Source organism: Chryseobacterium sp. SIMBA_038 (assembly GCF_046535115.1).
Taxonomy (GTDB): Bacteria; Bacteroidota; Bacteroidia; order Flavobacteriales; family Weeksellaceae; genus Chryseobacterium.
Genome location: NZ_JAWRXH010000007.1, coordinates 115,344 through 173,014 on the forward strand (window position 1 = coordinate 115,344; position 57,671 = coordinate 173,014).

The window sequence follows — 57,671 nt, forward strand, 5'->3', positions numbered from 1 at the left end:
AGCTTTTTTCACACGTTATACACATGGTAAGCGAAGTTACCGCCGATTTACCTGAAAATACAAATCCATTCGAAATGGTTGCCACCACTTTCCCACAGGGTACTTTAAGCGGTGCCCCGAAACACAAAGCGTTACAATTAATCAATAAATACGAAAAAGATTCCCGAGGATATTACGGTGGCTGCATCGGAATGATCGGGTTGAATGGTGATTGTAATCAAGCTATCATGATCAGAACCTTTTTAAGCAAAAACAATACCTTATATTATCAGGCCGGAGCCGGATTGGTTGCAAAATCAAACCCAGAAAGTGAGTTGGAAGAAGTCAACAATAAACTGAACGCCCTGAAAAAAGCAGTTGAGAAAGCTGAAAAATTAGTTAATAGTTTCTAATTAAAAACAAGCAACAAAAATGGATAACAATAAAGAACAACAAACTAAAATTTTAGTTTTCGACAATTACGACAGCTTTACTTACAACCTCGTTCAGATCATCGAAAGAGTTTTAGATCAAAAAGTTGATGTGGTAAGAAATGATCAAATTTCGCTTGAAGAAATAAATAAATATGATAAAATAATACTTTCTCCAGGCCCGGGAATTCCCGAAGAGGCAGGTATTTTATTAGATGTTATTAAAGAATATGCTCCTACAAAAAGTATTTTGGGTGTTTGCCTTGGTCAGCAGGCAATTGCAGAAGCTTTTGGTGGAAGTTTAATTAATCTTTCAGAAATTTTTCACGGTGTGGCAACTTCGGCAGAATTAGTGAAAAATGACACTAAACTTTTTAGAAATATACCAAGCGGTTTGGCAGTCGGAAGATATCACAGTTGGGCTGTTGATCCCAAAAATTTCCCGCAAGAACTGGAAATTACCGCAGTAGACAAAGACGGAATGATCATGGCATTACAACATAAAACCTATGATGTGCATGGTGTTCAGTTCCATCCCGAAAGTATTTTAACTCCAGACGGAGAAGCTATCATTAAAAATTTCCTTTTAAATTGAAAACAATAGAAATTCCATCAACCATAAAAATCCCACAAATGAAAGAAATCCTGGAATACCTGTTCAATCATCACACCTTATCAAAATCCGAAGCTAAGGCAATTATGATTGAGATCGCTCAAAATAAATTCAATGTGATTGAAGTAACTGCTTTTATCAGTGTTTTTCTGATGAGAAATATTACTTTGAAGGAATTGGAAGGTTTCAGAGAAGCTTTGTTACAAATGGCGGCTACCGTAAATCTGGATGCCAATGACGCAATAGATATCGTTGGAACCGGAGGTGATGGTAAAAACACCATCAATATCTCAACTTTAGCAAGTTTTGTGATAGCCGGAGCTGGTCAAAAAGTGACTAAACATGGTAATTACGGAGCATCTACAACTACAGGATCTTCCAATGTGATGGAGGAACTTGGTTATATTTTTAAAAATGATTCCGACATGTTGAATAAAGATCTTGAAAGAGCCAATATTTGCTTTTTGCATGCACCCTATTTCCACCCTGCTCTACAGTCAGTCGGAGCATTGAGAAGATCTTTAGGTTTGAGAACATTTTTCAATTTGTTGGGACCGTTGGTAAATCCTGCTAAGCCACAATTTTCAATGATTGGTGTTTATAATCTTGAAATTGCCCGAATTTATCAATATCTGTTGCAAAAAGATGAGCGAGATTTCATTTTGGTTCACAGTTTAGACGGATATGATGAAATAAGTTTAACCCACGACACCAAAATTATCACTAAAAATGGGGAAGAAATTTATTCAACGGAAGATCTCGGTTTTGATTCCATTTCCCAGGAAAGCATAAAAGCTGGGGAAACAACTCAGGAATCTGCGAGGATTTTTAGAGATATTTTGGAAGGAAGAGGAACAAAACAGCAAAATTCCGTGATTTTAGCTAATGCTGCTGTTGCCTTAAATCACACCAAAAAATTCGGAAGTTATGACGACTGTCTTTTACTAGCGCAGGAAAGTTTAGAAAGTGGAAAAGCATTGAAAAGCTTGGAGTTGTTGTTGGAGTAATCATCTTTAAAATGTAGAATGATGACGATATTAGACAAAATCATAGAAAGAAAAAGGCAAGAAATTACAGCTTCAAAATCAAAAATTTCTATTGAAGAATTAAAAGACTCCGAGTTTTTTGGAAGAAAAACTTTTTCATTAAAAGAATCTGTAAAAAGTAAAACCGGAATTATTGCCGAGTTTAAAAGACAATCTCCATCAAAAGGAATTATTAACGATCAGGTTTTGCCTTTGGAAGTAGTTTCAGCGTATGAAAAATTTGGTGCGAGCGGAATTTCAATTCTGACGGATAAAGATTTTTTCGGGGGAAGTTTTGAAGATATTTTAAGTGTAAGAAATCATATCAATATTCCAATTTTACGAAAAGATTTCATGGTGGATGAATATCAGTTTTACGAAGCAAAAAGTATGGGAGCTGATGTTATTTTATTGATAGCTTCTTGCCTATCAGTTAATCAGGTTCAGCAATTTGCAGAATTATCTCATGAATTAGGGTTAGAAGTTCTATTGGAAATTCATACCGAAGAAGAGCTTAATCATTTTAATTCAAAAATTGATCTGGTTGGAATTAACAACAGAAATTTAAAAGATTTTAAGGTTGATTTACAGCATTCTGTGAACTTAAAAAACTTACTTCCAAAAGACGTTTTATCCGTCGCAGAAAGTGGAATTTATACAATTGAAGATTTCAACTATTTAAAGGAAAAAGGGTTTGACGGATTTTTAATGGGCGAATATTTCATGAAAAATAAAAACCCTGCAAATACGTTTGAAGAATTTATTAATGTGGTTACAAAGTAATTTGAAAACATAATGATGAAATCAAAGCTTAAAGTCTGCGGATTAACAAAATTGGATCAGATTCAGGAATTAATTTCCATGAATACAGATTTTCTTGGTTTTATTTTTTACGAGAAGTCACCAAGATATGTTTTGAATCATTTGACTTTAGAAGACATTTCAAAAGTAGACCATCATGGGAAAGTTGGCGTTTTTGTGAATGAAGATTTAGAAACAATAATTGAGATAGTACAAAAAGCAAATCTGAATTTTATACAGCTTCACGGCGATGAAAGCGAAAATTTTATTTCAGAATTAAAAGACAAATTGAATCCTGAAATTGGAATTATAAAAGTTATAAGAATTGGAAGTGAGAAACTGGAAGGTGCAAGTAGCATTCAGGAAACCATCAACCGACAACTGAAAACCAGCAATTATTTACTTTTTGATACAGACAGCAAAGCTTTTGGAGGAACAGGAAAACAGTTTGACTGGAGTTTATTAAATGAATTTGAAATTTCACTTCCCTATTTTTTAAGTGGCGGAATTTCAGAAGAAAACATAAATGATATTAAAATTTTAAACCAAAAGCCTTTCGCTTTAGATATTAATTCTAAGTTTGAATTGGAAGCTGGAATTAAGGATGTTGAAAAGATTAAAAAATTTAAAAGCCTATACTAGAAAGAGTCCCAAAGGGACGATTTAACAGAGAATTGGATAAAGTCCAATTAATAAAAAACACAAACAAATTAATAAAAGAGCACAAACAAATGCCACAATCATTAGTTAAAAATTATGTCCATATTATTTTCAGCACAAAATATAGGAACGATTTTATTGATGAAAAAATAGAAAAAGAATTATTTTCCTACATTGCTATAATATGCAAAGACTTTGAAAGTAGTGCATTGCAAATTGGAGGAACGGATAATCATATCCATATTCTCTGCTTACTTTCGAGAAAAATTGCTTTAATGAAATTAGTTCAGGAAATCAAATCACATTCATCAAAATGGATAAAAACAAAAGGAAAAAGATATGAAGACTTCTTTTGGTAGGAAGGTTACGGAGCATTTTCAGTAAGTGAAAAAAGTATTTTTCCTACAATTCATTATATTAAAAATCAGCGGGAGCATCATCAGAATCAAAGCTTCAAAGATGAAATGATTGGAATATTAGAAAAACACAGAATACAGTATGATGAAAAATATTTGTGGGATTAATATTTGAATTGGATATATATTATAGGATTGCATCCTATGCTTTATTAAATCGTCCCTTTGGGACTCTTTAAGAGAAAAAACAAAAAAATGATAAACATAAATTTAATAAGAAAAAATTTCTATAAAAGATTATTTCCGCCAAAGTTTGAAAACGAAAGAGTTCAGGCTTTGTACAATTTTGTATCTAAAAATGACAATAATTTTGAGCATTGGGAGCTTGATGGATTATTAACGGATTTTATCAACATCATTAAAATTTATGATGAAAAAGATACACAACACTTTTTTGACACAATCAATTTATGGAACAGCTATTATCTTGTTATTATTTCTGATAAATTTCTAGATAATAGAGTAAAATCGAATGTAACCTACGATTTTGGAAACATTTATGCTAAAATATTTTTACTGTATGAAAATTTTGATTCCTACTTTTTAATTGACAGTCTCGAGATTGCGATTACAATGTACAATTCAAAATTGGATATGATTACTTTAATTGATCTGATTGGTAAAATTAATTTATTACACCATAAAAAACTGATCACCAAACAACAATACAATTACAACATTGAATTTATTAATCGATTAAAAGATGAAATATCAAATTAAAAAACCTGAGGAATTAACAGAAAATGAAATAAAAATTATATTAAATCTTTGGGATATTTCAGAATGGGATTCTATGGAACCTTCCTATTTCTGTTCATTTTTTAAGGACTCTGAATTCCATTTTCTTATTGATTCTGAGGGAAAAATAGGAGTCCTTATGCGTCTTAATTTTGATTTTATTTTAGAAATTTCTAATAAAAAATACCATTTTTCAGAAGCTGTTGGACTGGTTTCTGCACAAGAGAAAAAAGGATATGGTAAAGAATTAATCAAGTATATTATTGATAATGTTATCGAAAGAAATCTGGAAAGTATCGGTTTTTGTTTGTCTGAATTAAGACCTTTCTATGACAAATGTAACATCAATATTTTGCATGATAAAGCCAAAGCCATCAAAGAAAAAAGCGGCTCTGAATGGATACCATCCGATGATGACGATATTTTAATTTTTCATCTATCTGACGAGAAAAAGGAACTTTTAAATCAGTTAAGTTCCGAAAACAATGCTTATTTAATACAATAAAAAGAAGAAGAAAATGGACTATAAAAATCCTGATAAAAATGGATATTACGGAGAATTTGGAGGAGCTTTCATCCCTGAAATGCTCTATCCAAATGTGGAAGAATTGCAAAAAAACTACCTCAAAATCATAGAATCGGAAGATTTTCAGACTGAATATCAGGATCTGCTGAAAAACTATGTCGGACGTGCTACTCCACTTTATTTTGCTAAGAATTTAAGTCAGAAATACAATACCAAAATCTATCTAAAAAGAGAAGATCTTAATCATACCGGAGCGCATAAAATCAACAATGCTTTGGGACAGGTTTTACTGGCAAAACGCTTGGGAAAAACCAGAATTATTGCCGAAACCGGAGCCGGTCAACACGGCGTTGCCACCGCTACAGCATGTGCTTTGTTGGGCTTGGAATGCATCGTTTACATGGGTGAAATCGATATTCAAAGACAAGCTCCGAATGTTGCCAGAATGAAAATGTTGGGAGCAGAAGTTATTCCCGCAACATCAGGATCAAAGACCTTAAAAGATGCTGTAAATGAAGCATTAAGAGACTGGATCAACAATTCCGTAACCACTCATTATGTGATTGGAAGTGTGGTCGGTCCGCACCCTTTTCCGGATTTGGTTGCGAGATTTCAGAGTATTATTTCAAAAGAAATCAGAGAACAGCTTAACGAGCAAATCGGAAGACAAAATCCCGATTATGTCATTGCATGTGTTGGCGGTGGAAGCAATGCAGCAGGAACTTTTTACCATTTTGTAAATGAAGAAAATGTAAAAATTATCGCCGCAGAAGCCGGAGGTTTAGGAGTCAATTCAGGAAAGTCGGCAGCAACCACTTTTCTGGGAACTTTAGGCGTTTTACACGGAAGCAAAAGCTTGGTGATGCAAACGGATGACGGGCAGGTTATCGAACCCCACTCTATTTCCGCAGGATTGGATTATCCTGGAATTGGGCCTTTTCATGCACATTTATTCAAGGAAAAACGTGCTGAATTTTTCAGTATTAATGATGATGAAGCCTTAAAATGTGCTTTCGAACTGACAAAATTAGAAGGCATCATTCCCGCATTGGAAAGTGCTCACGCTTTGGCAGTTTTAGACAAGAAAAAACTCAACGAAAATGATATTGTTGTCATCTGCCTGAGTGGCCGTGGAGACAAGGATATGGAGACGTATTTGAAGAATTTATAAGTTGATTTTGGCGATAAATTCCGTCTTCCACTCCCGCTTTTTTACTTCGTAAAAAGAGCTCCGTTCAAGCCGGATCGCAAGGTAGAATCCAAAACAACTTTTGTCAGTTCAAAGAACTTTCAGGAAATGAAATTTTAATTTAAAAACTCATTTTTCTTTAATTTTTTAAACAATTTAAATGAAAAAACTAAACATATACTTCACAGCAGGAATTCCACAATTGGAAGATACCGCTGATATTATAAAACTTATCCAGGACGCCGGAGCAGATATGATGGAAATCGGAATGCCCTATTCTGACCCTGTTGCAGACGGACCTGTCATCCAAAAAGCTCATGAACTGGCTTTAAAAAACGGAATGACCATCGAAAAACTTTTATCACAGTTAAAATCGATTAAAAATGAAATCAAAATTCCGGTAATTTTAATGGGATATATCAATCCTGTTTTAAGTTTTGGATTTGAAAACTTCTGTGCAGCATGTTCAGAAAGCGGTGTTTCGGGATTAATTATACCAGATCTTCCGCCTATTGAATTCGAAAAAAATTATCAGAAAATTTTAGAAAAATACAATCTGAATTTCACATTTTTGGTAACTCCCGAAACTTCTGACGAAAGAATTATATATCTCGATTCTTTAAGTTCAGGATTTTTATACGCGGTAAGCTCCTCATCAACAACAGGAAATGAAAATACTGTATTAAAAAATGAAGATTATCTCTCAAGATTAGCTTCTCTCCCATTAAAAAATCCTGTCATGATTGGTTTTGGAATAAAATCAAAGCAAGATTTCGAAAACGTCACTGAAAAAGCAGACGGCGGAATTATCGGGACTGCATTCGTAAATATTCTACTACAAAATAAAGATTGGAAGATAAAAGCCATAGATTTTATTAATTCCGTAAAAAATTAAAATTCACTAAATTTGTATGTCAATAAAATGGTATAAAATCTTGATTCTATATCATTACAAGAAAATCGACATCCACACATGAATACAAATCAGAATAAAGTAGTAGAATTTGAAGATCTTGGCGTAAAAGAATATCAACCATCTTGGGATTATCAGGAAAAACTGATGAAAGATATTATTGATACCAAAATCAAAAACCGCGATTTACCTGCTGAACAACATATCACCACTTCCAATCACTTACTTTTGGTAGAGCATCCACACGTGTATACTTTAGGAAAAAGCGGACACGAAGAAAATATGCTGGCCGGAATGGATCAATTAAAGGAAATCGAGGCTACTTTCGTGAAAGTGAACCGTGGCGGGGACATTACCTATCATGGTTACGGACAGATCGTTGGCTACCCTATTTTAGACCTTGAAAATTTCTTTACAGATATTCACAAATACATGCGAAATCTTGAGGAAGTAATCATCAGAACAATCAATGAATACGGTTTGAAAGGGGAACGTTCTCCCGGAGAAACAGGCGTTTGGCTGGATGTAGGGAAACCTTACGCAAGAAAAATCTGTGCGATGGGTGTAAAAGCTTCCCGTTGGGTAACATTACACGGTTTTGCTTTGAATGTAAACACTGACATGCGTTATTTTGAATATATTATTCCCTGTGGTATCAAAGACAAGCAGGTGACTTCTTTAAAAAGAGAATTGGAAAGAGAACTGACGCCCGAAGAAATGGAAGATATTAAAGGTAAGATTAGAAAGCATTTTGCAGATGTTTTTGAAGCAGAATTAAAATTCAAATAAATTTCTAAATCATATAAAATAAAATCAATAAATTTGATAGTATTATAATTAATAGTAAATTAAAATGGAAGCTCAAATTCTACATAAAAAACTCGAATTAATCCAATGGTTATCAACCTTGGAAGATAAGGCTATCATTGAAAAATTAATCAATTTCAGAAAAGAAGAAACTAAAGACTGGTGGAATACTATTTCCGAAGAAGAAAAAGCATCTGTTGAAAAAGGAATTATTGATTCTGAAAACCATAACCTAAAACCTCATTCTGACGCAAGAAAATTATATGAAAAGTGGTTATAGTGTTTTATGGACTCAAAATGCGCTAGATGATCTTAAGCAAACCATTGAATATCTTGAAAATAATTTTACAGATAAAGAAATTCAGTAACTTGCTGTGAAAATTGAAAGTACGATTGAATTAATATCTCAAAATCCAACTATTTATCCTAAATCGGACTATAAAAATATTTATCGAGCTAATATACTTAAGTTTAATACAATGTATTACAGAGTAATAAAAAATAATATTGAAATTTTATCATTCTTTTCTAACAGACAAAATCCGAAAAGATTAAAAATATAATACCTAAACCCTCATTCTAGAATGGGGGTTTATTTTTTGCATTATGCTTTAAATAGATTTTAAAAATTACATTATAGATTCTATCAAAAATGCATTTATCAAAATTAAATTGCACACAATTAAATTTCACCATACCTTTGTCTTATAATTTTAAAATAAGAACAAACAATGTCATTAATAGAAGACTTAAACTGGAGACATGCAGTAAAAGCATACGATTCAACTAAAAAAGTATCACAGGAAGATTTACATAAAATTCTAGAAGCAGCGAGATTGGCTCCTACTTCATCAGGATTGCAACCTTTCAAGATTATCGTTGTAGAAAATCAGGAACTAAAAGAAAAAATGGTTGCGGGAGCGTTGAATCCTGAAGTAATGAGAGATTCTTCGCACGTGTTGGTATTTGCCGCTTGGGACAGCTATTCTAACGAAAAAATTGATAAAGTTTACGATCTTCATACCGATGTAAGAGATTTACCAAGAGGTCGTTTTGGAAGCTATACCGATAAGATCAAAGAAATGTACGAAGCGCAAACGCCTGATGAGCATTTTGCACACACGGCGCGTCAGACTTATATTGCATTAGGTTTGGCAATGGCTCAGGCTGCCGAATCAAAAATCGACAGTACTCCTGCGGAAGGTTTCAGTAATGCAGTAGTTGATGAAATTCTTAATTTGAAAGAATTAGGTTTAAAAAGTGTAAGCCTCCTATATCTTGGTTACAGAGATGCAGAAAAAGACTGGCTTTCAACAATGAAGAAAGTTAGAGTTCCTATGGAGGACTTTATCATTACAAAATAACACCTCATTCAACCTTATCTTATGGAAAATTTAAAACAGCTAAAACTGGAAAACCAAATCTGTTTTCCTTTGTATGTCATTGCAAAAGAGATCACCGGATTGTACAGGCCTTTTCTTGATGAGTTGGATATTACATACTCTCAATACCTCGTAATGATGGTGCTTTGGGAGAATGATGGACTTACTGTAAGTCATATTGGGGATAAATTATTTCTCGACAGCGGTACTTTAACTCCTCTTCTCAAAAGGCTGGAAACTAAAGGATTTATCGTAAGAAAAAGAAAAAAAGAGGACGAAAGAGTGGTTGAAGCATTCTTAACCGAAGTCGGAAAACAACTGCAGCAAAAAGCATGTGAAATTCCAAAAAAGATTCAACAGAAAATTGGTATTGAGCCTGAAGATCTTATTCAGCTTAAAGATACCATCCAAAAAATATTAAGCAAAATAGAAAAATAAATGAAAACATTATATACAACAAAAGTTACTGCTAAAGGTGGCAGAAACGGACAGGTAAAAAGTGAAAACGGAGTTCTTGATCTTGAAGTAAGAATGCCAAAAGCGCTTGGTGGAGCTAATGAAGATTTCGCAAATCCAGAAATGCTTTTCGCTGCAGGATATTCAGCGTGTTTTGATAGTGCCTTAAACAGAGTGATCAGTTTATCAAAAACAAAAACGGGCGAAACTTCTGTTACAGCTCAGATAAGTATCGGACAATTGGAAAACGGAGGCTTCGGTCTTGCAGTGGAATTGGATGTAAATATTCCTGAAGTTTCTATTGAAGAAGCACAATCTCTTACTGAAAAAGCTCATGAAATTTGCCCTTATTCTAACGCTACAAGAAATAATATCGAAGTAAAACTTTCGGTGACGAATAACTAAGATCGGTTTCTTACATTATAAATTAAATCTGTTTCTTTTCGAAGCAGATTTTTTGTTTTTAAATACAAAGAAGAAAATAAAAATTGTTGTTCTGTGGAAAAGAATTAATTTTATGGAGCTTTTTAAGCAAAAAAATTTAGAAACAAATAACCCAAAACAATTAAACATTTAGATAAATGAAAGAAAATGAATTTGCCCAATTAAGCGATCAGGAATTATTAGCAAAAAAGAAACAACTAAAATCCAGCAATATAATAAATGCTGTAATTATTGGTGTATTAATAGGAATTGTAATTTACAGCTTCGTTAAAAACGGTTTCGGATTTGTTACATTCTTGCCCTTACTTTTCGTTTACTTCATTGTAAAAAACCAAAATGAGAGCAAAGAACTTGAAAAGGAAATTAAATCAAGAAATTTGAAATAAGAAATATGATCATTATCTCGTCATAGAATCACTTTTCTTATAAGCATCAACCGGTTTATAAGAATTATTTTTCTCTTTTTCCTTTTTATCTGAGATTAAAATTCCGAAAAGATGGTCAATTTCATGTTGGAAAATCACCGCTGTAAAACCTTCCACAATTTCTGAATATTTTTGACCTTTCAGATCAACATATTCTAACTGAATCACTTTGCTTCTGTAAAACTGATCTCTGAATTCTGGGATCGATAAATCACCTTCAGGGCCAAGATTCTGTAATTCTGATCTCCAGACAATTAAGGGATTAAGGAAATATTCTAACGGTTCTCCTTCTTTATCAAAACGTTGCACCCAAATTACTTTTCGGTTAATTCCGACTTGTGGTGCGGCAATTCCTACTCCGCCGTCTGTTGAAAGCAGTGATTCTTTCATTCTTTTAACCAAAATTGCGGTGTTTGGATCTTTAGGATCAATTTCTGATGAAAGGCTTAGCAAAGTTTTATGTTGATTTTCATCAGTGGTTTGATAAATTGGTAACGCAGAATTTTTATCACCTTCATTAATGATAGAAATTTCGTTTGAAGTTAATTTCTGAGCATTAATTAAACCAATGAAAAGTATGAATAGAAAGGATAATTTTTTCATTTTTGAATATTATAAAACAAATATAGCTAATGTCTTTCAAACACAGCGTTTGTCATTCTGACGAAGGAAGAATCTATATTCGTAAAGTAGATTCTTCACTCCATTTTATTTCGTTCAGAATGACAAACATTATGCATAAAAAAACGGGCTAAAGCCCGTTCCAATTGATTAAAACACTGTATTTTAAAAAGTTTTCGTCATATCACTCGGAATAATCAGATTAAAATTCGTTGGAATATAATCTTTCTCGGGAACTTTCAATTCAGAATCTTCGGATTCAAAAACAGAGATTACCGCCATTTTCAGGTTTGGATTTTTCTGTTTGATATACCAATAAATTCCGCCAAATTCTTTACTGTGATAATTTCCGTTGTAATGGATAAATGTCTTTCCAGACTGAATATTTTTCATGATAGATTCAGCCATTGTTGCGTCTTTTGTCGCTTGTGCAGAGATAAAATTCATCACTTTCATTTCTTCTGCATGATCGCCCATCATTTTTTTCATTTCAGGATAACCCGGAGTGTCCAATGTTACTTTGATCGGTAATTGAGCGATGTAAGTTTTCTCTTTTGCGGTCAGGTTATTTAACGATTCCAAGCCTTCTTTTGAAGTCTGAGAAGCATATCTTCTCGGAATATTTGTTGCGATGAAATTCAGTTTTTTATCTTTTGCGAAATCAACCAATGGTTTGTAATCTGTTGCATAATTATTCCATAAACGCGCTGAATCTTTCAATGTTTTAGCATCAAATTTTCCGCTTAAATATTGGTTTAATTGAGATTGATTATCTCTTTCAAACATTTCAGCACCTAAAATAAGCTGACCCTTTTTCTGTTGATATAAAGCTTCAGTAATCTTTAATTGAAGCCAATGATTGATCGAACTGTTATGATTTTCACCAAAGAAAACAACATCATATTCAGCTAATTCCTTGACTAATTTTTCTGTCTTGATCTCCTTTCCTTTTTGATCATAAAATTGATATGCTTTGAAGCTTTGAGCATTGATAACACTGAAACTTATCAATAATATGGCTATGAAAATATTTTTCATTTTTATTTAATTTTAATGAATTTTTTAAACACTAATGTCACGAATTGTTTTCACAAATATCACAAATAATATTAAATATAACTTTAAAAATTAGTGTGATTTGTGAGGAAATATTTGTGTTAATTGTGTTTAAATGAAACAAAAAGCCGCCTTGAAAATTTCAAAACGGCCTTATAAAATCATCTAATTATTATTTTTCTAATTCTGCTACAAGGTCTTTCCACTCTTGTAACTCAGGAATTCCGGGTTTTCTTTTTCCGAAGAACTGAACGATAAAGTCACCTTCTTTGTTGAAGACCTCAATTGCCGTTACTTCACCGTCTTCAGTTGGTTTTTTAACGATCCAAGCTTCTGTAATTTTCGTTACATCAAGGTGTAAATTGAAATCAGGATCCATTACATTGAACCACTGTTGGTGCCAAAGTGTTTTCTTCACTTCTCCCGTGTGGATCTGGATAATTCCTCTGTTTCCAACGAAAATCATGATCGGAAGCCCTTTTTCAGAAGCATCTTCAAGAACGTTAACTACTTTAGCTGTGTCGATTTTTTTAGCAAAACCTTCTGGAGCCAATCTCAACGCCTGCGTTCTGCTTACTCCGAATTTTCTTGTCATCATGAAGAAATCGTGAGTATCTTTTAATTCAGTCCAAGATTTTTGAAAACCTTCAACATCAATTTCAGAATCAGCTTTTTCTTCAGCTTTTGGAGCAACAACTTCAAATTCCAAAGTCTGATTTTGATCTTCAGCCTTAAATTTTTCAACAATAGCATCGAAAGCTTCTGCGTTGCTGTCTTTTGTCAAATAGATTTTGTGTAAAGCCAATCCGTCTTTTCCGAAGAACTGAAGACTTTTTTTATCACCTTCTACTACTCCGAAAGCGAATTTCCAGTGATTCAAGAAAATTCTCAAATCGATATCCTCACCTACAAAAAGTTGTGCATGAGGACTGCTGAAATCTCCATTAAGATAAGTCCCCTTTCTTTCGTGAACGCACTCGTCGTTACGCGTAAGAGCCATTACTTTTCCTAATTTTTCTGCTTCCGTTAAAATATCTTTAAATTCCGGCTTCAAAACGGTTACGCCTTCGCCTATGTTTGTTGCTAATAATTCAGCTTCGCTTACGCCCAGCTCTACAGCAGCATTTCTTATTCTTAAATGCGGGTTTTCAGCTTTTAGAGCGTCCCATTTTGCTTTTAGATCGTTTACTAATGTGCTCATTATTTTATTTTTTTATGGTTAAAACTGTATAATTTCTTGTTATTGTTTCGTTTCCTGTTTTGCTTTTCACTTCTTCTTCTTTTTCAGAGATTTTCATTCTTTTAAAATGACTTTTTGAGACTGTTTCTTCCATTTCATCCGTATTATACAATTTAAAATTGAATTGTGTGAAAGGCAGTTTCTCCATGAAATCTCTTTGTCCGAAAGTGAGAACAAAAGTTCCTTTATCTTTTAAAACTCTGTAAATTTCATTTAAAAATTCAACAGGCTCTTCCCAAAAATAGACGGTGTTTACGGTAAATATCTTATCGAAAACCTCATCTTCAAAAGGAAGTTTTTTTCCTTCGTACAATATAAAATCGGCCTGATCTTTAAATTCTTTATTTAAAGCTTTAGCTTCATTCTGCATCGTTTCAGAAATATCGATTCCTGTATATTTTAAATTATTGGCAACATTCAAAATACTTTTCAGGTGTCCGGCATTTCCGTGGCCTATTTCAAGAATGTGTTCATCGTCTTCTATTAAAAGCGTTTTGATACTTTCTAATGTCATGCTGATGTTTGTGGCATTCATCATTTCGCCGATCTCTTTACCTTTTTCTCCCTGCGGATTGGCAAGATTTTGAGCCAGAATTTTCAGTTCATCTTTCTCCATGGTTATCCAAAAATGATCATTGGGTTATTTGTAATCGGGTGTTCGCAAATAGTACACGGAAAATTGTATGCTTCACTTATATTTTCAGCAGTGAAAACTTCTTCCGGTGTTCCGTATGCTGCTACCCTTCCAGATTTCATTAATAATATTTTGTCTGCAAACTGAGCCGCAAGATTTAAATCATGCAAAACAACAATCGCAGAATTGGTATTTTTAGTAAAGTTTTTAATGATTTCTAATGCTTTGTATTGATGTTTTACATCTAAATTATTCAAAGGTTCATCAAGAAAAACCAATTTATGAGTGATCTCATTCTCCAACTGCACCATTACTCTCGAAAGATGTACACGCTGTTTTTCACCTCCCGACAAAGTATTGTATTCTCTATCTTTCAAATGAAAAACTTCGGTTTCATGCATTCTGTCGTTGGTAGCGTCTATGTCTTCCTGTCTTGGCTGAGCATCAAAATAAGGATATCTTCCCATCATAACGACATCTTTTACTTCAAGCGTAATATCGTTGCTGTTGTGTTGAGAAAATTTCGCCTTATGTTTTGAAAGTTCTCTTACCTCCCAGTCGTTCAGGTTTTTATCTTTAAATACTATCTTTTGTTTTGATTTCACTTCATTCGCCAGAACGCTCAATAAGCTTGATTTTCCGGCTCCGTTCGGACCAACAATTGCTAAAAATTCACCATAATCCAAAGAGACATCAACCCCATCCAAAATATGGAATTCTTTATGTTTATAACTGATTTGATGCGCCTTTATCATTACAATGATTTTTTGAATTTAATTAAAATAGCAATAAAAATAGGTCCACCAATCAATGAAGTTAAAATACCGATCGGCAACTCTGATGGTGCTACAATACTTCTGCTGAAAGTGTCGGCAATCAACAGTAAAATACTTCCCAGAACCGCTGACAGTGGTAAAATGAAAACATAATTCGATTTAAATAAAAGCCTTAAAATATAAGGTACAATAAGACCTACAAACCCAATCGTCCCTGAAAATGCAACACATGTTCCCACCATTAAAGAAGTGATAATTACAATCTGCTTTTTCAGTCTTTCTACATTTATTCCTAAATGCTGTGCATCTTTTTCACCTAACATCATTGCATTTAAAGCTTTCCCTTTTGGAAGCAAAATGGTGTAAGAAATAATTAAAACTACGGTTAAAACTATATTTTTAGTCCAAGTTGCTCCTGCAAGACTTCCCATATTCCAAAAGGTAAGATCTCTCAGCTGTTCATCTTTTGAAATATAAATCAGAAATCCGGTAATCGAAAATCCGATCGATGTAATGGCAACACCGCTTAACAACATCATGACAACGTTTGTTTTTCCGGCACTTGTGGAAATCCTGTACACCAACATCATCGCTAATAAAGCTCCCACAAAAGCTGAGATACCTACTAATGAAAATTGTACCATCTCAGGAAGATATTGTTTGAAATGCCCTCCTAAAACAATGGCAATTGCCGCAAGTAACGTTGCTCCGGAAGTTAAACCGATTGCCTCACCGGTCGCCAAAGGATTTTTAAACAATCCCTGCAAAGTTGTCCCCGAAACAGCAAGCATGCTTCCTACCAGGATCGCCATAATAATTCTGGATGCTCTCACGTCCCAGATTACATATTTATCGCTTAACGCTAAGTTGGGATCACCTTTAATGAACTGACTTAATACCGTAAATGGCGAAACACCATTGAAGTCGTAAACGCCAATATAAAGTGCCACAATTGCCAGAATAACCAGCAATAGGGCACTTATAGTAAGATAAAAGTATAGTTTACTTTGTGCTTTCAATTAATAATTTGTTTAATCCAACAGCGGCCTCTCCTAATCTTGGTCCGAAACCTGAAACCAGGCCTCCATCCATAGCAATGATCTTTTTGTTTTTACCAGCGTTTGTTTGTGAAACACCCGGCATTTTCAATGCACCTTCGTTTCCTCCGGCACCTTGTAATCCGCTTGAGAAGAAGAATAATACGTCTGGGTTAGCTTTAACAACTGCTTCCGGAGTTAATGGTTTGAAATCTTCAAAATCTTTCACCGCATTTTCACCTCCTGCAAGACCGATTAATGCGTCCATTGGAGTTTTTGTACCTGAAACCATCAACATATTTCCTCTTGCGTAGATGAACAATACTTTTGGTTTTTTAGCAATTGGCTGAACTTGTTTTAAATCAGCATCAATTTTATCATTTAATTTTTGATAATCTGTGTTACCGATTGCTTTAGCAACCTCAGCGATTAATTTTTTAGTTCCATCAACAGTAAATTCTTGTTTGAAGACTTCAGTTTTAATTCCAGAAGACTTGATTTTACCCATTAAATCCGGGTTGATATCTTTATCAGAAGCCAAAATTAATGTTGGAGACACCGCCATGATCGGCTCGATCGTCATTGATCTTACATGACCTAGATCTTTAGCTGTAGCTTTCAAAGATTCAGGATATGTACTTGTAACGTCTGTTCCTACGATTTCTTTTTCGTGACCCAGAGCGCTTACAATTTCTGTAATTCCTCCGTTTAGAGTAACGATTTTATTATTAGATTTTGGAGTTTCAGAACTTACTTCTGTAGAATTTTCTTTTTTAGCACCTTCTTCTTTTTTGCAAGAATACACTGCAACAAGCACAGAAGCTGCAAGAATGAATTTTTTCATGATATACTATTATTTGATTTATTTTATAAAGGCTTGTATTCAAACTGAGGGAAACCACGCTCACCAGTAGTGCTATTGGTTAATCTTGTAAATCTCAATTTAAAGTAATACCCATCTGTATCTTTAATAACATAGAAACGATCTCCGTATACTTCTAATCCGTTTGTACCAACTGGATTTCTCCAATTTGATCCGATTATTCTCTGATCGTTATAGATAAATTTAGACTGATCGATATTTGAAGCTTTAAAATTATTGTAAGCTTCCACGCCTGAACCCGAAGTAACGACTACTTCATATGCTCCAACTCCGCCAACGTTATTGTGAGTTACAAAATCTGCATAAATATAACTTCCCGCACCTGTAATAATGTTAGTAAATACCGTAAAACAGATATCCCATTTCTTTTTTTCAGGCTGAATAAATACTTCTTTATTATTCTTTAAACTCACAAAATTATAATTGTAAGTTGCGTTTTTTGCAATAATCAATTCCTTATGAGTGGTTGCGCCTACTTCTGCATATTTCACTTTGTAACCGTCTCCAGATCTTACAACCTGAACTTTCATCCACCCTCTGCTGTCACCACCTGTTGAAACCGAACCTACCGGAACTGCACCTGTGAAAATTTCTTTTCCCATGTTTACCAAATAGATGGCATTTTCAGAATCGACTGCTTTTACATCTTCAATTGCTGTATAATCTGTAGGAAAATTACCTTTAACATTATCAATATAAACTTCGTTTGCAGGATTGAAATTTGCAACCTGAACCTGAGTTTTTAAAGTAGCTACATTAGCTTCTGTAACCTGATCGATATCTGTAGCACTTGGGATTTTTCCTGCAGCAATCATAATTGATGAATTCAAAACTACCTTGAAACTGCTTCCTGAATAAAATGCAAGATCCCAATCTGTTCTTTTCGTTAATTTTTGTACGGGCCCTTTAGTACTCGGATCAATTTCACTTAAATCAATCCAAACCTGATTAGGCTGCGTCGCACCACCTACTGTAGGATCAGCAATAGCTCCCTCAATTGGAGATACTGAAATAGGACTTTCATTATCATTGATACAAGATTGTGAAACAAATGAAGCTCCAACTAAAAGGCAAAATAGTATTTTTTTCATTCTAATTCTTTTTAAAAATTATAATTTAATCGTGCGAAATAACTTCTTCCATAGAAAAGATTTTGATCATTTGCCGCTGCATTATGTGCACTGCCACTGATCACCGAATTTCTCACAGTTGACACATCAAAAATATTTTTAATACCTAAGCTCAATTCTAAATGATCATTAAAGAATGGCTGTGTTACAGTGAAATTCATTGTATTAAAATCTCCTACTTCTCCTAAAATAAATTTCGGAGCAGCAGCAAGATTTGGCGAAACTTCCTGAACATATTGTTTTCTTACCCCTGTATATTTGTAATAAAGGGCAAATAATGTTTTTGTTTGTGCTAAAGTATAGTTTGCTGATAAATTAGCTTCCGTATAAAAATTATAATCATTTGGGGATACAATTTCGCCGGCATTAAGAACCTGAGAAATTCCCATTACTGAAACTCCTGCATTTAGAGATAATTGATCTTTTTTCGCAGTGATTCCTCCTCCAAACAACAGAGACCTGTATTTATCAATATTTAAATAAGTATATCTAAGCGGGCTGTTGCTGATGATCACTTCATCTATTCTGTCTTTCACATCAAGATACATTCCCGATGCACTGAAATTGAAATTCCAAGAATTTGCCGTTGACGTTTTATAATCCCAGAATACACCTAGAGAATATCCTGTTTCGGGCTTTAAGTTTTCATTTCCTCTAATGTCGTGGTTGTTATCAACAACATAAGTATAAAGTTCCTCATAAGTTGGAAATCTGTTTGAAGAACCGAAAACAACACGAAGGTCAGAATTTGCAGTAGTATTGAATCTTGTTGTTAATGAATAATTGTATTGGCTGTCGAATTTATCGCTTAAAGCTAATCTTACTCCCGGACGTAATGAGAACCAGTTATTAACTTTCCATTCCGCCGAAACGAAATTTGCATAATTAAAAATTGCTCTGTTTACATTTTCAAGATTTGTATTCCCTGCAAAAACCGAATTATTAGCAAAACCGCTAGTTCTGTCTAATTCATAACCAACCTGAAAGTTTATTTTATCGCTGTCAAGGAAATTACTGAACATCCCTCTTGAATAAAGCACTTTAGAATCAAAGTAAGTGGATTTGTCTGCTCTGGAAATCTCCTGTCTGTTTGGGACATCATAGATATAATCCTGAGACTTTCTTTCTTGAGTCTGATACGAAAAATCTCCGTTATAGTTGATTCTTGACCCTAATTTTGTCTGAATATTAAACTGATGAATCCATCTGTTTGTAAAGTAATCTTTATCTTTAGAAATATAAGTCCTATTTCCTTCACCTAAAGGCAAATCTTCTACTAATTGATTGTAGAAATTTACTTCTTCATTCAGATAGTTGACCTTATAATAGAAAGTTGTATTATTTTTAGCGTAACGGATCGCCGCGTTGGCTGTGACTTGATCTTTTGGTAACCATTCATAACCTCTATTTCCGTCGTTTCCTTCTGTGAAATATTTGTAGCCGTTATATTTACCTTTATATCCCTGGAAATCATTATGATTAATATCTGCTGTGATGGTCCAATTTTCGGATAATTTATATCCTAAGTTTAGTGATTGAACATGGCGTCCATTTCCTTTTTTGAACCAATCGTAATCTTTTCCTATTGTTTCTTCCTGTAAAGAAAGTGTAGCATTGAATTTTTTAGAATAATTTTTCTTGGTAATGATGTTGATAACACCTGCAACAGCGTTATTTCCATATTCTACACCCATTGCACCTTTCACGATCTCGATACGTTCAATATTATTTACATTGATTTTGCTAAGATCTACCTGATTTCCCATTCCTCGATCGTTTACAACCGGAATGTTATCAATAAGTACTTTTGTATAAGCGCCGCTAAGTCCCATGATACTAGCATTGGAATCTCCGCTTCCGCTACTTGGCTCAATTAGTATATTAAGATTTTGATTTAAAACTTCTGCAGCCGTTGTAACTGCCATATTTTTAATCTGTTCAGCATCAATTACCTCAACTTTATAAATAGATTTATTAATAGATTGCTGCATGTATTGTCCGGTAATGACAACTTCTTCTATTTTTTTCTGATTAAGAGAATCTTTTTCCTGTGCGCTCACCCAAAAAACAGTGGATAAAGACAGTATAGAAAGCACTTTCTTCTTCATAGATGCAAAATTTTCGACAAATATAGGGCTTTATTTAGAACAATTAAAAATAATTTATTACTTTTGTGGAATAATTCTAAATAAAGATAACGTTATGAAATTAAGACTACTTTTTGGAACTTTAATGCTTACGGCTATGACAGCTAATGCACAAGTAGCTACTATTAATGAGAACTTTGACGGGTTTACTGCAGGAAATACTACTTTTCCTCAAAACGGGTGGACTGCATCTTTAGCTCCAAATCCTTTACCATTTCCTCCAGGACCATTGATGATCGTTACGGCAGGAACTGATAAAGCTGTTCAGGCATATTCTGGAAACAACACAAGTTTACCTTCCTATTTGATCGCTCCACAGATTGTTGCTCCAACAGGAAACAAAACTTTAACTTTCGTTGCTGCAAAAGCTACAGGTTCAGGTGGTAACGGAACTCTTGAAGTAGGTTTGGCATCAAGCCCAACAGATATGACAACATTCGTATCTTTAGGAGCGCCAATTTCATTAACAAGCGAAACGTATCAGAATGTATCTGTATCGGTTCCCGCATCTTCTTCTACTTATATTGTTTTTAAATTTACTCCGACAGTTGCGCACACAGCATTACAAATTGATAATGTAGTTTATAATACAACTACTACTCTAGCTGTTTCGGATGCTGCAAAATCTAAAGAAGAAATTAAATTCGCTGTTAACGCTGAAAATACTGCTTTACAGTTCGTAACTAAAAAAGATCCTAAAAATGTTCAAATCTATTCTGCTGGAAGCCAAAAAGTTGCTGAAGGTAAATTGAAAGGACAGTCATTTGATATCAGCGCTCTTCAAACAGGCGTTTACTATATCATTATTGAAACTGCAGAAGGTTCAGTAGTGAAATCAAAATTTATTAAAAAGTAAGATTTATTAGACTAACTTACATTTAAAATGGCTGATTTATGAATTTCATAGATCAGCTTTTTTTATGAACAAAAATTAAAACATACTGTTAAAGCTCATTAATAAAGGATTTTTCATATTTAATAATTAGCAAACACGATAAATATCATGTTTTTATTTAGAACAATTAAAAATAATTTATATAGTTTTGTGGAATCATTATAAATAAGGAAAAATAAACATTAAGATATTATGAAAACAAAACTACTTTTAGCTTCTCTATTTGCTCTTTCTGTTCAACAAACCGTGTTGGCACAAACAGATGCTAACGGATATACACAGGTAGATCTTTCTATGGGTTCAGGATACCAAAATCGTGTATTCTTTAGTTTACCCGGAAATAATATTGTTTCTCAACCTGCCAATTCGTGGGATGTTGCTTTTTATAGAAATTCTGCAATGAATTTCGGAACAAGAATTAATGATGCTAGAGATATTTTGGTATATCAGGCTTCAAACAACCTTGCAGATTGGGATAATATCAATGTTGCCAATGTATCAAATTGGGGTGAGCCACTTTACAACCCTGATCAGACAACAACTATTCAGGAAGGTGCTTTTGAGCAAGGTTCTGCTCCATACGGATGGGGACAATACAACGGGGCAAATCACCACATTGAGGGAACAATTATATTTGTTTTAAAATATCCAAATGACACGTACATAAAATTTGCTATTCAGGATTATTTTGGAGGTTATACTTTCAAATATTCTAAATGGAACGGAACAACCTGGGACGCTACTCAAACAAAAACATTGGCAAATGGAACGGATGATGCTTATTTCAACTATTTCTCATTCACAACAAATGATAAGGTAGCTAATCTTGAACCTGCAAAAACCGCTTGGGATCTGATGTTTACAAAGTATTACACTTTCTATAACAACATTATGATGTATCCGCTTTCAGGAGTTATCCAAAATCCGAGCATCACAGTTGCAAAAGTACAGCCGGAAACTCAGGCTACATCTACGTTTACTGCTCCGGCAGCAGCTTCTTTCTCAGCTAATATTACATCAATAGGTCATTCATGGAAGCCAGTTTCTGGAGTGTTCAGCGATGTAGTTTACTATATTAAAAAAGGAAGCGATTATTACAGAATGTATTTTGTATCGAACGGAGGTCAATCTACTGGTAATATGTATTTTAAATATAAAAATATCACTTCTACTTTAGGAGTTACGGATATGGCTAATAAAAAAGCGTCATTCGGAATCTATCCAAACCCGACAACTGCTGATAAACATGTTACTGTTTTATTCGATGTTAAAGAAAAAGCGAATAATAAAGGTAATGTAGAAGTATACGACCTTTCGGGTAAAAAAGTATACACAGCAGAATTAACGAATCAGACAGGTTTCTACAAGCAAGACTTGAATCTTTCTCACCTTACCGCAGGAAACTATCTTATTAAAATAACTTTCGGAGGAAGCACAGAAACGAAGAAACTGATTGTGAAATAATGTAAAAGTGAATTGTCAATTGTGAAATTTAAAAATTGACAACAAAGTGAATTCACTATTCACCATTCACTTTCAAAAATAAAATTTTAATACTTTCTATTTTTTCTAATAAAAGGCTGCCTACAATTTGTAAGCAGCCTTTTAAAATTTATTTTAATTTAGATATTAGAAGCTAGATATTAGAAATTAGTTTTAAAACTATCCGAAAAAATCTTTGCAAATCTGCTATAAAATCTTGCGTCCTCTATATACCTGAGTTGAGCTTTCCAGCATTTTAGAAATATCTTTTCTGAAATCCAAAAGATGATCTTGGCCATTATGACGGTTCAAATGTTCTTCGCTTTCCCATAATTCGACCATTAAAAAAGTTCCTTTATTGTCCTTGTCTTCAACAAGATCATACTGCAGACAACCTTCTTCTTTTCTGGTTTCTCTTACCAAAGTTTGAAATAATTCTACCGCATCCATTAAGTAATTTTCGTTCAACTTAAAAAGCGCAACAACGTGTAAATTCATGTTCTGTTTTTTATGGTGTAAATGTAAAGTATTTTCAAAATTGAAATACATTTTTACCTATTTTATTTTTCCACAATCAACAGTTTTTTAACTGAAAACAGATTTATAAATTGTTATACAACTCATCACAATCACCAAAGTTCCTATTACAATAAACATTTTTTTCACCGGAAGTTTTGCAGTAAGCATCGCTGAAAATGGCGCAGTGATAATTCCACCAATCAAAAGACCTAAAATTATATTCCAATGTTGAATTCCTAATGTAAAAAAGAAAGTAACCGCAGCGGTTATGGTTAAAATAAATTTAGCCACCGTTGAACTTCCCACGGCAAACCTTGGCGTAAAAGCATTTTTAATTAAAGTTCCGGTAACCAAAGGCCCCCAACCTCCACCGGCGAAAGAATCTATAAAACCTCCTATTAATCCTAATCTTGTTAAGTTGGTTTTTCTTTTTAAAGCTTTATTTTGTTTAGGTTTAAAAGCATTTGACAAAATCTGAATTCCGAGGTATAAAGTATAAAAAGCGATAACCGTTTTAGTAATTTTTGAATAATATTCGCCAACATAGGTCAAACTTAAAGCCCCGATAACTGCTCCGATGATTGCAGGAATTGCTAATTTTTTAACTAAACTTACACTTATATTCTTTAATTTAAAATGACTAATACTTCCCGCAGCCGTTGTAAAACTTTCGGCAGAATGAATACTTGCACTCACAATATGCGGTGGAATATTTAGAAATAAAAGCGTCGTCGTACAAATTACGCCATAGCCCATCCCCATTGATCCAGCGACAATTTCTGCCAAAACGCCAACCAAAAGCATCCAGTAAAAAATATGATCATCTTTTTCTAAAACGGTCAGAAGTTCATCAAGATAACCCATTTCATACATAGAAAAAACCGCAATAGCAACTATTACAGCGGTTATCAACAGGACATTTAACCTGATCTGAACTTTCCTAGAGATTACCATATTATAAGATCATTACTGCTCCAACCGTTGAATTACTCGTTTCGTCGATCAAAACAGCATTTCCGGTATTGCGACTGTCTTCAAAGCTATCAAAAACCAATGGTGAAGCTGTTTTCAAGCGAACTTTTACGACTTCATTGAGCTTAATACTTTCGTTAATCGGTGTTTTTTCAAGTGTATTGACATCAATTTTATATTCAATTTCTTTGATGATGGCTTTTAAAACTTTGCTTTTATGTTGAATGAAATATTTATTTCCTTCGTTCAGTTCTTTTTTATCGAGCCAGCAGACAACGGCTTCAATTTCATTTTCAACTTTCGGAAGATCGTCAGTTTTCACTAAAAAATCTCCTCGACTGATATCAATATCATCTTCAACATGCAAAACGGCAGGCTGATTGGTGAAAACAGATTCTACTTCTTTTCCGCCTGTTTCTATTTTTGAAATTTTGGTTTGAATATTTTGAGGAAGAACCGTTATTTCATCTCCTTTTTTGTACACTCCAGAAATCACTTCACCCGCATAACCTCTGTAGTCATGCAACTCTTCAGTTTGCGGACGAATAACGTATTGCACCTGAAATCTCGGTTTTTGAACTTCTTTATCTTGATTAATTTCAACATTTTCAAGGAAATCTAGAAGTGTTGGACCATTATACCAACTCGTTTTATCAGATTTTTCAACAATATTATCTCCGTTAAAAGCTGAGATTGGGAAATAATTCACATTCGGCAACCTTAATTTCTGAGCAACCAATTGATATTGAGCTTTAATGTCATTAAAAATTTCCTCAGAATAATCAACCAAATCCATTTTATTGATGGCAACAACCACATTTTTCATTTTTAACAATGAAGCAATGATTGAATGTCTTCTGGTTTGCTCGATGACACCTTGTCTTGCATCAATCAAAATCACAATCAACTGTGAGTTTGAGGCTCCCGTAATCATATTTCTGGTATACTGAATGTGTCCCGGCGCATCTGCAATAATGAATTTCCTTTTCGGAGTCGAAAAATATCGGTACGCAACGTCAATCGTTATTCCCTGCTCTCTTTCGGCTCTTAAACCGTCGGTAAGAATCGCGAGATCAATTCCGTCCTCATTTTTATTTTTTGATTGTTTTTCCAACGCTTCGAGTTGGTCGATCAATATATTTTTACTATCGTACAAAAGTCTTCCGATCAACGTACTTTTTCCGTCGTCTACACTTCCCGCCGTTATAAATCTTAATATGTCCACATTTGTTATATTAGTAATGAGTAATTGGTAATGAGTAATTTTTAAAATCGCTCATTCCTTTTATATTTTGTAATCATTATTGTAAGCTTTGAATAAAATTATACCGACTTGTTTGGCATAACTTATTACTCATTGCCCATTATTTATTAAAAGTATCCTCCTTTTTTTCGGTCTTCCATCGCAGCTTCTGTCACTTTATCATCGATTCTGGTTTCGCCACGTTCGGAAATTTTGGAAGCCGTAATTTCTTTAACAACCTCATCTAAAGTCTCGGCAGAACTTTCAACTGCTGCGGTACAGGTCATATCGCCAACGGTTCTGTAACGAACTCTTTTATTGACAATTGTATCATTTTCATCAATTTGAATAAAATCGGAAACTGCAATTAATTGTCCATCAAACTCAATCACATCTCTGTCATGTGCAAAATAGATCGGTGGAAGTTGGATATTTTCTTTTTTGATATAATTCCAAACATCAAGTTCCGTCCAATTGGAGATCGGGAAAACTCGAACATTTTCACCTTTATTGATTCTTCCGTTGTAGATATTCCATAATTCTGGACGCTGTAATTTCGGATCCCATTGACCAAACTCATCACGAACAGAGAAAAAACGTTCTTTCGCTCTGGCTTTTTCTTCATCTCTTCTCGCCCCTCCGATGCAGGCATCAAACTGAAATTCTTCAATCATATCTAATAAAGTATGCGTTTGCAACCAGTTTCTCGAAGCAAATTTTCCTTTAGGCTCGGTTAAATTCTTTGCCTTAATGGTATCTTCAACCTTTCTTACAACTAATTCTGCTCCGATATTTTCCGCTAAATAATCTCTGAATTGCAGGGCTTCCGGAAAATTATGTCCCGTATCAATATGGACCAACGGAAACGGAATCTTCATCGGAGCAAAAGCTTTTTTCGCCAAATGAACCAATGTAATAGAATCTTTTCCGCCACTGAAAAGTAAAGCCGGTTTTTCAAACTGGGCAGCAATTTCCCTCATAATATAAATACTTTCGGCTTCCAGCTGTTCCAGATAATCTAATGTATGTTTACTCATTTTTACTACTTAAAATTTAAATTAATGCGTATGCAAACCGCATTCTTTATGTGAACTTTCCCACCACCATCGTCCGGCACGCGGATTTTCTCCTTCTTCAATCGCTCTTGTACAAGGTTGGCAGCCAACGCTGATAAAGCCTTTTTTATGCAAAGACAATTCCTGAACTTTATGTTGTTCTAAATAATCTAACACATCCTGATATGACCAGTGAATCAAAGGATTGTATTTGTATAATTTTCTATCTTCATCCCACTCGATGATTGGCATGTTTTCACGATTTTCAGATTGTTCTGAACGAAGACCTGTAATCCATACTGTTGCACCTTCCAATGCTCGATTCAAAGGTTTTACTTTTCGGATAAAACAACATTCTTTTCTATTTTCAACGGAATGATAAAAAGCATTGACCCCTTTTTCATTCACATATTTCTCCACATCAGAAGATTCAGGAAAATAAACTTCCGTTTTCGTCTTATATCTTGAATTATTTTTTGAAAGTAAATCGTAATGTTCGTAGAAAAGTCTTCCGGTATCTAATGTGAAAACTTTGATCGGTAATTTTTGACTAAAAATTATATCCGTAATGACCTGATCTTCCTGACCAAGCGATGTTGAGAAAACAACTCCGTCTGAGAATTTTTCTGAAATAAATTTCAATCCATCCTCTACTGAAAGCTGTTTTAATGTATCTGCATCTTCTGTTGAAATCATATTTATTCATTTGAAGTCATGCAAATATCTAATAAAATAATTATCCTACCAAATAAGTAGACTAATTATTCGAAAAAAATGGATCAGATCAATCGATCAAATCCAGTAAAGTTTTTTCTTCTAAAATTTTAAGTGAAGCGTCCCGAACTTCAATCAAAACATCATGTAAACTGCAGTGATCTTCGTTGCAGTCTTCACATTTTTCATAAAAGTTTAAACTTACGCATGGTAACAATGCAATTGGACCATTCACCAAACGAATAATTTTCGCAAGCTTTACTGTTTCAGGATGTTCCCTTAAAAAATATCCTCCACCTTTTCCTTTTTTACTATCAAGGACATCGGCTTTTTTTAATTCAAGCAAAATGTTTTCCAGAAATTTTAATGGAATTTTTTTACGTTCCGCAATTTCGGAAATCAAAACAGGGCCATCATTTCTTTTTTCTACAAGATATGAAAGCGCCTTAAAAGCATATTGAGATTTTTTAGATAGCATTACAGCAAAAATAAGAAAATAGTTTGAGATGTGTAATAGTAAGGTTAGAAGTTGGAAGATGGGTGTTGGAAGCCTTTAAACTGGAATATTGACTTCCTTCATCAGAGTTCCAACTTCCGTGTAAAATCCCTATTTTTGCTCCATGTTCAGTAAACAAGAGGCACAACAAATAAAAAAAGAGTTTTGGACGGCTTTTGGGAAATCATTTCCGAGAAAATGGCTGTTGTATAATACAAAGGTTAAGGATTTTTCATTCAAATTCAATGCAGAAACTAGAAAAGCAGAAGTTTCTTTAGATATAGAAATGAAAGATGAAGATTTCAGAAATGCCTATTTTAACAAAATCTGGTCGTTGGAAGATATTCTGAAAGATTTTATCGGAGATTTTCAAAAAGAAGAATATTTTACATTAGACAACGGAAAAGTAATCGCTAAAATCTGGGTTGAAAAACATAATGTTTCTGTTTTTAATAAAAATACCTGGCAGGAAATTTTTGAGTTCTTTGTGGAGAAAATGGATGGCTTTGAAAGGTTCTATTATGAATATGAGGATTTTATAAAGGATGTTTAGAATCAAATTATGACTATTATAGTTGAATTATTACTAAGATTACTGGCTGGAATATTTTATATTCTTGTTGAAATAATTATTCAAGAAGGTTTTTTTAGCATAATACGTTTTATTTATAGAAAAGTATTGAGGTTCTTTTCAATCATTTTTAATTAAAATTTAACTATAAATTCAAACCTCCGTTTAAAATTTTTCGTATTTTAGTTGAACAGTAAAAATATATGTTTTATGAATATTCATAATGCTTTCAAGGTTAATTCATAACTCTTTTTCACTGCTTTTTTCAAACTCAAATCACAAAAATTTTAAATTTAATGGAAAACAATTCGTTTATTTTTACAGACGGAACCGACCCCAAAATGATCGAAGCTTATAAAAAAGCGCAGGAAACTTTTAAATATTTCTGGAGAGAGCAATCTTGGGAATACAGAAGAATTATTCCTGCACTTAATCTGGCTTGTGTAAAAGCCGCTTTCTCACAGGAAGATCCTGAAACAGGGAAAGATATTGTAGAACATATGTGGATCAACGATATTGATTTTGACGGAGATCATGTAAAAGGATATTTGATCAATGAGCCGAATGATATAACCAACATACAACCCGGAGATTATTTTGAAATTCCTTTAAACGAAATCAGTGATTGGCTTTTTGCCATTACTCCGGCAGTGAAAAAACCTAAAGGACTTTCTAAACTTTTCTTCTCTACTGAGGAACCTATACCTAAAGCTTACGGTGGCTTCACCATACAAAAAATGCGCGCGGACATGCAAGAAGCAGAACGACAGGAACACGATGATGCATGGCAGCTTGATTTTGGAGATTTTAATGATGTTGAAGTGGTTCATGAACAAAAAGAAAAACCTGAAAACCTTGTAGAACATCCCATGAGCAGGAATATGAAGGAAGATTTCGTGAAATTTTTACAACAATATCCTAATGAACTAACGAATGTTGATGATAACGGATTGACGCTTCTTCATAAAGAAACGATTGCCGGAAATTTGAGTTCTGTTGAAGTTATTCTCGAAGCCGGAGCTGATAGAAACCAACAATCCAACAACGGAAAAACAGCTCTTGATTACGCCAAACAACTGAAATGGGAGCATTTGATTTCTGCTTTAGAAAACTAAATAGATAAAGAGAGACTTTCGGGTTTCTCTTTTTTATATATTTGATTAATAAATATCCACATGCAAACCGTCATCATCAGTAACTTTTTTATCGAAAAAATCAAACAGAAGTATTCACCTGAATTTATAGATAAAATTGTTGAAGAAATTTCTTTAAATCCTAAAACTGGAAAATTAATTAGTTCATCTAAAAACCTCTATTTATATAAATTAGGCATTTGTGATAAGAAAAAGCATGAATACAATCTTGTTTACTTTTTTGAAAATAGAAATACCTCAATCTATTTTATTAATATTTTTAAAGACAAAGAAAGTGACATTCTGAATAAAGCTATTTTCTATCTGGCTTCTGATGCTATGAAATAACGATTATTCCAATTATCCCCTATTCACGATTCGGTTACATCATTCATTGATTGAACTACTTTTTCCACTGCCCATATTTCCACCTTTGTACCATCATTTAAACAAATAAAAAATGGAAACAAAAAAAGTATGGTTCGTTACAGGAGCCTCAAAAGGTTTGGGATTAGCCTTAGTTAAAAAATTATTAGAAAAAAATTATCGTGTTGTTGCAACTACCAGAAATGCTCAATCATTAATTTCAGAAATTGGAGAAGCTTCTGAACAGTTTTTACCGCTTGAAGTTAATTTAGGAGACAATGAAGATGTAAAATCAGCTATCACAAAAAGTGTTGATTATTTTGGTCAGCTTGATGTAATCGTCAACAATGCAGGATACGGATTGATTGGAACTTTGGAAGAACTTTCCGACAAAGAAGCAAGAAGTAATTTCGACATCAATGTATTCGGAACGCTGAATGTGATCAGAAATGCAACGCCTTATCTTCGTCAACAAAAATCTGGACACATTTTTAATATTTCTTCCATTGGAGGGTATTCAGGAAACTTTCCGGGTTGGGGAATTTACTGTGCTACAAAATTTGCCGTGGCCGGACTTACAGAAGCACTAGCAGAGGAAATTAAAGATTTTGGGGTAAAAGCAACCGTTGTTTATCCCGGATATTTCAGAACAGATTTCTTAGATAAAGATTCTATCAAAACACCTGAAAATGCTATTCCGGAATATGAAGCAGCAAGAAATTCTCAACACGCTCATCTTGATGAAATCAACGGAAATCAGCCCAATGATCCTGATAAAGGTGCAGAAGCTTTGATCGCAATCAGTGAAGAACAAAATCCGCCAGTACATTTCTTATTGGGAAGTGGAACGCACGAGTTTTTGGATAATAAAATCGCAACAATTAAAGGTGATGCTGAGAAGTGGGAAAGCCTGACTTTGTCGACTATAATCTAATTTAATGTAAACTTTATAGATCCTTCGACTCCGCTCAGGATGACATTGCTAATACTAACTGTTATCATTAATACGCAAAGTTCTCACAGTGTCAGACTGAGCGGAGTCGAAGCCTTTCCTATAATAATTACGAATATATTTTATAAAAAAATAAAATTAATACCTTAGCATTATGAAACAGACATTTCGTTTTAATTCAATCTCTGAATTTCATGCTTTCTGTAATCTTCCAAATCCTGAACATCCGTTGATCAGCCTGATAGATTACAGTAAGGTCAATTATCCTACGGACGATAACGAGCTGAAATGGATCCAGAATTTTTATTCAATCGGCTTGAAACGAAATGTCAATGCTAAGTTCAATTACGGTCAGCAGAAATATGATTTCGATTCCGGAGTGTTGTGTTTTGTTTCTCCGCTTCAGTTTTTAAGCCTTGAAATGAAACCTGATGTTGAAGTGGAACCTACCGGATATTTACTGCTCATTCATCCCGATTTTCTTTGGGGAACTTCCTTGATCAAGAAAATAAAATCATACGAATTTTTCAGTTATCAAATTAATGAAGCACTTTTTCTTTCAGATAAAGAAGAAAAAATTATTGTTGATTTATTTAAAAATATTGAAAAAGAATATCAAACCAATATTGATAAATTCACACAAGAATTGATTGTTGCTCAATTGGAACTGTTCCTGATTTATGCCGAACGTTTTTATGAGCGTCAATTCTTTACACGAAAAAAATCGAGTCATGAATTGCTGGAAAGATTTGAGCAAGTTCTATCCCAATATTTTGAGAATGGAAATCTTATTGAAAACGGTATTCCATCCGTAAAAACAATAGCCGAACAAATGAATATTTCTCCCAATTATTTGGGGACATTATTGCGTATTCATACTCAACAAAATACACAGCAACATATTCAAAGTAAACTAATTGATACTGCAAAAGAACGTCTAAGTACAACTACTTTATCTGTGAGTGAGATTGCTTATGAATTAGGATTTGAACATCCACAGTCTTTCAGTAAACTTTTTAAGCAAAAAACGAATCAGTCGCCGTTGGAGTTTCGAAAATTGTTTAATTAAAACATATAAATCATCACTTTTTGTCAAATGACAAATCACAGAAAACTAAGTTTAGCTAACTTGCATTCATGAAACAATTATTTGATTTTATTTTAAGGTTTGGAAATCTTAATCAACAACAGATCGATTTTATTTCAAGCAAAGCTACCGAGATCAATCTTTCAAAAGATGAGTATTTTTCGGAAGCAGGAAAAGTGGCAAAACAAGTCGGATTTATTGTAGACGGAATTTTGCGTGTTTGCTATTACAACAACAAAGGTGAAGAAATAACCAAATATTTCATCGAAGAAAATAATCTGGTTGTAGATCTGGAAAGTTTTGATAATGAAATTTATTCCAGCGCGTATGTCCAAGCAGTAACCGACTGTAAAATGCTTGTTTTTTCAAGAAAAGACTGGCTAGAATTATTACAAACCATTGTCGGATGGGAAGCTATTGTTCACAAAATTATTTCAAGAGCATTGATGCAGAAAGTGGAAAGAAGAAGTCCGCTGGTTTCGGAAGATGCCACCACTCGCTATCTTAAATTTTTGGAGATCTACCCTACTGTTGTAAACCGCATTCCGCTTTCCTATATTGCTTCTTATTTGGGAGTGACGCAGTCTTCTTTGAGTAGGATTAGGAAGAATATTGGAAATTTTTAAATTTATTTTTATTAAAATGTTCTTTTGTCTTGAAACAAACGAACCAAAAATTCAAGACTGGAATCTTTCGCTAAAAATGATTTCTGTTCACTAAAAATTCTAAAACTTGCACGATAGCAATATTTGTTCTTCAATTTTAAATTGGTCTCGTGCTTCGAACAGTAGAATTTTTTTAACGCTACAGCTTCCTAGGTCGTAAAAAGAAAATCTTCGATTTTCAAAAAAGCTTAAGTGTTCTTATTAGGAGTTTAGTAGTAACTTAAAATAACTTAAGTGTCATAAATCTTTTGTGCCTTTTGTGGTTTAATTTTTATAGAATTAATAATTCCCAACTCATCATCGCTTTTTGTCATTTGGCAAATGTTATCTTATTTAATTGGCGGACTTTTACATCACCAATTAAAAACAAAAAAAATGAATTCAGTATTAATTACAGGAGCCAACAGAAGTATTGGCCTTGAAACCGCAAAACAACTTTCAGAAAAAGGATTATTCGTTTATTTAGGAAGTCGTGATTTTGAAAAAGGAGAAGCTATCGTCAAAGAATTAACCAACAAAGGATTTCAGAATATCAAAGCGATCGAAATAGATGTTACCAATCCTGATTCTATTTCAGCAGCTAAAAATTTGATCGAAAAAGAACAGGGAAAATTAGATATTTTGATCAACAATGCAGGAATTCTAGGTGTAAATCCTCAAACGGCAGCAGAAACCTCAATCAGAGATATTCAAACCGTGTTTGATACCAACTTTTTTGGAGTGATCAGCGTGACGCAAGCATTTTTAGAATTGCTTAAAAAATCGGAAAGCCCGAGAATCAGCAATATCACTTCAGGACTAGGTTCGTTAACTCTTCACAGTGATCCTACATGGAAATATTACAATGTAAAAGCAGCAGCTTATGGACCTTCAAAATCTGCTTTGAATGCTTACACAATTGTTCTAGCCTATGAATTGAAGGATCTTCCTTTTAAAGTAAACGTTATCGATCCTGGTTATACTGCAACAGATTTCAATCACCACAGTGGTCCGGGTTCTGTTGAAAGTGCCGCTTCTTTTATCGTTAAACACACCCTGACCGATGAAAATGCACCAACAGGACAGTTTTACAGTAATGATATTGAGGATGAAATTGGAATCAGTCCTTGGTAAAATATTTTTTATAACTAATTATTAAAGAGAGACTTTTAGGTTTCTCTTTTTTTGTTTACTAAATTTATATTTTTAATAAATTATTTTGTTAGGAAACAAATAATAATTATTGAAATTACGAAGTTATTTGATCAAAAATTATTTCTTTGATGAGTGATTTCCTTTTTTTTTATATATTTGAAAAGATTCGCAAAGTTAACTTGCATTTGCTTAATCAAACCAAAAAAAATGAAATCAATTGTAATTTTCAATAATAAAGGAGGAGTAGGAAAAACTACCTTGCTATGTAATATAGCTTCATATCTAAAAATAAGAAAAGGCAAAAGAGTTATTGTTATTGATGCTGATCCTCAGTGCAACGCAACAACTTATATGTTTCCATATAGCGATATTGAGAATATTTATAAATCAGGTAACACTCTCTTTAAAATAATTAAACCATTACAAAGAGGAAAAGGCTATTTAAAATCAGATCTCCCAATTATTACAAGCCCGAACTTTCAAGTTGATGTAATTCCAGGTGATACACAGATATCTTTAACAGAAGACTTTTTAAGCAAAGATTGGTTAGATGGAAAAACTGGAGATTATAGAGGACTACAAACGACCTTACTTTTTAGAGATTTATTAGAAAAACTAAATGCTGATTATGATTATGTTTTTTTTGATGTCGGTCCATCATTAGGGGCTTTAAATAGGTCGGTTCTTGCAGCTTCAGATTTTTTTATAGTTCCGATGTCATCAGATATTTTTAGTTTACAAGCTTTAGAAAATATTTCAAAATCACTAAATGAATGGAAATTTCAGCTTGAAAGGGGATTGGAAGATTATAAAGCTAAGGAAAAAGAAGATTTTGAAATTAATAATAAAATAATAAAATGGAATTTACAATTTGCAGGTTATATAACTCAACAATATACAGCTAAAACAATAAATGGTAAAAAACAACCAGTTAATGCTTATGAAAAAATTATCCGCAGGATTCCTAGTGCTATACAAAAACATTTGGTAGCCAATAATATAATCCAACTAAGATCAAATAAACTAGGTGAAGTACCAAACTTAAATAGTTTAATTCCTCTATCACAAAGTAGTAGCGCGCCAATTTTCAATTTAAAATCAGAGAATGGTGTTGTTGGCGCTCACTTTAACAAAGTGAAAGAATATGACAACACTATAAAAAGTATAGTAAGTAACTTACAATTAAATATTGATTAAAAATGATTAATTGGCCAGAAAATTTAATTGATGATATAGCTAGAAGGAAAACTATATTAGTACTAGGAGCAGGTGTTTCTAAAAACTCTGTAAATGCTGCCGGTTTACGACCAAAAGATTGGAGAGAATTTTTAGATTCTGCAAGTGCTACATTACTCTGTAAAACAGAAATTAGAAGACAGATTAATTCTGGAGATTTTTTAACAGCTTGTGAATTAATAAAAAAAGAATTAGGAAGAGATGATTTTAATACATTAATTAGAAGAGAATTTTTAACCCCAAGATTTAACCACGCTCCAATACATGAACATATCTATAATTTAGATTCTCGAATCGTAATTACTCCAAATTTTGATAAAATTTATGATACATATGCAAATCATGCTTCTCATGGTAGTACAATAATTAAAAATTTCACTGATGAAGACATTGCAGATTGTATTAGAAGACCAGAACCACTTATTATCAAAATACATGGTTCCGTAGATACAGCTGATAACTTAATTTTTACAAGAAAAGATTATTCCCAAGCCAGAACTAAACATCGTAATTTTTATCAAATAATTGAAGCTCTTTCATTAACACATACATTTATATTTATTGGATGTGGTACAAATGATCCAGACATTAAATTAATACTTGAAGATTATACATTTAAGTATCCTTTAAATAGAAAACACTATATTATTATGCCTAAAAATGCAATTAATAATAAAGTAAAAGAAATAATTAAGGATACAATGAGTTTAAATATATTAGAATATGATTCTAATAATTATCATAAAATTTTAACTGATTCAATAGAGGCATTAGTGACAAAAGTTGAATTAAAAAGGTTAGAAATAGCAGCACTACAATCCTGGTAAAATTCATAAAAAAGAGAAACCTCACAGTTTCTCTTTTTTTTATTCTATCCAAACTTCTTCTTCCTCATCCAGAAGAATAATCCTCCCAACAATCCTATAATCGCTAAAGGAAGCAGTAAATTCAGCCACTGCCAGTTGCCTTTTTCTTCGGTAATTCTTTGTCGGTCAAGAAGTCTTTCTTCGATATTTCTGTTTCTTAAATCCATCAGATTGCTGTCGTCTAACAGATAATCTAAAGCATTTCTTAAAAACTGTTCGTTTCCGAATTGCTCATTCGTCATCAGGTCAACGCCTAAAGGTAAAGGCTTGTCTTTGATCACTTTATTTCTTCCGACATCACCGTCTGCAATAACGATCATTTTGTTTTCAGGGCTTTGCGCTTTAAATCCGGGATACGATTTTCTTTCAATTCTAGATCCGTATGCGGAAGTGAATTTCCCTTCCAAGGCAACGGCATAAATCTTCGGAGTGCTTGGTTTTTCCATTTGTCCGAGACTGTCTACACTTGCAATTTCTTTCAGATCAACATAGTTTGGAACCTGCTTTAAAAGCGTTCTTTCACTCGATTCAAAAAGAATATTGGTCTTAATATTTTTTCTCCCTAACGTATCAATTGAGGTTGGGAATTCAAATTTGACAGGATTGATATTTTTAGTGATAGGATTATTGTGTTCCGCAATTCCAAGAGGATAATATGGCCAAGGAAGGCTTGTGTATTGTGCGTTTCCGCTTACTTCTCCTGTTACCAATTTCAGCAAAGCAAATTTCTTCAAATCTTTTACCAAGGCCGGATTGATTCTCAGTCCATAATTGAAAAAGAAATCCGTCATATTGACATCTACAGGAAAAGGCATTACTTTTTGAGACCTCATCAACGTATCCATTTCTGCGTTCACGGCATCAATCATCCACAATGTTTTTCCGCCGTTCATGATGTATTGGTCAAGAATTACCTTTTCACCATCAGTAAACGCTTTTCTAGGTTTTGCAATCACTAAAGCACTCATCTGCTTTAATAAAGGAACATCAGCAACAGTCAGTTCAACCTGATTTTTAGGAATAACTGGTCCTGCATCGTAGCTTTCAGAAGCTAATTCCATAAAGCCATGAAATTCACGTGGATTTAATTCATCCTGATTCACCAAAATCCCGATCTTTTTTCTTTTATCAGCTGCAATATTTTTGATATTTGAAACTAAATTATATTCAAGATTTTCAATGGATTTTGTCAGTTGCTCGTCTGCATTAATATTCGCCTGCTGCACAACCAACGGAATAGAAGCTCCCCTTTTATTATACTTGATCACCGCATACGGGAACAGCATGATCTGTGAAACCTTTCCATCTTTGATATCAGGAAGTACGGAAGGCTGCATTCCCATTGCCATCAAAGTATCCTGAGACATTTTAGTTTTAATAGGATCAATGAATTTAAAATCTATGTTTGAATTGATTTTTCTGAATTCTTCCAGCATAAATTTCGTTTCGCCCTGAAGCTGTTTGAAACTTGCCGGAAAGTCACCCTCCAAATACACATCAACTGTCAATGGTTTCTTAACCGATTTCAATACCTTAATTGTATTTTCAGAAAGCGTATATCTTTTTTCTTTTGTTAAATCTAATCTAACCCCAGAAATTGCGAGGATTATAGCTAACGGTAAAATAACAAAAAGTAAAATCCCTAATGGAGATTTAAACTGTATCTTCTTCATAATTCTACTTCTTTTTATTGATAAAATGATTAGACAAAGCGAGCGTAAGACCAATGATAAAAACAAAATAGGCTACATCCTTAAAATCGATAAGACCTCTCGTAAAACCTAAAAAGTGCTGATAAAAACCAACATTCTGTAAGATAAAATCTGCTCCGCCCAATAATTTATAACTTGCCAACTGTTCGATTCCGAAATACATGATGAAACACATGAAAACGCCCAACAAATAAGCCATGATCTGATTTTGAGAAAGCGAAGAAGCTAAAATTCCAACGCCTGAAAAAGCAGCGATCAAAATAATCATTCCGATATAACTTCCGAAAGTCATTCCAAGGTCGATATTTCCCGCAGGAACACCCAAAACATAGACTGTATAAAGGTAAATCAATGAAGGAATCAGACATAAAATCCCAACTACCCAAACGGAAAGAAATTTTCCGACAACTAAATCTGAAATTTTTAATGGCTGAGAAAACAACCAGTTTAATGTTCCTATCTGCTGTTCCTCCGCAAAAGTTTTCATAGACAATGCCGGAATAATAAACATCAACAGCCACGGAACTAACACAAAATAGCTTTGTAAGGAAGCCATTCCGATGTCGAAAATATTAAAATCGTTATCGAAAAAAAACAGAAAAAGAGTCGCTATCAAACTGAAAGCCGCAATGATGATCCACGCGCTCCAATTCCCGAAGTAACTCCAAAGTTCTTTCTTAAAAATTGCAATCATAGTTTTTTAATTTGCTGTAAGCAATATGCTCTAAGCAGTAGGCAAAAAAGCTTATCGCTTACTGCCTTTAGCCTAAAGCTTTTATTATTTTTTCTTGTTTTTATTAACCAATTTAACGGTCATCATAATTAAAAATACCAGAACGAAAAATCCGGTAATTAATTGCCACCAATATTCAATCGCCATTGATTTTAATATGACTGTAAAGACAACCAGAAACAAAATAAAGGTTGCGATTTCGTTCGCTTGTCTTAATTTTATATTAGGTGTTTTAAGGGTATTTCCATTTAATTCTCTTAGTTGAAGTACTTTTTTCCAGCACCAGTAATGGTAAATTGCCAAACCGATCAGAAAGGTTAATTTTAAATGAAACCAAGACATTTTCATTAATCCAGGATTCAAAAAGATCATTATCAACCCGCACACCGTCATAATAACGCCTGCAGGAACTGTAATAATATTCCATAATCTTCGAGCCATGAAAGTGTACTGTTCTCTTAAGATTTTCTTCTTTTCTTCGGCAAATTCATCGGTATCTTTATAGTAAACGAAAATTCTTACGAGATAAAAAATTCCCGCAAAATAACTTACCATGAAGATAATATGTAAAGCTTTTATTATTGTATAAAGCATCTTATTGTCTAATTATTTAGTGAAGAAACTTCACATAATTTATCTAAATTTCTTAAATATTCCAAAACTTCATCTTTTGAACTTATCCAATATATTCGAATTAATTGGACATAAATAGCATAAAAGATTAAAATAAAAATCCATATATACTTTTCAAAAAATAATGTAACCAAGAAAGCTATAAAAAATGTAATAAGCGTGGCAAATGATACTGCCAATAGGTTCAAAAAACCAAAACTTATTGTAAGCCATAACTTTTCTTTACCATCTTCATCTTTTCTAAAATCTCCCAAAATCTTTGGAGATAAATTCCAATTGACATATTTCAAATCGAATCCTTCTGATGTAACTTTTCCTTTAAAAGATTTATCCCAGTCAAAAAACTTTTTATAGAGATTATTTTCTATTTTATTTAAAATTTCTTCTTTTGGTTTCGAAAACTCGATCCTATATTTTGACTTGAAAATCATTTTAAACTTATTATTCCGCTACAGAATCAGCAACCTCAGTAATGATAGATTCATCAGGTTTCAATTGTATTCTTTTCGCGCCTAATTTGGTATAATATTTTTCCAATTTATTTAAGTGATCTTCGCTTGTTTCTTTACCTTCTACATGCAGACTGTAATCACTCCAAACACGAATAAAAAATAAATCTTTGACCAAAACTCTGTAATTCGATTGCTCAAAAGTCTTGGCCAGATAAGCATCAAGATCGCCTTTAGTTTTAAATTCATTTATAATAACTCCACCATCACCTCTTTCTCCATTATTATAAATGAAGGCGTATAATTTTTTGATAGACGAGCCAACTTCCTTTTCCTCAATTTTAGAAATAACATCGGGATTATCCGTCACAAAAGGGATCTGAGTAATCCCGATGTCTTTCATTTCTTTACTTATTTTAGCAGGTTTCATGCCTTGCAATTCAACATTTTTAAGATCAAGATCCATAATATTTTGTGCAAAGAAGCTTTGAAAACAAACAAAACCAATGATCAGCATTATTTTTTTCATAAACCTGCTTTTTATATTTTAATTATTAAGAAATTTTGAGTATTTGCTTTTAATACTCATATTTTTTTATCGCAAAGTTCACAAAGATTTTTTCTTTATGTCAAATTGCAGATAATGACTAAGAAATTACTCCTAGCTCCTTTCCTACTTTTTCAAAAGCAATGATTGCCTTATCTAAATGCGCTCTTGTATGCGCTGCAGAAAGCTGAACTCTAATCCTTGCTTTTCCTTTTGGTACAACAGGATAGAAGAATCCGATTACGTAAATTCCTTCATCCATTAATTTTTCGGCCATTTTTTGAGCCAATGGAGCGTCGTATAACATTACCGGAACGATTGCAGCATCACCATCTGGAACATCAAAACCTCTAGCCTTCATTTCTGCTCTGAAATATTCTGCATTTTCCATTACCTGATCACGAAGAGAAGTATCGTCTGAGATCATTTCCAATACCTTCAAAGCAGCACCAACGATTCCTGGAGCCAATGAATTGGAGAATAAATAAGGACGAGAACGTTGTCTCAACATATCAATAATCTCTTTTTTACCGGAAGTAAATCCTCCCAAAGCACCACCCAAAGCTTTTCCTAAAGTAGAAGTAATGATGTCTACTCTACCCATCACTTCGTTGGCTTCGTGAGTACCACGACCTGTTTTTCCGATGAAACCTGTTGCGTGAGAGTCGTCAACCATCACCAAAGCGTCGTATTTATCGGCTAGATCACAAACTCCTTTCAAGTCTGCAACAATTCCGTCCATTGAGAAAACTCCATCTGTTACAATAATTTTGAAACGGTGATTTTTTTCAGAAGCAGCGATTAATTGAGCCTCCAAATCCTCCATATTATTGTTTTTGTAACGGTATCTTGCCGCTTTACAAAGACGAACTCCGTCGATAATCGAAGCGTGATTTAATTCATCTGAGATAATTGCGTCCTCCTCTGTAAATAAAGGTTCGAAAACACCTCCATTCGCATCAAAACATGCAGCATATAAAATAGTATCTTCAAGACCCAAGAATTGAGCAATTTTTTCTTCCAATTGCTTGTGAATATCCTGAGTTCCACAGATGAAACGTACAGAAGACATCCCGTAACCATGAGATCCGATCATGTCCTGAGAAGCTTTCATCACTTCCGGATTGTTTGATAATCCCAAATAATTGTTGGCACAGAAGTTCAACAGCTTTTTACCGTTGGCTTCAATTTCCGCACTTTGCTGAGAAGTAATAATCCTTTCTCTTTTGTAAAGCCCGTCATTATCAATATTTTGTAGTTCGTTCTGTAAATTTTCAAGATACTTGTTAGAGATCATTTTTAGATAATTTTTTGGATGCGCTAATTTAATAAAAAGGCTGTAAACTATTCGCTTTTATGATGGTTTATTATAAATTTTTGATTTAAGTGTTTAATTTTCTTTCATTAGTCTATTAAATTAGTAGGATAATAATTATATTTGAACCTTTAAAATGAATAAGGATGAAATTAACACCAGTAAAAAGATCAGAAAATGTTGCACCGGAAGAGTTTTTACAAGATTTCATGAAACCGTGTAAACCTATCATTCTCAAAGACTTTGTCGATCCAAAAAGTCCGGCATTCGAAAAATGGAATTATGATTACTTTAAACAAATCGCAGGCGAGAAAAAAGTAAACGTTTACGGCAGCGAAATAGAATCCATTGATAGAGTGGCAAGTAAACCGATTGGCGAAACCACATTTTCAGATTATTTGGATCTGATAAGCTCAAAAGCTACAGAACATCGTTTGTTTTTATTTAATCTCCTAAGCATTAAACCTGAAATGAAGAATGATATTCAATATAAAGACGTTACCAAAGGAAAAATTTTAAAATGGCTTCCATTTATGTTCTTCGGAGGAAAAGGTTCAATCACAAGAAATCATATTGACATCGATATGTCTCATGTTTTTATCACTCAGTTTCAAGGAATTAAAAGGATTTGGCTTTTTCCGTGGGAACAGTCTGATTTGATGTACAAGTTGCCATATAATTTTCACAGTTTAATTAATCTTCAGGAAGCAGATTATGAGAAATTTCCTGCCTTAAAATATTTAAATGGATATGAAGCCGTCATCAATCCTGGCGAAACATTATATATTCCTTCCGGATGGTGGCATTATATTCAATATGAAACTGAGGGTTACTCCGTTTCCATACGCGCTTTGCCTTCAAGTTGGCTGGAAAAGTGGAGAGGTTTCAAAAATCTTGTTGTCATTAGACATTTTGACAATGCTATGAGAAAGATCTTCAAAGAAAAATGGTTTAATTATAAAGTAAAAATAGCCAATAAACGAGCTCAAAAAGCACTTAAAAGACAGAAAAACTTTCAGATTTAAGCTTTTCAATCATAAAATTAATAACAATCAAATTATTCAAACAATGGAATTACTGTACGCATTACTCTCTTCAGAACGATCTCTGTATTCGTTCTATCCGATGTTCTAAATTATTAATTCAATTTCTCTCTGGTATTAATAAATTTAAAATCAGGGAGAAATTAAAAAACAAAAACGAACCCATAAGTCCGTTTTCATTTGTATTATATTTAAGCTTTAACTAAAGTTTAATAAATTTAATATTCTTGTCTTTTATCGTGAAAACATAAGTTCCGGGAACTAGCTCTGAAATATTAATCGGTTTATTAGGCTGATAAGTATCTTTTCTCACTAATTTTCCGTCTACAAAATGGATCGTGAAATCTGTTGGTTTGTCAATTCCTTTTAAATACAATTCATTCTTCGCAGGATTTGGATATAATGAAAATTTATCTATATTTAAATCTGTAGTAGACAACGTATTATCTTGTGATACCGTAGAATTTCTCTCCAACATTTGGTATTCGTAATTGAACTGAACACTTGCAATCGGAAAAGTCACAGATTGTGTAAAATATTGATTGTTTGTCGTATTATTTAAAGCAAAATAAGCTGTTTCTCCTCCTGTTCCTGTCACTTTTATTGGAAGTGGCATTTCAAAAAAGCTTACTGTAGGGCTACTTTGTGTTTGTGATGCTCTGAATGTCACCTGATTTCCAACCTGTCTCCATTTGATATCATAAGTTGGATATCCTTCTCCGTAAATCCAGTCGTTAAAAAATTCTGTGAAATCTTTTCCTGTGGATTGTAATAAAGAAGCACTTAAGTCTTGTGTTTTAGCATAATTATACGCTAAATTCGGTCTTGAGTGATAATCTTTTAATGCCTGATAAAAAGCTGTTTCACCTAAAACCCATTTGATCATTCTTACAACATATCCACCTTTTGCATAAGACAATCTGCCACTGAAAATATCACCAATATTTCCTAATTTTGAATCCGGAACATACGTACTTCCACCTGTTGAACCAGTAACATAATCTTTCTGACCAGACAAATAATTCATAAACTGTACATTCGTCATTAGTAATTTTTCATTAGCTAAATGTTCACCGAATGTCGCAAAACCTTCATTCAGCCAAATGTCATTCCATGCACCGCAAGTAACTTTATCTCCGAACCATTGATGAGCCAATTCGTGTGCGATTACCGGTTTATTCCAACCACTCATAGAAGACATCGTTTGATGTTCCATACAAGTCCCTCCATATTGAAACTCCATGTGACCGTATTTTTCATTTCTGAAAGGATACGGCCCAAAATAGGTTTCAAAAGTATTCATGATCTGCTTCGTCCAATCAATATCAGCCATAATAGATGGATTATTGGCAGAAGTCGGATATATATAATTCACAAAAGGAAATGGTGGATTTCCCATCGTATCATTCAATTTAACAAAATTCGTGATCGAAAGGGCGACCAAATAAGCCGATGTGGGATACATTGTTCTCCAGAATGTCAGTTTCTGACCACCCGAAAGTGAAGTTTCAGACATTAATTTTCCGTTCGCAGCGACACTGTATTGAGAGGGTGTTGTGATTTTAAAATCAAACCTGTCGATTTTATCATTCATGCTTTGCTTGGTCGGGAACCAGTCCTGTGCGCCGTAAGGTTCATTTAATGTTGAAAGAATTGGCGTCCCGTTTTGAGAACCTGTGGCAAAAGCATTATTACTTGTTGCAGGAGGTCCTGCATATTGTATTGTTAAAGAATCCAGAACATTAGCCGGAAGAGAAGATTGAAAATTGATTTTCAATTCCTTCGTTGGAAGTTGCTGAAAAGCAAGATTTGTTCCGTGATACTGAACCTGAGAAACCGTTAATGTATTCGCCAAATCAAAATAAATACTGTTCATACTTTGAGTCGGTTTAAAATGCGAAGTCACAGAGCCCGCAATATTATACACTGTTGGATTTAAAGTAACATCCATTCTCTGATACTGCAAATCGTAATTTAAAGTATTGGGATTGATGTTATAGGCAGTCATTTTATGGGCAAAAGATTTAGCTTCTTTTGCAATCAGACCTTTCATTTCTATATTTTGATCCTGATTTTGGCTATAGATTTGTTGAAAGGCTAAAACACCTAAAACTAATAGATAATTTTTTTTCATATTTGATACACTTTAGTTCATAGCTAAGCTACAAAAAAGCCATTAAATGATGGCTTTTTTATTTATTTTTTCAGAAGCTTAATCCTATTTTCGTTAATATTCAAAAAATATACACCAGGAATTAATTCTGATATATTTATTGGCTTATTTACCTGATAAACACCCTCTTTCACTATTTTACCATCAGAGAAATAAATTTTATAATCCACGGATTTTCTTACACCTTTTACATTAAGTTCATAACTTGCAGGATTTGGATATACAGAAAAATTATCAAGATCTGTTTCCGCAGTTCCTAATGTATTATCTAATGTTACCGTAGAATTTTTTTCGAGAATCTGATATTCATAATTAAACTGAACACTTGCCACAGGAAAGGAAACCGACTGTGTAAAATATTGATTATTGGAAGTATTATTCAAAGCAAAATAAGCGACTTCACCTCCATTTCCTGTTACTTTTATGGGTAAAATCATATCAAAAAAACTTACAGAAGCATTACTTTGAGATTGGGAAGCTTTAAACGTGATCTGATTTCCCATCTGTTTCCATTTAATAGTATAAGTTGGATATCCCTTACCGTAAACCCAATCATTAAAAAACTCTGTAAAATCTTTTCCTGTAGACTGTAATAATGATCCTTTTAAATCCTGAGCAACAACATATTTGTACGCAAAATTCGGATTAGACTGATAGTCTCTAAGAGCCTGATAAAATACGGCATCGCCCAAAACCCACTTCATCATTCGTACCATATATGCTCCTCTAGAATAATAATCTTCTGTTGCAACACTTTGATTAGTAAAACTTGTACAATAATTTTTTTCGCTCAATAAGTAGTTTAAAAACTCGGTATTGTTCATTAAAAGCTTTTCGTTGGCAAGATGCTCTCCAAATGTTGCAAAAGCTTCATTAAGCCAAAGATCTCCCGGTGTACCACAAGTAACTTTATTACCAAACCATTGATGCGCCAACTCATGAGCAATTAAGTACTTTTCCCAGCTACTCATTGATGACATTGTTTGGGTTTCAAGATTAATATAATTATAAAGAAATTCCATATGACCATATTTTTCATCTCTAAAAGGATAAGGACCGAAATAATTTTCAAAAGTTGCCATGATTTGTTTAGTCCATTCTATATTAGTCATTGAGGTTGTATTAGCTGCAGTATTGGGATAAACGTAATTTACAAAAGGAAATGGCGGGTTCCCGATCGTACTGCTCAGCTTCACAAAATTTGTAATTGAAATTCCCACCACATATGATGCTGTAGGATACATTGTTCTCCAGAAAGTAAGTTTTTTTCCGTTTGGAACAGAAGTTTCAGACATCAATTTTCCGTTTGCAGCAACATTATATTGGGAAGGTGTGGTAATTTTAAAATCAAATCTTTCGATCTTATCATTTAAACTTACCTTAGTTGGAAACCATTCCTGCGCTCCGAACAACTGATTAAAAGTAGAAAGTACCGGAGTTCCGTTTTGAACACCTGTAGAGAATGGATTAAGTAACAAACTAGTTGTTGGTGATCCTGAATAATTTATCGTAAGAGAATCCAAAACATTTGCAGAAATAGAAATCGGAAAATCAATTTTTAACTCTTTGGTTGCAGAAAGACTTTGAAAATTAAGATTAATCCCATGATACTGCACCTGAGATACCGTCATTAAACTCGAAAGATCAAAATAAATACTGTTTATGTTTTGATTCGGGATAAAATGTGAGGTAACAGATCCTGAAATATTTTGAACAGCAGGATCTAAAGAAACATCCATTCTTTGATAACGAAGGTCATAATTTAAAGTATTCGGATTCGGATTACCACCTGCTCCCAATTTATGGGCAGCTGATTTCATTTCATTCTTTCTAAAGGATTTTATTCCTTGATCTGAGGTCTGTGCATAGAAGCATTGTGCCAAAAATATGGCCAGCCAAAAAATAGTTTTTCTCATCATCACTTGATATATTTATTAAGGTATAAATATAAAAAAACCTTTTAATCATTGATTAAAAGGTTGTTACAAATATTGAAAATAAGAATATTTTTAAAGATCTAATGCTGGCTCTAGAATTTTTTCCATTCTTTTCTTCACCATATCCACAGATCCTGAATAATTATTAACTAATAACGAAAATACTAAAGTCTTCCCTGAATTTGTTTTCATATATCCAGCTAACGCTTTTACTTTATTTAAAGTTCCTGTTTTAGCGAAGATTTGTCCGTTTCCTGTTCCAACGAACATTCTTTTCAACGTTCCGGACTGTCCACCAATTGGCAATGAAGTTAAATAAGTCTTGTAATATTTCTCATCCATTAAAGATGTTAAATATTTAACCTGAGAAATCGGCGTTACATTATTGCTTCTTGAAAGTCCGCTACCGTCGATGTAATTTAATCCCATCATATCAAAACCTTCTGCTTTCAAATGATTGGTTACTACTACTCTACCAGATTCAGAAGTTTGATCACCTTTACTTTGGAAACCTACTGTTTTCAATAAAGCTTCAGCTAAAGAATTATCACTGTGCTGATTCGTGTAATAAATAATATCACCTAAAGTCGGAGATTTATACGCTGAAACCAATTTTCTGCTTTCAGGAGTAGCATCTGTCATTCTAGGAGTTACTTTTCCGGTAACGCCTATTCCGCTTTTTACCATCGTAGCTCTTAAAGTATTTGCTAAATAAGCTGGTGCATCGGGTAATTTTGTTGTTAAAATTCCGTCACCTTCGTATTTGTCTGCAAAAACCATTTGACTGTTGTAAGGAGAAACATAGAAATATTTCTTCTCTCCTGAGAAACTGTTTCCTTTTTTAACGATCAGTTTTTCGTTGGCAGGATTGATTTCACGAGTTGTACCAACCGGCAAATAGTAATTATTGTTCTCTAACCAAACAACATTTTCCGGAAGTCTCGAAATGTTACCTTTGAAAAGCGCTGTCTGAATAATAATATCACCATTTACCTTTTTGATTCCCTCACGAGACATCCCACTGATGAAGTCTGAAATAATATCTCTGTAAGAATAAGCTCCGGCTTTGTTCGTCCCTAAAGACGGATCGCCACTACCTACAACATACAGATTTCCGTTTAAAACTCCATTTTCGTCTACACTTCCTGAGTATTCCAATTGAGTCATCCAACGATAATTTTCACCTAACAGGTTCAAAGCTGTTTCAGTAGTTAATAATTTCGTTGTAGACGCTGGAACAAGAGGAGTATTTTCGTTATACGAAGAAATTATTTTCTTCGTTTTCGGGTCATACACTACAAATCCCCAAGTTGCATTTTTCAGCACAGGATCTGCCATCATTGTGTTTACATTAATATCTACCAGCTCTTTAGCCGACAAAATCGTTTTCTCCACAACTGAAGTAATGGGAGAAGGCAAGTTTAAACTACTTTTTTGATTGTCGTAAGCCTGAGAATAAAGAACGGTAGAAACAGTAGATTGAGCGAGGAATAAACCAGAAGCCAATACTGCTGCACTTGAAAGATATTTTCTGAAATTTACCATCTATTTTGTTTTTGTTTCTTATTTGATTCCAATAAAAACGATTTGTTAAAAATCATTTAATATAAGACTCAAACATTTAATCAACGTCCAAAAGTAGATATTATTGTAATAGGTCGGGCTTTTTTGGGTGATAAAAGACTCTAAATTATGTTAAATATTGTTAAAAATCCACTAAAACGTCTTTTTTGATGCTTTGGTAAGCAGTAATCTCATCAAATTCTTTCAAACTTAACAAAACCATTTCTTTAAATTTTTCATAGTTTTTCCCTCTCGGAAGCTTCAGCATAATTTGAAACTGATAGAGATTATTAAGTCTAGCAATCTGCGCTCTTTCAGGACCTAAAACACAATCTTCCGGAAGATATTTTCTTAAAATAGACCCTAAAAATTGGGAAGCGCGATCAACTTTATCTTCTCTTCTATGTTTCATCTCGATCATAATCAGCTTTGTGAAAGGCGGATAATGGAATTTCTGACGTTCTGTGAGGAAATATTTATAGATTTTAGCCGTATTATTCATCTTGATCAACTGAAAAACAGAATGATCCGGATTATAAGTCTGAATTAAAACTTTTCCTTTTCCTGAAACTCTTCCCGCTCTTCCTGAAACCTGGGTAATCAATTGATAAGCTCTTTCCTCCGCTCTGAAATCCTGAACATATAGTAAGGAATCCGCTTTTGGAATACCCACCAATTCTATATGATCAAAATCCAATCCTTTGGAAATCATTTGAGTACCAACTACAATATCGGTTTCGCGATCTTCAATTTTCTCGTATAATTTTTCGTAGGCGAATTTCTTACGCATAGAATCCACATCCATTCGGTCTACTTCATTTTCAGGAAAAATTTTAGAAATTTCTTCATGAATCTGTTCCACTCCAACTCCTTTTTCATTCAGTTTTTCAGAATGACATTTTGGACAGGCTTTTGGCTTTGATGCTCTCTGACCACAGTAATGACATTTCATTTCATTGGCAGCTTTGTGGTACGTCATCACAACGTCGCAATTGGAACAGTAATTAACGTAGCCACAACTTTCACATTCGATAACATTCGCATAACCACGGCGGTTGTGTAGAATTATTGCCTGATTTTTATCGTCTAAAGTTCTCTGGAGTTCTTCAATTAATCGCATGGAAAAATTTCCTGATATCTTTTTAGAATCCTGAGCTTCTTTAAAATTAATTAATTCAAATTCAGGTAAGTTGACATTTCCGAAACGTTCTGTCAGGAAAATATACTTCATCTTCCCTTTTCTTGCGCGATAATAACTTTCAACAGACGGTGTTGCCGATCCCAAAATCACTCTTGCATCATAGAAACTCGCCAAAACCAACGCCGAATCTTTTCCATTAAAATATGGAGTAAACTGTTTGTAAGCAGAATCATGTTCTTCATCAACAACAATTAATCCTAAATTCTGATACGGTAAAAACAAAGAATTTCGTGTTCCGATAAGAATTCGGATATCGTTTTGCTTGATTCTTCTCCAAACTTCTACTCGTTCGAAATCCGTAAGTTTTTGGTGATAAAAACCGATTTGTCGTCCATATTTTTTTTCTAATCTTTGGGTAATTTGCTTGGTTAAAGAAATCTCAGGAAGTAAAAACAATACGTTTTTTCCTTCATTGATGCATTCTTCAATTTTATCTAAATAAATATGGGTTTTTCCGGAAGAAGTAACACCATGAAGCAATACATTTTCCTTGGCTTCAAACGCTTCATCAACCTCAGCTTTTGCTACTTTCTGCTGTTCGGAAAGTTCTTCAATTTCTTCAATTTCGCCATCATAGCTTTCGATCCTGTCTTTCTGCATGTAATATTCTTCAATCAGATTTTTATCTGCTAAAGATTTGAAATGCGAGCTTCCAAAATTACCATCTGCAAATAAGTCGGATTTCTTTATAAAACCTGATGGATCTTCTGTCTGTTTATCCAGAATAATAAGAAAAAGGTCTTTTTGTTTTGGAGCTTTATTCAGCTTTGAAAGGATTTCCGTAAGATTTTGATTATCTAAAACCGATTGATTAATTCTCACGTAAGCAACTTCCTTTGCTTTGTATTTTTCCGTTATTTTTTCATCAATTTCAATGTATTGAAGGTCAATCAAAGAATTGATGGTTTTAATAATATCCTTTTTTTGAATAAAGGCCTCAATATCTGTAAGATTGATGAGCTGTCTTACTTCTAAGGCCTGAATGAGATACATTTCATTCACATCCAAATTTTCAAAATCAACTGTTACATTGGGTCTTAATTTTAAATAGGTTTCACTTTCCAATTTCAAGGAAGATGGAAATGCGAAACGATAAATTTCGCCAAGACCGCATAAATAATAGTCGGCAAGCCAGTTCCAGAAGTTAATCTGCTCTTTCGGTAAGATCGGAGCATCATCCAACAAACTAATGACTTCTTTAGCAACAAAATTTTCAGGTTCGTTGTCATGAAGTTCAAATACAAGTCCCGTGTATATTTTCTTCCCACCAAAAGGAACCAGCACACGCATTCCAGCTTGAATTACAGACATAAGCTCTTCAGGAACTTTATATGTGAAAGAACCTTTTAAATTTAATGGTAAAACAATTTGGGCGTATCGCAAAGGGAAATATTTAAAGTGTAAAATTAAATGTTTCTTTAGAGAACTGCAATTTTTTCTATTTTTATCGTTCTTATATCAATTTAACTTTTCAATTTAATACAACTAACCATGAAAAAAATCTTTGCATTATTATTTTTATTTCTTCTCACTATTATTCAAGCTCAAGAAAAAACTTCTTTAAATAAGGGAGAAATTACTATTCCGATCGGTAAAAAACTTTTACTTAAACCTGAGTTCAAAGGAAACAAAATAATCAATTTTGAAATTATTAAAGAAGAAAATCTTACAGAAAAAATAGATCTTTTTGACAATCTGGAAAATTTTAAGAAAGATAACATAAAAGATAACAGTATTGAACTAACATTTTCCGAAGCTCAAATGATGACATCTTCTGTTTACGCTCTTCTTACAATTCAAAAAACAGGAAAAAAAATGATCTTTAAAGCTAAAATAAGATTAAAAGGAGATAACCAATATCAATCAACTTCTATCTTACCGTCTGCAAGTAACTCTTCACATGTGGAGCAATGGCAAGATAATATTGACTCTATTATTTTGTCTGATTTTGAGTTAAATTAAAATATTAATTCAAGAATATGATACCAAATCGCTGTTGTAAAAAATCCTACAATTATGCTGAATCCTATTGTTAAATTCGTCAGTTTGGTATTTAATCTGAATTGTTCTGCAATAATACTTGCCGTAACAACGGCCGGCATTGCAGCTTCAAAAATGGTGATTTTTGCAATATTTCCTTTTATTCCTAATAGTAAAGCCAATCCCAGCATAATTGCAGGAGCCAAAATCAATTTATATAACATGGAAACTGACATTTGTGGAATTAATTTCTTCCAACCATTGAATTTTAGCTGTAATCCAACCGAAAACAGCGCCAATGGACTTACAGTTGCAGCAAGTTTATCAAAAAACGGTTCTGCTAAAGTGAAATCTATAAATTGAGATAAAATGAGAGCCGCAATACAACCAACAAGCGGAGGAAAGGTGATCAATCTTTTTAAAATAAATTTTGCACTTACCTGTCCTGATTTGCTTCCACCTCTTACTGCTGCAATAATTCCTAATGTTGAAAGTGAAAAGAACATGGTTTGATCACAAATGACCGCAATACTTAAAAGACTTTCTCCATAAAAAGCAGAGATCAAAGGAAATCCGATAAATGAAGTATTGCTATAACCGCTCACCAACTCCATTGTACTCCTAGACCGCCTTGAATAGCCTTTGCTTCTACTATAAAACATCATGAAAAAGAAACAGAAAACTGCCGTTAAAAAAGTAGCTGCAATCGGAAAAAGCATTTCTGTTGTCCATTGAATTTTCGGTAAATATTTAAACGAAACCGCAGGAAGCGCAAGATATAAAATCCAAGTATTAATGCCTTTGTGAGCATCGGGATGAATAGATTTTGTTGCCTTGAAAATCATTCCCGCCAAAATGCAGACTGCGATCAGAACAAAATTTACCATGTGTAAGAAATATGACGCAAATTTACAGTTGATTTTTGAGTTGAGAATGAAAACTGGTATTTTTTACATAGTTTTTGTTGTTTTGGACGAAGAAAATTTTTTAAAAAAAATTAATTATTAATCGTATCCCAAAGACTTAATACCTCAACTTTTTCCAAAGGTTTTGAAAGAGTTATTCTTTTCGACGTTTTTGGGAGTAAATCGAAGAAATTATCACTAAAATGCGTATCTCCCATTAAATAAACATCTTTTGCTAAAATATCGGTGGAAATTTCAATTTCTGTCGGAGAAATTTTCTTGATTTTGATATTAGGTTTTGTTAGTTTTAAATCTTTCGGTTTGGAGAAGAAATAATTGTTTTGAGCGATGATTTTCTGTTTTTCATCTTTTAAAGTTAATCGTAAAAAGACTTCATCTTTATTGAAATTGGAAAGTAAATTTTTAATTTCAATTGGTTCGAATTTTAAAATTTCTTCCAAACTTTTTCCATTTGAAACGACTTTTTTATTTAAAATTTCACCATTAAATTTTATAACCTGAATTTCTAGATTTACATTTTCAAATGTATTCAAACTATCATTAATAGCATAAAAGTTTAAAACTCCATCTTTCTCATCCGTCAAAATAACCTGATTTTCAAAGCTCCTCTTAACTTGATAATGCAACGCCTTCCAGTTTCCTAAATAATCAATTGAAGACCATGAAACTACCGGCCAGCAATCGTTCAACTGCCAATATAAAGTTCCCATATTGTAAGGTTTTGCACGGCGGTGAGCTTCAATAGCAATCTGCATTCCGAGGGCTTGAAGTAACTGAGAAACATAGTTATATTTCACAAAATCTGTTGGAATATTATAATCCCTTTTCATATAAGAATTAATGATTTCCCAACCTCTAGCGTGTTTTTCATGAGCTTTAATTGTTCCATTTTCCATACTTAAATTAGGAACTCCAGAAAACATAGACTTTGTAGTTTCCAATGTCGGCATTCCTTGAAAACCATATTCTGAAGCAAATCTTGGAACTTTTTCGTTGTAAATTTCAAACGGTTGTTCGCCCCACCAAACGCCCCAATAATGGGAATCTCCTTCGGTCAGACTTTCTTTGTGCCCCCAACCAATCGATGGTGAGCTTGGCCAATAGATATTTTTATCAGCAGTTAAGTTTTCTTTTAACGTGTTGGGAATTAATTCATGGAAAACTTTTTTATAGTCTTTCCAAACCTGAAGAGAATCTTCTTTTGAATATTTGAACTGCTTTTGATATCCCCAGTTGACAATCGCTTCATCAACTTCATTATTTCCGCACCACAAAGCAATTGACGCATGATTTTGAAGTCGGTTAACCTGATCTTTTACTTCTTCTTTTACATTACTTAAAAATGCTTCATCAGACGGATAAAAGCTTCCCGCAAACATAAAATCCTGCCAAACCAGAATTCCGTTTTCGTCACAGGCTTTGTAGAATTCATCGTCTTCGTAAATTCCTCCGCCCCAGACACGAATCATATTCATATTCGCTTCCTTGGAATCTTTGATGAGTTTCTGATATTTTTCTTTGGTAATTCTGGGTGAAAAACTATCTGATGGAATCCAGTTTGTACCTTTTGCATACATTGGGTTTCCGTTGACTTTAAAATAAAAAGATTTTCCTTTTGTATCTTTTTCCTGAATTAGTTCAATCGTTCTTAATCCAATTCTTTCCGTTTTATTATCTACAATTTTTGAATCTTTTTGCAGAGAAATTTTAATATCATATAAATTCGGATCACCCCAACCATTCGGCTGCCAAAGTTTTGGATTGTTGATTGTAAAAGGAATCTGAATTATATTTCTTCCTTTCTTTAATTGAAAATTATTTGATTGATTATTAATGGAAACAGCATATTTCCCTTCTTTTTTAGCAACAATTTCGGTTTGAATATTTAATTCTGCTTTTTGCTTTGTTAAACTTTTTTGCTCAATTTTTATGTTTTCAATTTTAGCATCATTCCAGAAATTCAACTTAACATCTTTCCAGATTCCTGCCGTAACCAATCTCGGTCCCCAATCCCATCCGAATTGATATTGCGCTTTTCTCACAAAACTTCTTGGCGATTCCGGCATTGTAAAAGGAACTTTTTTTGCCAATTCTTTTCCTACATTTACTGCAGATTTGAATTTAATTTGCAATAAATTATCTCCGGCTTTCAGATACTTCTTAACGGGAATTTCCCATTTTCTGAACATATTATCGGTTTTCTTCAATAGTTTTCCGTTCAGATAAATTTCTGAAAAAGTATCTAATCCATTAAAAACCAAATCAATATTCTGATTCTTTTTTTCGGCTGATGAAATTGTAAATGAAGTCTGGTAATCCCAATCTTCATTTTCTATCCATTGAACTTTCTTTTCATTTTCATCTTTGTAAGGATCAGGAATAATTTTATTATTCATTAAATCCAAATGAACTGTTCCCGGCACCGTAGCAGACAGCCATTTATTTTCATTTGAATTTTTAAATTGCCATTTTCCAGAAGATAGATTCCGTTCAGAAAACTGTGCAAAAATGATATTTTGAATGAAGAGGAAAGCAAAAAGGATCGTTTTGTTCATTATAAGTTATTTACAATTCTATGAATTCCGTCTTTGATAAGAGGAGTATTAAAGTTAATAAGAAGTCCAAGTTTTAAATTTGTAAATTTTAAATAAGTCAATAGTTGAGAATAAAAAATCGGATGAATTTCTAATGTTGCCTTTATTTCAATAACAACCTTATTTTCTACTATTAAATCAACCTTATAAGCATTTTCAATATTTACTCCTTTATATTTTAAGGGTAGATATAATTGTTGTTTTACATTAAATCCCGATTTTTTCAATTCATATGCTAAAGCTTGTTCATATGCATTTTCTAATAATCCTACTCCTAAATTTCTGTGAACTTCGAGAGCTGATCCTATAATTTTATAGGATAATTCGTTTTCTGTCATTTGTGTTTGTATTTTATTTTTTAACGCAAAGAGTATATTTCTTGATGTTAAAATTAAGGAGCAAAGATTAATCAATAAATTGATTTTGATTAAGCATACGTTTTATTCAAGCTTCATCAGCGACTTTGTCGCAATTCTTTGCTCCTTAAAAGTAAACCGTCTGTATATTAAACTTTGCGTTTAAAATCAACTGTTTTTCAAAGCTAAAACCTCATCAGCATTCGCGAAAGCACCACCATCAGTAATCGCAGAAGAATGGAAATATTCAGCTTTTGTAAGTCCTCTAATTTCTTCAATATTTGTTGAACGAAGTCCGCCGCCGACAAGTATTTCGATTCTTCCATTAGATAACTCAACCAGCTTTTTCAGGTTTTCCCTGCCTTCAGAAACATTTGGTTTTTGACCTGAAGTAAGAATTGTTTTGAAACCGCATTCAATTACTTTTTCTAAAGAATTTTCTAAATCTTTTGCTCTGTCGAAAGCACGGTGAAACGTACATTGATAAGGTTTTGCAAGTTCAACCAATTCTTTGTTTTGTTCAATGTTTACCTCATCATTTTTATCTAAAATTCCGAAAACAAAACCATCAACATTCAATGATTTTAATTGAATCAATTCAGATTTCATTTGTTCAAATTCTGCATCAGAATAGGTGAAATCTCCACCACGAGGTCGAATCATCACAAAAATCGGAATGTCTATTTTTTCTATAAGCTGTTTTGCAGTTTCAAAGTTTGGCGTTGTTCCGCCTTCGCTCAATCCATCGCACAATTCTATTCTATCGGCTCCGTTTTTGAAAGCAATGATTGCTGATTCTGGGTTGAAGCACGCTATTTCTATTTTTGACATTTCTGAATATTAATTTTTAATTTGAAAATGTTATTGAAGGACATCAGCTATAAGAAATCCTTCTTTTTCCTTTACTAATTTTACCTGAATTGGATATTCTGCTTTATATTCTTTATCCTCAAGAACTACATCAAACAAATAATTGTTTCCATCTTGAGAAATGAAATTGCATTTTGAAACTTTAATTTCATTCCAGTCTTGTCCGGAAATTAAAAAACCTACATCTATTCCGGCTTTTTTTGTATCAAATTTATTCTTCCATTTTTGATCAAATTCCTTTTCCGTAAGACTTCCATCGGTATCCATTTCTACATTGGTAGCATCCGTTTTATACTCGTAATAATCTTTGGTTGTAATATTTTGCATAGCCGAATCCATTGTGGAAAGATCTGTCTTGAAAAATTTCTCAATACTTTCTGTCAGCCATTTTTTTGCTTCTTCGGATTCATTAGGTTCAGGCTTTGTAACTATATTTTCTTTCGGAGCTTGATTAGCCTTGATGATTGTATTTTTGTTTTCTTCTTTGCAGGAAAGAATTAAAAATAATGACGAAAGAATTATTAATCTCATTGATAGTTAAGTTTTGGCTAAAGCCAATTGAATATATTACATTTTGAAAACGGGCTAAAGCCCGTTCCTATTGATATTTAAATGTCTGAAAAATTATTTTAAAGCAAATTCAGGTTTTTCCAAGCGATTTCCTTTTTGGTCGTAAACCGCAAAATTAAACCCATCCTGAATACAATACGAACCATATTCCCCTTTTTTATTGATCGCAATAAAGCCAACCTGAATATCTTTTAAATTCTTATTTCTTTTCTTAGTAATTTCTACAATCCTTTCAACTGCTTCTTTACAAGCTTGTTGAGGCTTTTTTCCTTGTCGCATTAATTCAACCACCAAATGAGTCCCAACCATTCTGATTACTTCTTCACCGTGACCTGTCGCCGTTGCTGCACCAACCTCATTATCAACGAATAAACCCGCTCCGATAATTGGTGAATCTCCTACTCTGCCGTGCATTTTAAAAGCCATTCCACTCGTTGTACAAGCTCCGGAAAGATTTCCCTGAGCATCCAAAGCTATCATTCCAATCGTATCGTGATTTTCAATGTTTACGATAGGTTGATATTTGCTGTCTTTTAACCATTCTTTCCATTCTTTTTCAGACTCGGCAGTCAGAATATTTTCTTTTTTAAAACCTTGAGAAACTGCAAATTGTAAAGCTCCATCACCTACCAACATTACGTGTGGCGTTTTTTCCATCACGGCTCTGGCAACAGAAATCGGATTTTTAATATTTTCGATACAGGCAACTGAACCAATATTGTAGTTTTCGTCCATAATACAGGCATCCAGCGTCACTCTTCCGTCTCTGTCTGGGCGACCACCGTAACCGACACTTCTTTCAGTTGGATCATTTTCAACCAAACGAACGCCTTTTTCTACCGCATCCAAAGCTCTTCCACCTTTTCCTAAAATCGTCCAGGCTTCTTCATTGGCTTTTAATCCGAAATTCCAGGTTGAAAGTACGATTGGTTTATTTACAATTTTATTATCTGTTTTAGGTAAATTTTCAGCAATTAAATCCAATGGATTCAACAATAATGCTGAAGAAGCGAGTGCTGTATTTTTAAGAAATTTTCTACGTGAGTTCATAGGTTTTTATAATATTTAGTTGCAGGTCTTTAAAAACTTATTTAATTTTTTAACCACAAAAGTTACAAAAGATTAACACTTTAGTTATTTTAAGTTGCTCATTGAACTACAGATAAGAACACATAAGTTAAAAATCTTTGATTTTTCCTTTTAGCGGCTTTTGCTTTCTCAAAAAATTAAATTTTAATAAGCCATTAATACCTTTTGAATCTTTTGTGGTTAAAATTATATTAATTTGCTCCGATTTCATCAACAAAGAGCCAAGCTTTTGAGTCGGCTCCCGGATTTCCGGCCGGAATAATTC

General features: G+C 33.4%; 61 protein-coding genes (2 of these 61 cut by a window edge). 29 read left to right on the forward strand and 32 right to left on the reverse strand.

The features are described from left to right. The 16 genes from SB689_RS18055 to SB689_RS18130 all read left to right on the forward strand — a co-directional run. Positions 1–392, forward strand: partial view of an anthranilate synthase component I family protein gene (locus tag SB689_RS18055; RefSeq protein WP_410693491.1) — the end only. Its footprint begins 1,036 nt before the window's first position; only the last 392 of its 1,428 coding nucleotides appear in the window; the start codon falls outside the window, past its left edge; the stop codon is at positions 390–392. A 19-nt stretch (positions 393–411) separates the two neighbouring features. Continuing rightward, positions 412–1,005, forward strand: coding sequence for an anthranilate synthase component II (locus tag SB689_RS18060; protein ID WP_410693492.1), 594 nt, complete (start codon positions 412–414; stop codon positions 1,003–1,005). A gap of 38 nt (positions 1,006–1,043) precedes the next feature. Then, complete coding sequence (gene trpD / locus SB689_RS18065; RefSeq protein WP_410693493.1) at positions 1,044–2,030, forward strand: anthranilate phosphoribosyltransferase; 987 nt, start codon at positions 1,044–1,046, stop codon at positions 2,028–2,030. A 21-nt stretch (positions 2,031–2,051) separates the two neighbouring features. Then, positions 2,052–2,831, forward strand: a complete 780-nt coding sequence (trpC, locus tag SB689_RS18070) for an indole-3-glycerol phosphate synthase TrpC (protein WP_410693596.1) — start codon at positions 2,052–2,054, stop codon at positions 2,829–2,831. Positions 2,832–2,846: 15 nt separating this feature from the next. Beyond that, positions 2,847–3,491: a phosphoribosylanthranilate isomerase gene (locus SB689_RS18075; protein WP_410693597.1), complete on the forward strand. Its 645-nt coding sequence runs from the start codon at positions 2,847–2,849 to the stop codon at positions 3,489–3,491. An 89-nt stretch (positions 3,492–3,580) separates the two neighbouring features. After that, positions 3,581–3,868, forward strand: coding sequence for an IS200/IS605 family transposase (gene tnpA, locus SB689_RS18080; RefSeq protein WP_410693494.1), 288 nt, complete (start codon positions 3,581–3,583; stop codon positions 3,866–3,868). 252 nt (positions 3,869–4,120) lie between these two features. Then, positions 4,121–4,645, forward strand: a complete 525-nt coding sequence (locus SB689_RS18085) for a hypothetical protein (RefSeq protein WP_410693495.1) — start codon at positions 4,121–4,123, stop codon at positions 4,643–4,645. Beyond that, positions 4,629–5,168 (forward strand): hypothetical protein, encoded by a 540-nt coding sequence (locus SB689_RS18090; protein ID WP_410693496.1) that lies wholly within the window; start codon positions 4,629–4,631, stop codon positions 5,166–5,168. The genes SB689_RS18085 and SB689_RS18090 overlap by 17 nt, the downstream gene beginning before the upstream one ends. A 13-nt stretch (positions 5,169–5,181) precedes the next feature. Continuing rightward, positions 5,182–6,360, forward strand: coding sequence for a tryptophan synthase subunit beta (gene trpB, locus SB689_RS18095; protein WP_410693497.1), 1,179 nt, complete (start codon positions 5,182–5,184; stop codon positions 6,358–6,360). Between the two features lie 178 nt (positions 6,361–6,538). Continuing rightward, the gene (gene trpA / locus SB689_RS18100; protein WP_410693498.1) at positions 6,539–7,273 is read left to right on the forward strand and encodes a tryptophan synthase subunit alpha; all 735 of its coding nucleotides are present in this window, start codon (positions 6,539–6,541) and stop codon (positions 7,271–7,273) included. A gap of 78 nt (positions 7,274–7,351) precedes the next feature. Then, on the forward strand, positions 7,352–8,080 hold the full coding sequence (gene lipB, locus SB689_RS18105) for a lipoyl(octanoyl) transferase LipB (protein WP_410693499.1): 729 nt from the start codon (positions 7,352–7,354) through the stop codon (positions 8,078–8,080). A 64-nt stretch (positions 8,081–8,144) separates the two neighbouring features. Continuing rightward, the gene (locus tag SB689_RS18110) at positions 8,145–8,378 is read left to right on the forward strand and encodes a hypothetical protein (protein WP_410693500.1); all 234 of its coding nucleotides are present in this window, start codon (positions 8,145–8,147) and stop codon (positions 8,376–8,378) included. A gap of 451 nt (positions 8,379–8,829) precedes the next feature. Next, positions 8,830–9,462 (forward strand): NAD(P)H-dependent oxidoreductase, encoded by a 633-nt coding sequence (locus SB689_RS18115; RefSeq protein WP_066750613.1) that lies wholly within the window; start codon positions 8,830–8,832, stop codon positions 9,460–9,462. 21 nt (positions 9,463–9,483) lie between these two features. After that, on the forward strand, positions 9,484–9,918 hold the full coding sequence (locus tag SB689_RS18120) for a MarR family winged helix-turn-helix transcriptional regulator (protein ID WP_410693501.1): 435 nt from the start codon (positions 9,484–9,486) through the stop codon (positions 9,916–9,918). Further along, positions 9,919–10,341: an organic hydroperoxide resistance protein gene (locus tag SB689_RS18125; RefSeq protein ID WP_410693502.1), complete on the forward strand. Its 423-nt coding sequence runs from the start codon at positions 9,919–9,921 to the stop codon at positions 10,339–10,341. A gap of 176 nt (positions 10,342–10,517) precedes the next feature. After that, complete coding sequence (locus tag SB689_RS18130; RefSeq protein ID WP_410693503.1) at positions 10,518–10,766, forward strand: FUSC family protein; 249 nt, start codon at positions 10,518–10,520, stop codon at positions 10,764–10,766. Between the two features lie 12 nt (positions 10,767–10,778). Here SB689_RS18130 and SB689_RS18135 read toward each other — a convergent pair whose 3' ends face one another. From SB689_RS18135 to SB689_RS18175, 9 genes are all read right to left on the reverse strand, one after another. Continuing rightward, complete coding sequence (locus SB689_RS18135; protein WP_410693504.1) at positions 10,779–11,408, reverse strand: peptide deformylase; 630 nt, start codon at positions 11,406–11,408, stop codon at positions 10,779–10,781. A gap of 183 nt (positions 11,409–11,591) precedes the next feature. Then, on the reverse strand, positions 11,592–12,464 hold the full coding sequence (locus tag SB689_RS18140) for a ChaN family lipoprotein (protein WP_410693505.1): 873 nt from the start codon (positions 12,462–12,464) through the stop codon (positions 11,592–11,594). A 190-nt stretch (positions 12,465–12,654) separates the two neighbouring features. Beyond that, on the reverse strand, positions 12,655–13,683 hold the full coding sequence (locus tag SB689_RS18145) for a hemin-degrading factor (RefSeq protein WP_410693506.1): 1,029 nt from the start codon (positions 13,681–13,683) through the stop codon (positions 12,655–12,657). A gap of 4 nt (positions 13,684–13,687) precedes the next feature. Beyond that, complete coding sequence (locus tag SB689_RS18150) at positions 13,688–14,338, reverse strand: class I SAM-dependent methyltransferase (RefSeq protein WP_410693507.1); 651 nt, start codon at positions 14,336–14,338, stop codon at positions 13,688–13,690. A gap of 2 nt (positions 14,339–14,340) precedes the next feature. Beyond that, the gene (locus SB689_RS18155) at positions 14,341–15,111 is read right to left on the reverse strand and encodes a heme ABC transporter ATP-binding protein (protein WP_066750643.1); all 771 of its coding nucleotides are present in this window, start codon (positions 15,109–15,111) and stop codon (positions 14,341–14,343) included. Beyond that, positions 15,111–16,151, reverse strand: coding sequence for a FecCD family ABC transporter permease (locus tag SB689_RS18160; RefSeq protein WP_066750645.1), 1,041 nt, complete (start codon positions 16,149–16,151; stop codon positions 15,111–15,113). The genes SB689_RS18155 and SB689_RS18160 overlap by 1 nt, the downstream gene beginning before the upstream one ends. After that, positions 16,135–17,013 (reverse strand): hemin ABC transporter substrate-binding protein, encoded by an 879-nt coding sequence (locus SB689_RS18165; protein WP_410693508.1) that lies wholly within the window; start codon positions 17,011–17,013, stop codon positions 16,135–16,137. Before SB689_RS18165 ends, SB689_RS18160 begins: the two co-directional genes overlap by 17 nt. A 23-nt stretch (positions 17,014–17,036) precedes the next feature. Further along, positions 17,037–18,143: an HmuY family protein gene (locus SB689_RS18170; RefSeq protein WP_410693509.1), complete on the reverse strand. Its 1,107-nt coding sequence runs from the start codon at positions 18,141–18,143 to the stop codon at positions 17,037–17,039. Positions 18,144–18,154: 11 nt separating this feature from the next. Further along, a complete protein-coding gene (locus tag SB689_RS18175) occupies positions 18,155–20,290 on the reverse strand; it encodes a TonB-dependent receptor plug domain-containing protein (protein ID WP_410693510.1) in 2,136 nt (711 codons plus the stop codon). A 94-nt stretch (positions 20,291–20,384) separates the two neighbouring features. On the opposite strand from SB689_RS18175, the gene SB689_RS18180 reads away from it, so the two are divergent. Next, positions 20,385–21,185 (forward strand): choice-of-anchor J domain-containing protein, encoded by an 801-nt coding sequence (locus SB689_RS18180; protein ID WP_410693511.1) that lies wholly within the window; start codon positions 20,385–20,387, stop codon positions 21,183–21,185. Positions 21,186–21,416: 231 nt separating this feature from the next. Next, complete coding sequence (locus tag SB689_RS18185) at positions 21,417–22,688, forward strand: T9SS type A sorting domain-containing protein (protein WP_410693512.1); 1,272 nt, start codon at positions 21,417–21,419, stop codon at positions 22,686–22,688. Positions 22,689–22,913: 225 nt separating this feature from the next. On the opposite strand, the gene SB689_RS18190 is transcribed toward SB689_RS18185, so the two are convergent. The 6 genes from SB689_RS18190 to SB689_RS18215 all read right to left on the reverse strand — a co-directional run bounded on the left by SB689_RS18190 (position 22,914) and on the right by SB689_RS18215 (position 27,687). After that, positions 22,914–23,204 carry a putative quinol monooxygenase gene (locus SB689_RS18190; RefSeq protein WP_410693513.1) on the reverse strand — a complete coding sequence of 97 codons (291 nt, stop codon included), beginning with the start codon at positions 23,202–23,204 and terminating at the stop codon, positions 22,914–22,916. Positions 23,205–23,291: 87 nt separating this feature from the next. Next, positions 23,292–24,137 carry a sulfite exporter TauE/SafE family protein gene (locus SB689_RS18195; protein WP_410693514.1) on the reverse strand — a complete coding sequence of 282 codons (846 nt, stop codon included), beginning with the start codon at positions 24,135–24,137 and terminating at the stop codon, positions 23,292–23,294. Between the two features lie 43 nt (positions 24,138–24,180). After that, the gene (locus tag SB689_RS18200; RefSeq protein ID WP_410693515.1) at positions 24,181–25,422 is read right to left on the reverse strand and encodes a sulfate adenylyltransferase subunit 1; all 1,242 of its coding nucleotides are present in this window, start codon (positions 25,420–25,422) and stop codon (positions 24,181–24,183) included. Between the two features lie 146 nt (positions 25,423–25,568). Then, on the reverse strand, positions 25,569–26,477 hold the full coding sequence (cysD, locus tag SB689_RS18205) for a sulfate adenylyltransferase subunit CysD (protein ID WP_410693516.1): 909 nt from the start codon (positions 26,475–26,477) through the stop codon (positions 25,569–25,571). A 21-nt stretch (positions 26,478–26,498) separates the two neighbouring features. Beyond that, complete coding sequence (locus tag SB689_RS18210; protein WP_410693517.1) at positions 26,499–27,191, reverse strand: phosphoadenylyl-sulfate reductase; 693 nt, start codon at positions 27,189–27,191, stop codon at positions 26,499–26,501. A gap of 88 nt (positions 27,192–27,279) precedes the next feature. After that, complete coding sequence (locus SB689_RS18215) at positions 27,280–27,687, reverse strand: RrF2 family transcriptional regulator (protein ID WP_066750672.1); 408 nt, start codon at positions 27,685–27,687, stop codon at positions 27,280–27,282. Positions 27,688–27,829: 142 nt separating this feature from the next. On the opposite strand from SB689_RS18215, the gene SB689_RS18220 reads away from it, so the two are divergent. From SB689_RS18220 to SB689_RS18260, 9 genes are all read left to right on the forward strand, one after another. Further along, the gene (locus SB689_RS18220) at positions 27,830–28,258 is read left to right on the forward strand and encodes a DUF4268 domain-containing protein (RefSeq protein WP_410693518.1); all 429 of its coding nucleotides are present in this window, start codon (positions 27,830–27,832) and stop codon (positions 28,256–28,258) included. Positions 28,259–28,572: 314 nt separating this feature from the next. After that, positions 28,573–29,391: a DUF2314 domain-containing protein gene (locus SB689_RS18225; protein ID WP_410693519.1), complete on the forward strand. Its 819-nt coding sequence runs from the start codon at positions 28,573–28,575 to the stop codon at positions 29,389–29,391. A gap of 60 nt (positions 29,392–29,451) precedes the next feature. Then, positions 29,452–29,757, forward strand: a complete 306-nt coding sequence (locus SB689_RS18230; protein ID WP_410693520.1) for a hypothetical protein — start codon at positions 29,452–29,454, stop codon at positions 29,755–29,757. Between the two features lie 112 nt (positions 29,758–29,869). Beyond that, a complete protein-coding gene (locus SB689_RS18235) occupies positions 29,870–30,709 on the forward strand; it encodes an SDR family NAD(P)-dependent oxidoreductase (protein ID WP_410693521.1) in 840 nt (279 codons plus the stop codon). 172 nt (positions 30,710–30,881) lie between these two features. Next, positions 30,882–31,796 (forward strand): helix-turn-helix domain-containing protein, encoded by a 915-nt coding sequence (locus SB689_RS18240; protein WP_410693522.1) that lies wholly within the window; start codon positions 30,882–30,884, stop codon positions 31,794–31,796. 68 nt (positions 31,797–31,864) lie between these two features. After that, positions 31,865–32,440, forward strand: coding sequence for a Crp/Fnr family transcriptional regulator (locus SB689_RS18245; protein WP_410693523.1), 576 nt, complete (start codon positions 31,865–31,867; stop codon positions 32,438–32,440). Between the two features lie 414 nt (positions 32,441–32,854). Beyond that, on the forward strand, positions 32,855–33,592 hold the full coding sequence (locus SB689_RS18250) for an SDR family oxidoreductase (RefSeq protein ID WP_410693524.1): 738 nt from the start codon (positions 32,855–32,857) through the stop codon (positions 33,590–33,592). Positions 33,593–33,820: 228 nt separating this feature from the next. Then, positions 33,821–34,810: a ParA family protein gene (locus SB689_RS18255; protein WP_410693525.1), complete on the forward strand. Its 990-nt coding sequence runs from the start codon at positions 33,821–33,823 to the stop codon at positions 34,808–34,810. A gap of 2 nt (positions 34,811–34,812) precedes the next feature. After that, the gene (locus SB689_RS18260) at positions 34,813–35,676 is read left to right on the forward strand and encodes an SIR2 family protein (protein ID WP_410693526.1); all 864 of its coding nucleotides are present in this window, start codon (positions 34,813–34,815) and stop codon (positions 35,674–35,676) included. A 44-nt stretch (positions 35,677–35,720) separates the two neighbouring features. Here SB689_RS18260 and gldG read toward each other — a convergent pair whose 3' ends face one another. The 6 genes from gldG to kbl all read right to left on the reverse strand — a co-directional run bounded on the left by gldG (position 35,721) and on the right by kbl (position 41,086). After that, positions 35,721–37,388 (reverse strand): gliding motility-associated ABC transporter substrate-binding protein GldG, encoded by a 1,668-nt coding sequence (gene gldG, locus SB689_RS18265; protein ID WP_410693527.1) that lies wholly within the window; start codon positions 37,386–37,388, stop codon positions 35,721–35,723. Between the two features lie 4 nt (positions 37,389–37,392). Then, entirely contained in the window at positions 37,393–38,121 is a 729-nt protein-coding gene (locus tag SB689_RS18270) for an ABC transporter permease (RefSeq protein ID WP_410693528.1), read from the reverse strand. Between the two features lie 84 nt (positions 38,122–38,205). Beyond that, positions 38,206–38,754, reverse strand: coding sequence for a CopD family protein (locus SB689_RS18275; protein ID WP_410693529.1), 549 nt, complete (start codon positions 38,752–38,754; stop codon positions 38,206–38,208). 8 nt (positions 38,755–38,762) lie between these two features. Then, positions 38,763–39,224 (reverse strand): hypothetical protein, encoded by a 462-nt coding sequence (locus tag SB689_RS18280; protein WP_410693530.1) that lies wholly within the window; start codon positions 39,222–39,224, stop codon positions 38,763–38,765. 10 nt (positions 39,225–39,234) lie between these two features. After that, complete coding sequence (locus tag SB689_RS18285) at positions 39,235–39,771, reverse strand: hypothetical protein (RefSeq protein WP_410693531.1); 537 nt, start codon at positions 39,769–39,771, stop codon at positions 39,235–39,237. Positions 39,772–39,889: 118 nt separating this feature from the next. Beyond that, complete coding sequence (gene kbl, locus SB689_RS18290) at positions 39,890–41,086, reverse strand: glycine C-acetyltransferase (RefSeq protein WP_410693532.1); 1,197 nt, start codon at positions 41,084–41,086, stop codon at positions 39,890–39,892. Positions 41,087–41,250: 164 nt separating this feature from the next. Here kbl and SB689_RS18295 point away from each other — a divergent pair, with 164 nt between their 5' ends. Continuing rightward, the gene (locus tag SB689_RS18295) at positions 41,251–42,129 is read left to right on the forward strand and encodes a cupin-like domain-containing protein (protein ID WP_410693533.1); all 879 of its coding nucleotides are present in this window, start codon (positions 41,251–41,253) and stop codon (positions 42,127–42,129) included. A 220-nt stretch (positions 42,130–42,349) separates the two neighbouring features. On the opposite strand, the gene SB689_RS18300 is transcribed toward SB689_RS18295, so the two are convergent. The 4 genes from SB689_RS18300 to priA form a co-directional block, all read right to left on the reverse strand. After that, the gene (locus tag SB689_RS18300; RefSeq protein WP_410693534.1) at positions 42,350–44,281 is read right to left on the reverse strand and encodes a M1 family aminopeptidase; all 1,932 of its coding nucleotides are present in this window, start codon (positions 44,279–44,281) and stop codon (positions 42,350–42,352) included. Positions 44,282–44,343: 62 nt separating this feature from the next. Beyond that, positions 44,344–46,239 (reverse strand): M1 family aminopeptidase, encoded by a 1,896-nt coding sequence (locus SB689_RS18305; protein WP_410693535.1) that lies wholly within the window; start codon positions 46,237–46,239, stop codon positions 44,344–44,346. A 90-nt stretch (positions 46,240–46,329) separates the two neighbouring features. Continuing rightward, positions 46,330–47,802, reverse strand: coding sequence for a D-alanyl-D-alanine carboxypeptidase/D-alanyl-D-alanine-endopeptidase (gene dacB, locus SB689_RS18310; RefSeq protein ID WP_410693536.1), 1,473 nt, complete (start codon positions 47,800–47,802; stop codon positions 46,330–46,332). 160 nt (positions 47,803–47,962) lie between these two features. Beyond that, positions 47,963–50,404, reverse strand: a complete 2,442-nt coding sequence (gene priA, locus SB689_RS18315; RefSeq protein ID WP_410693537.1) for a primosomal protein N' — start codon at positions 50,402–50,404, stop codon at positions 47,963–47,965. A gap of 108 nt (positions 50,405–50,512) precedes the next feature. Here priA and SB689_RS18320 point away from each other — a divergent pair, with 108 nt between their 5' ends. Next, on the forward strand, positions 50,513–50,983 hold the full coding sequence (locus SB689_RS18320; RefSeq protein WP_410693538.1) for a hypothetical protein: 471 nt from the start codon (positions 50,513–50,515) through the stop codon (positions 50,981–50,983). Here SB689_RS18320 and SB689_RS18325 read toward each other — a convergent pair. The 7 genes from SB689_RS18325 to SB689_RS18355 form a co-directional block, all read right to left on the reverse strand. Then, complete coding sequence (locus SB689_RS18325; protein ID WP_410693539.1) at positions 50,980–51,888, reverse strand: AEC family transporter; 909 nt, start codon at positions 51,886–51,888, stop codon at positions 50,980–50,982. The two genes, SB689_RS18320 and SB689_RS18325, sit on opposite strands and share 4 nt — an antisense overlap. Positions 51,889–51,998: 110 nt before the next feature. Beyond that, positions 51,999–54,482, reverse strand: a complete 2,484-nt coding sequence (locus SB689_RS18330) for a beta-mannosidase (protein WP_410693540.1) — start codon at positions 54,480–54,482, stop codon at positions 51,999–52,001. Continuing rightward, positions 54,482–54,859, reverse strand: a complete 378-nt coding sequence (locus SB689_RS18335) for a GxxExxY protein (RefSeq protein WP_410693541.1) — start codon at positions 54,857–54,859, stop codon at positions 54,482–54,484. The genes SB689_RS18330 and SB689_RS18335 overlap by 1 nt, the downstream gene beginning before the upstream one ends. A gap of 186 nt (positions 54,860–55,045) precedes the next feature. Then, complete coding sequence (locus SB689_RS18340; RefSeq protein WP_410693542.1) at positions 55,046–55,708, reverse strand: copper homeostasis protein CutC; 663 nt, start codon at positions 55,706–55,708, stop codon at positions 55,046–55,048. Between the two features lie 30 nt (positions 55,709–55,738). Beyond that, entirely contained in the window at positions 55,739–56,278 is a 540-nt protein-coding gene (locus tag SB689_RS18345) for a hypothetical protein (protein WP_410693543.1), read from the reverse strand. Positions 56,279–56,371: 93 nt separating this feature from the next. Next, entirely contained in the window at positions 56,372–57,367 is a 996-nt protein-coding gene (locus tag SB689_RS18350; protein ID WP_410693544.1) for an isoaspartyl peptidase/L-asparaginase family protein, read from the reverse strand. A 230-nt stretch (positions 57,368–57,597) separates the two neighbouring features. Beyond that, on the reverse strand, positions 57,598–57,671 hold the end of the coding sequence (locus SB689_RS18355; RefSeq protein ID WP_410693545.1) for a family 20 glycosylhydrolase. 2,182 nt of this gene lie beyond the right edge of the window; 74 of the gene's 2,256 nt are visible here — the last part of the coding sequence; the start codon falls outside the window, past its right edge — the gene reads right to left on this strand; its stop codon occupies positions 57,598–57,600.

Coding starts and splice junctions, on each gene's coding strand:
- SB689_RS18060 (WP_410693492.1), top strand. CDS start 412: ATGGATAACAATAAAGAACAACAAACTAAAATTTTAGTTTTCGACAAT.
- trpD (WP_410693493.1), top strand. CDS start 1,044: ATGAAAGAAATCCTGGAATACCTGTTCAATCATCACACCTTATCAAAA.
- trpC (WP_410693596.1), top strand. CDS start 2,052: ATGACGATATTAGACAAAATCATAGAAAGAAAAAGGCAAGAAATTACA.
- SB689_RS18075 (WP_410693597.1), top strand. CDS start 2,847: ATGAAATCAAAGCTTAAAGTCTGCGGATTAACAAAATTGGATCAGATT.
- tnpA (WP_410693494.1), top strand. CDS start 3,581: ATGCCACAATCATTAGTTAAAAATTATGTCCATATTATTTTCAGCACA.
- SB689_RS18085 (WP_410693495.1), top strand. CDS start 4,121: ATGATAAACATAAATTTAATAAGAAAAAATTTCTATAAAAGATTATTT.
- SB689_RS18090 (WP_410693496.1), top strand. CDS start 4,629: ATGAAATATCAAATTAAAAAACCTGAGGAATTAACAGAAAATGAAATA.
- trpB (WP_410693497.1), top strand. CDS start 5,182: ATGGACTATAAAAATCCTGATAAAAATGGATATTACGGAGAATTTGGA.
- trpA (WP_410693498.1), top strand. CDS start 6,539: ATGAAAAAACTAAACATATACTTCACAGCAGGAATTCCACAATTGGAA.
- lipB (WP_410693499.1), top strand. CDS start 7,352: ATGAATACAAATCAGAATAAAGTAGTAGAATTTGAAGATCTTGGCGTA.
- SB689_RS18110 (WP_410693500.1), top strand. CDS start 8,145: ATGGAAGCTCAAATTCTACATAAAAAACTCGAATTAATCCAATGGTTA.
- SB689_RS18115 (WP_066750613.1), top strand. CDS start 8,830: ATGTCATTAATAGAAGACTTAAACTGGAGACATGCAGTAAAAGCATAC.
- SB689_RS18120 (WP_410693501.1), top strand. CDS start 9,484: ATGGAAAATTTAAAACAGCTAAAACTGGAAAACCAAATCTGTTTTCCT.
- SB689_RS18125 (WP_410693502.1), top strand. CDS start 9,919: ATGAAAACATTATATACAACAAAAGTTACTGCTAAAGGTGGCAGAAAC.
- SB689_RS18130 (WP_410693503.1), top strand. CDS start 10,518: ATGAAAGAAAATGAATTTGCCCAATTAAGCGATCAGGAATTATTAGCA.
- SB689_RS18135 (WP_410693504.1), bottom strand. CDS start 11,408: ATGAAAAAATTATCCTTTCTATTCATACTTTTCATTGGTTTAATTAAT.
- SB689_RS18140 (WP_410693505.1), bottom strand. CDS start 12,464: ATGAAAAATATTTTCATAGCCATATTATTGATAAGTTTCAGTGTTATC.
- SB689_RS18145 (WP_410693506.1), bottom strand. CDS start 13,683: ATGAGCACATTAGTAAACGATCTAAAAGCAAAATGGGACGCTCTAAAA.
- SB689_RS18150 (WP_410693507.1), bottom strand. CDS start 14,338: ATGGAGAAAGATGAACTGAAAATTCTGGCTCAAAATCTTGCCAATCCG.
- SB689_RS18155 (WP_066750643.1), bottom strand. CDS start 15,111: ATGATAAAGGCGCATCAAATCAGTTATAAACATAAAGAATTCCATATT.
- SB689_RS18165 (WP_410693508.1), bottom strand. CDS start 17,013: ATGAAAAAATTCATTCTTGCAGCTTCTGTGCTTGTTGCAGTGTATTCT.
- SB689_RS18170 (WP_410693509.1), bottom strand. CDS start 18,143: ATGAAAAAAATACTATTTTGCCTTTTAGTTGGAGCTTCATTTGTTTCA.
- SB689_RS18175 (WP_410693510.1), bottom strand. CDS start 20,290: ATGAAGAAGAAAGTGCTTTCTATACTGTCTTTATCCACTGTTTTTTGG.
- SB689_RS18180 (WP_410693511.1), top strand. CDS start 20,385: ATGAAATTAAGACTACTTTTTGGAACTTTAATGCTTACGGCTATGACA.
- SB689_RS18185 (WP_410693512.1), top strand. CDS start 21,417: ATGAAAACAAAACTACTTTTAGCTTCTCTATTTGCTCTTTCTGTTCAA.
- SB689_RS18190 (WP_410693513.1), bottom strand. CDS start 23,204: ATGAATTTACACGTTGTTGCGCTTTTTAAGTTGAACGAAAATTACTTA.
- cysD (WP_410693516.1), bottom strand. CDS start 26,477: ATGAGTAAACATACATTAGATTATCTGGAACAGCTGGAAGCCGAAAGT.
- SB689_RS18210 (WP_410693517.1), bottom strand. CDS start 27,191: ATGATTTCAACAGAAGATGCAGATACATTAAAACAGCTTTCAGTAGAG.
- SB689_RS18215 (WP_066750672.1), bottom strand. CDS start 27,687: ATGCTATCTAAAAAATCTCAATATGCTTTTAAGGCGCTTTCATATCTT.
- SB689_RS18220 (WP_410693518.1), top strand. CDS start 27,830: ATGTTCAGTAAACAAGAGGCACAACAAATAAAAAAAGAGTTTTGGACG.
- SB689_RS18225 (WP_410693519.1), top strand. CDS start 28,573: ATGGAAAACAATTCGTTTATTTTTACAGACGGAACCGACCCCAAAATG.
- SB689_RS18230 (WP_410693520.1), top strand. CDS start 29,452: ATGCAAACCGTCATCATCAGTAACTTTTTTATCGAAAAAATCAAACAG.
- SB689_RS18235 (WP_410693521.1), top strand. CDS start 29,870: ATGGAAACAAAAAAAGTATGGTTCGTTACAGGAGCCTCAAAAGGTTTG.
- SB689_RS18240 (WP_410693522.1), top strand. CDS start 30,882: ATGAAACAGACATTTCGTTTTAATTCAATCTCTGAATTTCATGCTTTC.
- SB689_RS18245 (WP_410693523.1), top strand. CDS start 31,865: ATGAAACAATTATTTGATTTTATTTTAAGGTTTGGAAATCTTAATCAA.
- SB689_RS18250 (WP_410693524.1), top strand. CDS start 32,855: ATGAATTCAGTATTAATTACAGGAGCCAACAGAAGTATTGGCCTTGAA.
- SB689_RS18255 (WP_410693525.1), top strand. CDS start 33,821: ATGAAATCAATTGTAATTTTCAATAATAAAGGAGGAGTAGGAAAAACT.
- SB689_RS18260 (WP_410693526.1), top strand. CDS start 34,813: ATGATTAATTGGCCAGAAAATTTAATTGATGATATAGCTAGAAGGAAA.
- gldG (WP_410693527.1), bottom strand. CDS start 37,388: ATGAAGAAGATACAGTTTAAATCTCCATTAGGGATTTTACTTTTTGTT.
- SB689_RS18270 (WP_410693528.1), bottom strand. CDS start 38,121: ATGATTGCAATTTTTAAGAAAGAACTTTGGAGTTACTTCGGGAATTGG.
- SB689_RS18275 (WP_410693529.1), bottom strand. CDS start 38,754: ATGCTTTATACAATAATAAAAGCTTTACATATTATCTTCATGGTAAGT.
- SB689_RS18280 (WP_410693530.1), bottom strand. CDS start 39,224: ATGATTTTCAAGTCAAAATATAGGATCGAGTTTTCGAAACCAAAAGAA.
- SB689_RS18285 (WP_410693531.1), bottom strand. CDS start 39,771: ATGAAAAAAATAATGCTGATCATTGGTTTTGTTTGTTTTCAAAGCTTC.
- kbl (WP_410693532.1), bottom strand. CDS start 41,086: ATGATCTCTAACAAGTATCTTGAAAATTTACAGAACGAACTACAAAAT.
- SB689_RS18295 (WP_410693533.1), top strand. CDS start 41,251: ATGAAATTAACACCAGTAAAAAGATCAGAAAATGTTGCACCGGAAGAG.
- SB689_RS18300 (WP_410693534.1), bottom strand. CDS start 44,281: ATGAAAAAAAATTATCTATTAGTTTTAGGTGTTTTAGCCTTTCAACAA.
- SB689_RS18305 (WP_410693535.1), bottom strand. CDS start 46,239: ATGATGAGAAAAACTATTTTTTGGCTGGCCATATTTTTGGCACAATGC.
- dacB (WP_410693536.1), bottom strand. CDS start 47,802: ATGGTAAATTTCAGAAAATATCTTTCAAGTGCAGCAGTATTGGCTTCT.
- SB689_RS18320 (WP_410693538.1), top strand. CDS start 50,513: ATGAAAAAAATCTTTGCATTATTATTTTTATTTCTTCTCACTATTATT.
- SB689_RS18325 (WP_410693539.1), bottom strand. CDS start 51,888: ATGGTAAATTTTGTTCTGATCGCAGTCTGCATTTTGGCGGGAATGATT.
- SB689_RS18330 (WP_410693540.1), bottom strand. CDS start 54,482: ATGAACAAAACGATCCTTTTTGCTTTCCTCTTCATTCAAAATATCATT.
- SB689_RS18335 (WP_410693541.1), bottom strand. CDS start 54,859: ATGACAGAAAACGAATTATCCTATAAAATTATAGGATCAGCTCTCGAA.
- SB689_RS18340 (WP_410693542.1), bottom strand. CDS start 55,708: ATGTCAAAAATAGAAATAGCGTGCTTCAACCCAGAATCAGCAATCATT.
- SB689_RS18345 (WP_410693543.1), bottom strand. CDS start 56,278: ATGAGATTAATAATTCTTTCGTCATTATTTTTAATTCTTTCCTGCAAA.
- SB689_RS18350 (WP_410693544.1), bottom strand. CDS start 57,367: ATGAACTCACGTAGAAAATTTCTTAAAAATACAGCACTCGCTTCTTCA.